54 protein-coding genes and 1 pseudogene (1 of these 55 cut by a window edge) are annotated in these 57,671 nt (G+C 35.2%); 19 read left to right on the forward strand and 36 right to left on the reverse strand.

The genetic code is table 11. From position 1 onward, the window contains the following. Positions 1-45 precede the first annotated feature (45 nt). The 6 genes from E0F91_RS05190 to E0F91_RS05215 all read left to right on the forward strand — a co-directional run bounded on the left by E0F91_RS05190 (position 46) and on the right by E0F91_RS05215 (position 4,196). Complete coding sequence (locus tag E0F91_RS05190) at positions 46-1,173, forward strand: hypothetical protein (RefSeq protein ID WP_132065273.1); 1,128 nt, start codon at positions 46-48, stop codon at positions 1,171-1,173. Positions 1,174-1,501: 328 nt separating this feature from the next. Next, entirely contained in the window at positions 1,502-2,014 is a 513-nt protein-coding gene (locus tag E0F91_RS05195; protein ID WP_132065274.1) for a DUF2975 domain-containing protein, read from the forward strand. 66 nt (positions 2,015-2,080) lie between these two features. Next, complete coding sequence (locus E0F91_RS05200) at positions 2,081-2,554, forward strand: DUF2975 domain-containing protein (protein WP_132065275.1); 474 nt, start codon at positions 2,081-2,083, stop codon at positions 2,552-2,554. Between the two features lie 2 nt (positions 2,555-2,556). Further along, positions 2,557-2,766 (forward strand): helix-turn-helix domain-containing protein, encoded by a 210-nt coding sequence (locus tag E0F91_RS05205; RefSeq protein ID WP_073352323.1) that lies wholly within the window; start codon positions 2,557-2,559, stop codon positions 2,764-2,766. A gap of 91 nt (positions 2,767-2,857) precedes the next feature. Continuing rightward, the gene (locus tag E0F91_RS05210; RefSeq protein WP_132065276.1) at positions 2,858-3,244 is read left to right on the forward strand and encodes an ISAon1 family transposase N-terminal region protein; all 387 of its coding nucleotides are present in this window, start codon (positions 2,858-2,860) and stop codon (positions 3,242-3,244) included. A gap of 34 nt (positions 3,245-3,278) precedes the next feature. Continuing rightward, positions 3,279-4,196: an ISAon1 family transposase gene (locus E0F91_RS05215; protein ID WP_165930090.1), complete on the forward strand. Its 918-nt coding sequence runs from the start codon at positions 3,279-3,281 to the stop codon at positions 4,194-4,196. Between the two features lie 143 nt (positions 4,197-4,339). Here the strand turns inward: E0F91_RS05215 and E0F91_RS05220 are convergent, their stop codons facing one another. The 7 genes from E0F91_RS05220 to E0F91_RS05250 form a co-directional block, all read right to left on the reverse strand. Continuing rightward, positions 4,340-4,621, reverse strand: coding sequence for a FoF1 ATP synthase subunit delta/epsilon (locus E0F91_RS05220; RefSeq protein ID WP_132065277.1), 282 nt, complete (start codon positions 4,619-4,621; stop codon positions 4,340-4,342). 79 nt (positions 4,622-4,700) lie between these two features. Further along, complete coding sequence (gene atpD, locus E0F91_RS05225; RefSeq protein WP_073204939.1) at positions 4,701-6,212, reverse strand: F0F1 ATP synthase subunit beta; 1,512 nt, start codon at positions 6,210-6,212, stop codon at positions 4,701-4,703. Positions 6,213-6,469: 257 nt separating this feature from the next. Continuing rightward, entirely contained in the window at positions 6,470-7,963 is a 1,494-nt protein-coding gene (locus tag E0F91_RS05230) for an SGNH/GDSL hydrolase family protein (RefSeq protein WP_132065278.1), read from the reverse strand. 34 nt (positions 7,964-7,997) lie between these two features. Continuing rightward, entirely contained in the window at positions 7,998-10,823 is a 2,826-nt protein-coding gene (locus E0F91_RS05235) for a TonB-dependent receptor (RefSeq protein WP_132065279.1), read from the reverse strand. Positions 10,824-11,198: 375 nt separating this feature from the next. After that, positions 11,199-13,046, reverse strand: coding sequence for a glutamine--fructose-6-phosphate transaminase (isomerizing) (gene glmS, locus E0F91_RS05240; protein WP_132065280.1), 1,848 nt, complete (start codon positions 13,044-13,046; stop codon positions 11,199-11,201). A gap of 9 nt (positions 13,047-13,055) precedes the next feature. Continuing rightward, a complete protein-coding gene (gene bamH / locus E0F91_RS05245; RefSeq protein ID WP_132065281.1) occupies positions 13,056-14,723 on the reverse strand; it encodes a BamH family beta-barrel-assembly machinery protein in 1,668 nt (555 codons plus the stop codon). Positions 14,724-14,743: 20 nt separating this feature from the next. Then, a complete protein-coding gene (locus tag E0F91_RS05250; RefSeq protein ID WP_132065282.1) occupies positions 14,744-15,550 on the reverse strand; it encodes a glycogen/starch synthase in 807 nt (268 codons plus the stop codon). A gap of 108 nt (positions 15,551-15,658) precedes the next feature. Here E0F91_RS05250 and panC point away from each other — a divergent pair, with 108 nt between their 5' ends. The 7 genes from panC (at position 15,659) to E0F91_RS05285 (ending at position 23,015) form a co-directional block, all read left to right on the forward strand. Next, positions 15,659-16,507, forward strand: a complete 849-nt coding sequence (gene panC / locus E0F91_RS05255; RefSeq protein WP_132065283.1) for a pantoate--beta-alanine ligase — start codon at positions 15,659-15,661, stop codon at positions 16,505-16,507. 14 nt (positions 16,508-16,521) lie between these two features. Beyond that, complete coding sequence (gene panD, locus E0F91_RS05260; RefSeq protein WP_073352340.1) at positions 16,522-16,872, forward strand: aspartate 1-decarboxylase; 351 nt, start codon at positions 16,522-16,524, stop codon at positions 16,870-16,872. 222 nt (positions 16,873-17,094) lie between these two features. Then, a complete protein-coding gene (locus E0F91_RS05265) occupies positions 17,095-18,243 on the forward strand; it encodes an alpha/beta hydrolase (RefSeq protein ID WP_132065284.1) in 1,149 nt (382 codons plus the stop codon). Further along, positions 18,243-19,604, forward strand: coding sequence for a DNA repair protein RadA (gene radA, locus E0F91_RS05270; protein ID WP_132065285.1), 1,362 nt, complete (start codon positions 18,243-18,245; stop codon positions 19,602-19,604). Before E0F91_RS05265 ends, radA begins: the two co-directional genes overlap by 1 nt. A 351-nt stretch (positions 19,605-19,955) precedes the next feature. After that, entirely contained in the window at positions 19,956-20,360 is a 405-nt protein-coding gene (locus tag E0F91_RS05275; protein WP_243698842.1) for a hypothetical protein, read from the forward strand. Positions 20,361-20,403: 43 nt separating this feature from the next. Next, positions 20,404-20,838, forward strand: a complete 435-nt coding sequence (locus E0F91_RS05280) for a hypothetical protein (RefSeq protein ID WP_132065286.1) — start codon at positions 20,404-20,406, stop codon at positions 20,836-20,838. A gap of 209 nt (positions 20,839-21,047) precedes the next feature. Then, positions 21,048-23,015 (forward strand): transglycosylase domain-containing protein, encoded by a 1,968-nt coding sequence (locus E0F91_RS05285; protein WP_132065287.1) that lies wholly within the window; start codon positions 21,048-21,050, stop codon positions 23,013-23,015. A gap of 146 nt (positions 23,016-23,161) precedes the next feature. Here the strand turns inward: E0F91_RS05285 and E0F91_RS05290 are convergent, their stop codons facing one another. From E0F91_RS05290 to E0F91_RS05300, 3 genes are all read right to left on the reverse strand, one after another. Beyond that, the gene (locus E0F91_RS05290) at positions 23,162-24,199 is read right to left on the reverse strand and encodes an aldo/keto reductase (RefSeq protein WP_132065288.1); all 1,038 of its coding nucleotides are present in this window, start codon (positions 24,197-24,199) and stop codon (positions 23,162-23,164) included. A 345-nt stretch (positions 24,200-24,544) separates the two neighbouring features. Next, a complete protein-coding gene (locus tag E0F91_RS05295; RefSeq protein WP_132065289.1) occupies positions 24,545-25,486 on the reverse strand; it encodes an OmpA/MotB family protein in 942 nt (313 codons plus the stop codon). A gap of 269 nt (positions 25,487-25,755) precedes the next feature. Then, the gene (locus E0F91_RS05300) at positions 25,756-26,517 is read right to left on the reverse strand and encodes an exodeoxyribonuclease III (RefSeq protein ID WP_132065290.1); all 762 of its coding nucleotides are present in this window, start codon (positions 26,515-26,517) and stop codon (positions 25,756-25,758) included. A gap of 202 nt (positions 26,518-26,719) precedes the next feature. On the opposite strand from E0F91_RS05300, the gene E0F91_RS05305 reads away from it, so the two are divergent. Next, a complete protein-coding gene (locus E0F91_RS05305) occupies positions 26,720-28,522 on the forward strand; it encodes a GNAT family N-acyltransferase (RefSeq protein WP_132065291.1) in 1,803 nt (600 codons plus the stop codon). Between the two features lie 223 nt (positions 28,523-28,745). On the opposite strand, the gene E0F91_RS05310 is transcribed toward E0F91_RS05305, so the two are convergent. Beyond that, entirely contained in the window at positions 28,746-29,027 is a 282-nt protein-coding gene (locus E0F91_RS05310) for a TM2 domain-containing protein (protein WP_207919032.1), read from the reverse strand. 456 nt (positions 29,028-29,483) lie between these two features. Continuing rightward, positions 29,484-30,422: pseudogene (locus E0F91_RS05315) on the reverse strand (2-hydroxyacid dehydrogenase); the annotation flags it as partial. A 145-nt stretch (positions 30,423-30,567) separates the two neighbouring features. Between E0F91_RS05315 and nhaA the strand changes: the two are divergent. Further along, positions 30,568-31,731, forward strand: coding sequence for a Na+/H+ antiporter NhaA (gene nhaA / locus E0F91_RS05320; RefSeq protein ID WP_132065293.1), 1,164 nt, complete (start codon positions 30,568-30,570; stop codon positions 31,729-31,731). 59 nt (positions 31,732-31,790) lie between these two features. On the opposite strand, the gene E0F91_RS05325 is transcribed toward nhaA, so the two are convergent. The 21 genes from E0F91_RS05325 to E0F91_RS05425 form a co-directional block, all read right to left on the reverse strand. Then, on the reverse strand, positions 31,791-32,216 hold the full coding sequence (locus tag E0F91_RS05325) for a hypothetical protein (protein ID WP_132065294.1): 426 nt from the start codon (positions 32,214-32,216) through the stop codon (positions 31,791-31,793). Between the two features lie 77 nt (positions 32,217-32,293). Next, positions 32,294-32,890 carry a hypothetical protein gene (locus E0F91_RS05330; RefSeq protein ID WP_132065295.1) on the reverse strand — a complete coding sequence of 199 codons (597 nt, stop codon included), beginning with the start codon at positions 32,888-32,890 and terminating at the stop codon, positions 32,294-32,296. Positions 32,891-32,939: 49 nt separating this feature from the next. After that, positions 32,940-33,323, reverse strand: a complete 384-nt coding sequence (locus E0F91_RS05335; RefSeq protein WP_132065296.1) for a Dabb family protein — start codon at positions 33,321-33,323, stop codon at positions 32,940-32,942. A 250-nt stretch (positions 33,324-33,573) separates the two neighbouring features. Next, the gene (gene proC / locus E0F91_RS05340) at positions 33,574-34,350 is read right to left on the reverse strand and encodes a pyrroline-5-carboxylate reductase (protein WP_132065297.1); all 777 of its coding nucleotides are present in this window, start codon (positions 34,348-34,350) and stop codon (positions 33,574-33,576) included. Between the two features lie 204 nt (positions 34,351-34,554). Beyond that, complete coding sequence (gene mgtE, locus E0F91_RS05345; protein ID WP_132065298.1) at positions 34,555-35,907, reverse strand: magnesium transporter; 1,353 nt, start codon at positions 35,905-35,907, stop codon at positions 34,555-34,557. Then, positions 35,897-36,676, reverse strand: coding sequence for a 16S rRNA (adenine(1518)-N(6)/adenine(1519)-N(6))-dimethyltransferase RsmA (gene rsmA / locus E0F91_RS05350; protein WP_132065299.1), 780 nt, complete (start codon positions 36,674-36,676; stop codon positions 35,897-35,899). Before rsmA ends, mgtE begins: the two co-directional genes overlap by 11 nt. Positions 36,677-36,717: 41 nt before the next feature. Continuing rightward, the gene (locus E0F91_RS05355; RefSeq protein WP_132065300.1) at positions 36,718-37,197 is read right to left on the reverse strand and encodes a nucleotidyl transferase AbiEii/AbiGii toxin family protein; all 480 of its coding nucleotides are present in this window, start codon (positions 37,195-37,197) and stop codon (positions 36,718-36,720) included. Positions 37,198-37,383: 186 nt separating this feature from the next. Then, positions 37,384-37,698: a DUF4286 family protein gene (locus E0F91_RS05365; protein ID WP_073352377.1), complete on the reverse strand. Its 315-nt coding sequence runs from the start codon at positions 37,696-37,698 to the stop codon at positions 37,384-37,386. A gap of 138 nt (positions 37,699-37,836) precedes the next feature. Further along, positions 37,837-39,615, reverse strand: a complete 1,779-nt coding sequence (locus tag E0F91_RS05370; RefSeq protein ID WP_132065302.1) for a tetratricopeptide repeat protein — start codon at positions 39,613-39,615, stop codon at positions 37,837-37,839. Between the two features lie 124 nt (positions 39,616-39,739). Continuing rightward, the gene (gene serS, locus E0F91_RS05375) at positions 39,740-41,011 is read right to left on the reverse strand and encodes a serine--tRNA ligase (protein ID WP_132065303.1); all 1,272 of its coding nucleotides are present in this window, start codon (positions 41,009-41,011) and stop codon (positions 39,740-39,742) included. A gap of 333 nt (positions 41,012-41,344) precedes the next feature. Next, a complete protein-coding gene (locus E0F91_RS05380; protein WP_132065304.1) occupies positions 41,345-41,884 on the reverse strand; it encodes a DMP19 family protein in 540 nt (179 codons plus the stop codon). A 146-nt stretch (positions 41,885-42,030) separates the two neighbouring features. Beyond that, positions 42,031-42,201, reverse strand: coding sequence for a hypothetical protein (locus E0F91_RS17680; protein WP_165930091.1), 171 nt, complete (start codon positions 42,199-42,201; stop codon positions 42,031-42,033). A gap of 73 nt (positions 42,202-42,274) precedes the next feature. Then, entirely contained in the window at positions 42,275-42,637 is a 363-nt protein-coding gene (locus E0F91_RS05385; protein ID WP_132065305.1) for a hypothetical protein, read from the reverse strand. A gap of 130 nt (positions 42,638-42,767) precedes the next feature. Next, the gene (locus E0F91_RS05390) at positions 42,768-43,079 is read right to left on the reverse strand and encodes a hypothetical protein (RefSeq protein ID WP_132065306.1); all 312 of its coding nucleotides are present in this window, start codon (positions 43,077-43,079) and stop codon (positions 42,768-42,770) included. 144 nt (positions 43,080-43,223) lie between these two features. Continuing rightward, positions 43,224-43,931, reverse strand: coding sequence for a hypothetical protein (locus E0F91_RS05395; RefSeq protein WP_132065307.1), 708 nt, complete (start codon positions 43,929-43,931; stop codon positions 43,224-43,226). A gap of 267 nt (positions 43,932-44,198) precedes the next feature. After that, entirely contained in the window at positions 44,199-44,609 is a 411-nt protein-coding gene (locus E0F91_RS05400) for a BrxA/BrxB family bacilliredoxin (RefSeq protein WP_132065308.1), read from the reverse strand. Positions 44,610-44,696: 87 nt separating this feature from the next. Beyond that, positions 44,697-45,851 (reverse strand): lycopene cyclase family protein, encoded by a 1,155-nt coding sequence (locus E0F91_RS05405; protein WP_165930092.1) that lies wholly within the window; start codon positions 45,849-45,851, stop codon positions 44,697-44,699. Positions 45,852-45,939: 88 nt separating this feature from the next. Then, a complete protein-coding gene (locus E0F91_RS05410; protein ID WP_132065309.1) occupies positions 45,940-46,455 on the reverse strand; it encodes a fasciclin domain-containing protein in 516 nt (171 codons plus the stop codon). 282 nt (positions 46,456-46,737) lie between these two features. Further along, positions 46,738-48,999 (reverse strand): TonB-dependent receptor, encoded by a 2,262-nt coding sequence (locus E0F91_RS05415; protein ID WP_132065310.1) that lies wholly within the window; start codon positions 48,997-48,999, stop codon positions 46,738-46,740. 148 nt (positions 49,000-49,147) lie between these two features. Further along, entirely contained in the window at positions 49,148-50,392 is a 1,245-nt protein-coding gene (locus E0F91_RS05420) for a GTP-binding protein (protein WP_132065311.1), read from the reverse strand. Further along, positions 50,389-50,742 carry a MerC domain-containing protein gene (locus E0F91_RS05425; RefSeq protein WP_132065312.1) on the reverse strand — a complete coding sequence of 118 codons (354 nt, stop codon included), beginning with the start codon at positions 50,740-50,742 and terminating at the stop codon, positions 50,389-50,391. Before E0F91_RS05425 ends, E0F91_RS05420 begins: the two co-directional genes overlap by 4 nt. A gap of 89 nt (positions 50,743-50,831) precedes the next feature. Between E0F91_RS05425 and E0F91_RS05430 the strand changes: the two genes are divergently transcribed. The 4 genes from E0F91_RS05430 (at position 50,832) to E0F91_RS05445 (ending at position 53,335) form a co-directional block, all read left to right on the forward strand. Beyond that, complete coding sequence (locus tag E0F91_RS05430) at positions 50,832-51,215, forward strand: Fur family transcriptional regulator (RefSeq protein ID WP_073353236.1); 384 nt, start codon at positions 50,832-50,834, stop codon at positions 51,213-51,215. Positions 51,216-51,380: 165 nt separating this feature from the next. Then, entirely contained in the window at positions 51,381-52,028 is a 648-nt protein-coding gene (locus E0F91_RS05435) for a metal-dependent transcriptional regulator (RefSeq protein ID WP_132065313.1), read from the forward strand. A 2-nt stretch (positions 52,029-52,030) separates the two neighbouring features. Next, positions 52,031-52,849: a ZIP family metal transporter gene (locus E0F91_RS05440; RefSeq protein WP_073353233.1), complete on the forward strand. Its 819-nt coding sequence runs from the start codon at positions 52,031-52,033 to the stop codon at positions 52,847-52,849. A gap of 63 nt (positions 52,850-52,912) precedes the next feature. Then, positions 52,913-53,335: a hypothetical protein gene (locus E0F91_RS05445; RefSeq protein ID WP_132065314.1), complete on the forward strand. Its 423-nt coding sequence runs from the start codon at positions 52,913-52,915 to the stop codon at positions 53,333-53,335. Here the strand turns inward: E0F91_RS05445 and E0F91_RS18270 are convergent. From E0F91_RS18270 to E0F91_RS05460, 3 genes are all read right to left on the reverse strand, one after another. Next, a complete protein-coding gene (locus E0F91_RS18270; RefSeq protein ID WP_072675702.1) occupies positions 53,332-53,460 on the reverse strand; it encodes a FeoB-associated Cys-rich membrane protein in 129 nt (42 codons plus the stop codon). The two genes, E0F91_RS05445 and E0F91_RS18270, sit on opposite strands and share 4 nt — an antisense overlap. Positions 53,461-53,525: 65 nt before the next feature. After that, positions 53,526-55,754 (reverse strand): TonB-dependent receptor family protein, encoded by a 2,229-nt coding sequence (locus tag E0F91_RS05455; RefSeq protein ID WP_132065315.1) that lies wholly within the window; start codon positions 55,752-55,754, stop codon positions 53,526-53,528. Positions 55,755-56,261: 507 nt separating this feature from the next. After that, positions 56,262-57,671, reverse strand: the 3' portion of a protein-coding gene (locus E0F91_RS05460; RefSeq protein WP_132065316.1) for a TonB-dependent receptor family protein. The gene runs 849 nt beyond the window's last position; the window shows 1,410 of its 2,259 coding nt (coding positions 850-2,259); its start codon lies off the right edge, out of view — the gene reads right to left on this strand; its stop codon occupies positions 56,262-56,264.

The raw sequence follows: 57,671 nt of genomic DNA on the forward strand, positions 1-57,671 counted from the left end.
TTATAGGCTTATTTTATATCAGTAACCATTCAAAAAGACCAAAAATTGAAAAATCTATCTCCATTACAATCCGTTTGTAGTTTTATCCTATTTGTAACAATTGTATTTAATTCGCAAACAACAACTGCGCAAGGATGTGTGGCTATCAAAGGAAATGCGACAAGTTGCATGTCCATTCACGCTGATAGCACTACCGTTTCCGGATGGCAATTTGCCAGCAGCGGTCGCTATTTTAGATCATTCAGACACTTTTCAGGAAGAGAAGAAAACAAAGATAGGTTGCTTCAAAAAACAGAAGTAATCAATTACACCTCTGTTTTCAATCTTTCGTTAACCAGAATATTAAACAATCGCTGGTCCGTTATGGTCGATCTTCCTATTTCGAATAATGTACGCTCCTCCTTGTACGAACATGGATTAGTCAATGGCACTTACGTAAAAAGAGAACGCCACTCTACTAGTTCATTTGGAATAGGCGACATCCGATTCGCCGCTTACCGATGGATGTTAGATCCGGCAAAATACGCTAAAGGCAATCTGCAATTAGGATTAGGGATAAAGTTACCAACCGGTGATTACAACTATAAAGATTATTTTTATAATGTAGGTCCAAACGGGACAAAAGAGTTGCGTCCAGTAGATCAATCCATACAGTTGGGAGACGGCGGAACCGGATTTACTTTTGAAGTAAATACATTTTACAACTTCATAGAAAACTTTGGCGTTTACGGAAATTTCTATTATTTAATAAATCCTCGCGAGCAAAACGGTACAAGAACCTACAGAGAAACTTTAGCAGCTCGATTAGCTAACGAAGCGATCATGAGTGTTCCAGATCAGTATATGTTTAGAGCAGGTTTTAATTATTCCGTGAATCAAATAAAAGGTTTGTCTCTAGCAGCAGGAGTTAGATTAGAAGGAATCCCTGTGAATGATCTTGTGGGTGGAAGCGGAGATTTCCGTCGTCCGGGATATATCTGGTCCGTAGAACCTTCTTTAAACTATGAATATAAAAAAGTAATAGTATTTGCTTCTGTACCATTTGCAGTAGTTCGTAATCGTACCCAAAGTGTAACCGACAAAGAAAATTCGATCAAAACAGGAACTCATGTTCAAGGTGACGCGGCATTTGCTGATTACACTATTAACATTGGTGTATCAACCCGGTTTTAGTTACAAACAGTTTCTAAAACATCATTAAAACACACATGCGAAAAAGGAATTAAAAAGAATCCATATTGATTTTCACGGTTGATAATTTGTTTAAAGGTTTGTTTAAAAATTCTTTATCAACACAAGCCTAACAGATGTTGGAAACCTGTTAGGCTTTTTTAATGAAAATCTATAAATCGACTTCTCCTGACATAGTTTCAATTTTAGAATTAGAATAAAAGAAAAGTCCCCAAAATTAATATTTTATAAATATTTATTGTTTTAGAATATTTAATTATTGTTTATCAATAATTTTTATATATTTGTCACAACTTATAACTTTATAAAAATGAAAAAATTACAAATCTTAAGAGCTGTTTTGGACTTTTTCTGGTTTTTTTCTTTGATCAGCGGAATTGGAATTTTGGTTTTGCTAACTTTTTATTTATTTGATTCTAATATGGATATCCCTGTAAAAATAAAGGGAAACGTAATAACACCTACTACGCTTCTTTCTAAGTTGATTATTTTAGCCAATGTGATCAGTGGATTTCTCTTTTTATACAGCATCTACGTATTGAGAAAAGTGGTTGGGTATTTCCAAAGAAAAGAAATCTTTAAATCTGAGGTTATAGCAAATTTTAATTTAATCGGTAAATTAGTTATCAGCTCTTCGCTTATTAGCCATTTATCCTTATTTATCTTTACTTATATCAATCGAGGCACTGTAGGCTTCTCAATAGAATTTGGAAGCTATGACTCCTTCTTAATTTCAATTAGTTTGGGATTGTTTTTCATGGTGATTAGTGAGGTTTTCAAAATAGCTAAGAATATAAAAGAAGAAAACGAATTAACAATTTAGCACTACTAATCAATTACAGCCTCCGATTAAAATCAACAATTAACTAGATTAAAAAATTGAAATAAGATGAAAAAAATAATTATTCTGAATTGGGTCTTAAAAATATTTATAGGAATTTTACTCTTAGCTATCCCCATAAACGAATGCTTGCGCTATAACCTCTCTAATGAAGCAATAACTGTAATGTACAAAGATTCCCTTTTTGGGCATTTCAGTCCCTATATTATGTTAGTACGAATAGTGATAGTACTATTTGCCCTATTTAATATTCAAAAGGGGCTGCAAGCATTTATTAAAGAAGGCTTTTTTAATATCAAAAGCTCTGATAGATTTAACAGAAGTGGCCATCTTTTATTGCTCTTAAGTGTATCTGGAATCATCATTAGTCTGTTGGTAATGTATCAATCGCCAGAAGAACAAACACTATCTGATATAATTATGTATCTACTATTACTTGCAATAGGAATTGGATTATTAGCTTTTGCTGATGTTATTAAAAAAGGAAATACCATCGAGACAGAAAACAATCTAACAATATAGCTATGCCCATCATTATCAACTTAGATGTTATGCTTGCCAAGCGAAAAATGCGTTCGAATGAATTAGCTGAAAGAATGGGAATTACAACAGCTAACCTTTCTATTTTGAAAACCGGAAAAGCAAAGGCGGTTCGGTTTTCTACTTTGGAGGCAATTTGTGAGATTCTGGAATGCCAACCCGGAGACATTATGGAGTTTGTAAAAGAAGAATAATCTGGAAAAGTCAAATCCCTAGCCCAGATAGAAGTGGAAAGGGTCACATAAAAAACTTGGGGATTAGTTGCTAAATTTGTTCAAAAAAAGGATGGATTTTTCATTATTGAGTCAATTTTTACCAACAGGACTATTGTTGCATTTTGATGTTGTAGATTTTAAAGAATTAGGGGATTTATCTACCAAGAAGGATTGTTTTTATATTTATTTAGATGAGAAGAACCAGCTTCCTTTGGGATTCAATTCATCAGATTATGAGTCAAAGGGTTTCTTTGACCGGACAATTATTCAGGATTTCCCCATTCGAGGGAAAGCCGTTTATTTGTGCATAAAAAGAAGGCGTTGGCGCAACAAATTCGATAAATCAATAGAAATAAAAAGCGATTATTCATTTATAACTGAAGGTTCAAAATTAACCATTGAGCTTTCAGATTTTTTAAAAGGTACAGGTCGAGACCCGAGAAGATACGATAAGTAACATAGCGAGTTATTACGCCATTAAGCCTAATTTATTGCAAAGGCATTACAAGAAAAAAGTTAGCGGTTTTGCAGATTGGAATCAGTTTTCTCACGCAGAAGATTATCTGATTTATCCTGAAAATATTGGGGAAAAATTATCCATCGATGAATTAAGTCTTTCTAAAGGAGAGATTTACACATTTGTAACCAACAAAAACGGTAAAGGTAAAAAAGGAACATTGGTTGCTTGTGTAAAAGGAACGAAAAGCCAAGATATCATTGATGTTTTATCCTTAATCCCATTAGAAAAAAGAAAGTCCGTAAGAGAAATAACCCTTGACATGGCAAACAATATGCAGCTGGCATCACGAATGGCATTTCCAGAAGCATCTATTGTAACGGATCGTTTTCACGTTGTAAAATTAGTATTGGAAGCCCTGCAACACTTGAGGATCAAGTACCGATGGGAAGAAATCGAAAAGGAGAACCAAGCCATTAAAATTGCCAGAAACCAAAATGTAAAATACATTCCTACAACTTTTGAAAACGATGATACTCCAAAACAATTACTGGCCAGAAGTCGCTATATAATCGCAAAAAAAGAAAGTCAATGGACAGAAAATCAAAAGCTAAGAGCTAAAATATTGTTCGAGAATTACCCACTTTTGCATAAAGCATACAAGCACACAATGGAGTTTAGGAACATCTATGAATTGACTATAAGGGAAGATGCAAAACAAAAAATGTTGGATTGGATTAGCTATACAAAACTATTGCAATTGACTGTATTCAACACTGTAGCAAACAGTTTAATATATCATCTCGAAACAATTGCGAACTTCTTTATTAACAGGAACACGAATGCTAATGCGGAATCATTCAATGCTAAAATAAAACTTTTTAGAGCCAATCAAAGAGGTGTTATAGATGTAAAATTCTTTCTCTTTAGAATGGGAAAGCTTTTTGCCTAATCCCCAGAATATTTAACTGACCCAGTGGAAATCCTTTTGCTTTTTTCTTTAAAAAGCAAAAGATTGAAACGTATAGCTGGAAATAGCTCCAAAAAAAAAGTCACACATTACTGTATGACTTTTGTTTTTTATTTTGACATGTCTTAATCCACTAAAACAATCACTTTATTGTCTTTCATTTCAATTGTTCCTGAATGGATAGCAAGGGTGTAATTTTGAGCATCTAGTTTAGTAAATTTACCGGCAACCTCTTTTGCAAAAGTAAAGTTAGAAGCTGTAATTTTCACTACACCTTTTCCTAAAATAGAAACAATTGGTGCGTGGTTATTTAAAATCTGAAAGCTTCCATCAACTCCTGGTAATGTAACCGAAGTTACGTCAGCTGAAAATAATTTTGCTTCTGGTGACACTATTTCTAATAACATAATTTTTCAGTTTAAAGCTTAAAAGTTTAAAGTTTAAGGTTACTTGAGAACCTTAAACTTTAAACTTTAAAACTTGTTTTTAAGCTTCCGCTAACATTTTTTCTCCAGCTTCGATAGCTTCTTCAATAGTCCCTTTAAGGTTAAAAGCTGATTCTGGCAAGTGATCTAATTCACCGTCAATAATCATGTTAAATCCTTTGATGGTATCTTTAATGTCAACTAAAACTCCTTTCAATCCTGTAAATTGCTCTGCAACGTGGAACGGTTGAGATAAGAAACGTTGTACACGACGTGCTCTTGAAACGGCTAACTTATCCTCTTCAGATAATTCTTCCATACCAAGGATCGCAATGATATCTTGTAATTGTTTGTATTTTTGTAAAATCTCTTTCACTCTTTGTGCACAATCATAATGCTCATCACCTAAAATTTGAGGAGTAAGAATTCTTGAAGTAGAATCCAATGGATCCACCGCAGGATAAATACCTAATTCCGCAATTTTACGAGATAATACTGTTGTAGCATCTAAGTGAGCAAAAGTTGTAGCCGGAGCTGGATCCGTTAAATCATCCGCAGGCACGTAAACCGCTTGTACAGATGTAATAGACCCTTTGTTTGTCGAAGTAATACGTTCTTGCATAGCACCCATTTCTGTTGCTAATGTTGGTTGGTATCCTACTGCAGAAGGCATACGACCTAAAAGTGCCGAAACCTCAGAACCTGCTTGTGTAAAACGGAAGATGTTATCCACGAAGAACAATACATCTTTTCCTTGATCAGTTCCTGCTCCATCACGGAAATATTCCGCTATAGATAATCCAGAAAGTGCTACACGAGCACGAGCTCCTGGAGGCTCATTCATTTGACCGAAAACGAAAGTAGCTTTTGACTCTCTCATTCCTGGCATATCTACTTTAGATAAATCCCATCCTCCATTTTCCATAGAGTGCATGAATTCATCACCGTATTTTATAATTCCTGACTCTAACATCTCACGAAGTAAGTCATTCCCTTCACGTGTTCTTTCTCCTACTCCTGCGAATACAGAAAGTCCACCGTGACCTTTTGCGATATTATTAATTAACTCTTGGATCAATACTGTTTTACCAACACCTGCACCACCAAACAATCCAATTTTCCCTCCTTTTGAGTAAGGCTCAATTAAATCGATTACTTTAATACCGGTGAATAAAACTTCAGAAGAAGTAGATAAATCTTCGAATTTTGGTGCTTGTCTGTGAATAGACATTCCGTTTTCTCCTGTTTTTGGTAAATTACCTAAACCATCAATGGCATCTCCAATTACATTGAATAGACGACCGTAAACATCGGCACCAATTGGCATCTGGATAGGATTCCCTGTTCCAACTACTTCATAACCTCTGCTCAAACCATCTGTTGAGTCCATCGAAATGGTACGTACTGTATTTTCACCAATGTGAGATTGTACTTCAAGTACCAATAAAGTACCATCTTTTTTTGTGATTTCTAACGAATCATAAATTTTTGGAAGTTCAACATCTTTACCGTTGAAAACTACGTCAACTACTGGTCCAATGATCTGGGCAACTTTTCCTATTACTTTTGACATTACTTATGTGTTTATTAAATAGCTATTTAGGTTTATGAATTAGTACCAATCGAAACGTATCGATTAAATGCCTTTTTCAGAGCGCAAAGATAATTTTTTAAAATAAAAAATCAACACCTTTTACGATAAAAAAAGGATATTTTTAATAGTTCCCATAGAAATGACCAAGAAACGGACAAAAGACAGCAATATCCTTAAAATAAACAACCACCACGTCACAAGACGGGTGGTGGTTTATTTAAAAAAAAGAAGGGTAATTATTGAATTGTCACTGGATATTGAATTCCATATAAACCTAAGTCAACCCCTTTAAGATTTGAACCGTATTTAGCATTAATTGCTTCTATGAATTTATTCGCAATCAAAGCATAACCTCTAGGACTTGGATGAACTCCATCTAGAGAGAATGTACCTCCTGTCACATAAACAGCAGTCATATGAAAATTACCAAAGCGAATTCCGCCATTGTTCAACTGATTCAAAACCGAAGCAGCGTCAACGAAAGCCAACCCATTAGATTCTGCAGCAGCTTTAATTGTTACATTATAAGCATCTGTAGCTACTTTTATCTCCAAAACCTCCGAAGCTGTTAAAACTCTTTCGTCTTGCAAAGGATAAGTAACTCCTACTGTATTAAAAGGAGCAGGAATTCCAGCTTGTGGCGTTCCTATAACAGTTCTAGTAGTCAGTAATATAAAATCTTTATTAGCCACATTTGCACCACCATTAGCATGACGTGCCTGCCCATATAAACTACCCATTAAGCCTGCTTGACCAGCAGGAACTCCAGCAGCTATTAATGCACCAGTAATCTGAGCACTATAATTCACTAGGGCTTCATCTCTTATCAATAGCGGATTTGTAGCCGAAGCGGTTAATGTTTTAATTCTACTACCCGCACCCAAAGCCGTAAGGATTTGTTTTACAGGACCTAACAACTGCGTATTCAACTGTGTTGCTGTAGCTGCATCTAACGGTACTGGATTAAAAGGAACTGTTGTAAAAAACGGAAGATTATTGATATACGGTAAGTTTGCAACTACCCCTTTTCTACCTCCAGTAGCAAGAGCAGTGGCTAGGGCGTTATAAGCCGCATTAAAGGTCCCTGCAGGAGTTATGTCATTTCCTAAAATAGGATCTTGTGACGTTGGCACTCCGCCATTAGTTGCATATCCTAAAACATCATTTCCTCCTATAAATAAGGAGAAAAAAGTTGGGTTTTGATCTGTAGCATCTTTAAGCACACTTGACATTGCCGTTTTTGCAAATCGTCCAAAATAAGGATTTGCTTGACCGTAACCTGCTACTCCTAAATGAATTGCTTTTGCACCCGGAACTCCCATGTTACTGTAATACCCAGAGATACTAGCCCCAAAAACAGTCCCTGAAACACCAGAAACATTTACAGGTCCAGCTCCATTAAAATACAAACGCGTCGGGAATTGAGGGATTTGATTCCCACCAATAGAGAAACCTCCTCTATTGTCCTCTGCCATGAATGGGTTTGTAAAAGCGCCTCCACCAACCAGAGCAAACTGCTCAGCCATGATATTTGGGTAAGAATTTTTTTGACCCGCTTTAAAAAGTGCTCCATCACTATATCCAGCAGCAAACGAATCTCCCAGGGCAACAAATTTAGAAAAATCTGCCGTGCCTGCTGTTAACGGCTCGTCGACAACTACTTCATCGTCGTTATTACATGCTGCGAAGGTTAGCGAAATCAACAACAGCCATTTGAAATTTTTTATCATACTATTTTTTTTAAAATTATTGACGTTTTTAGTTTTATGGGTTGATTGTCCATGAAGCAAACCATTGTTGACCTATAGCACCCGCTCCTATTACCTGAATATAATCCTCTCCACCAATGTTAGTAGCTCCTACCTTAAGCACTGATTTTAATTTTGGAAAACCATAATTAATTTGAGCATCTAGCACTGTATTTTCAGGAACAATTCCATCAGCAAAAGAAGACTGCCATAAATACTCTGTGTTGTATCTCGCATTTATATTGAAACCAAAGTTTTTAAATAAACTAGCATTTCCAATTGAAGCTTTTACTCTGTGCTTAGGAGTATTAAATCCAGCAATAAAACTAGGATCTTCCTCTTGGTTAAAATTAAATTCAGCATAATTATAATTCACTCCCAATTCAAAATCTTTATATACTTTCTTAGATAAACCTACACCAAAACCTAATGAAGTAATTTTTGCAGTTGTATTGGTATAAACTTGATAAACTCTTCTATCACCATTTGCTAATGCTGAAAGTGTAGCTAATGTAGCTGGATTACCAAAGTCAAATGTTGTATTAACATCCCCATAATACGGACTGATTACTCTAGACGTATTCATGAAATCATTGTAAATATTATAATATCCATTTATATCAATTGATAAATCGTTGTTGACAACAGAACGATAACCCAATTCGATTGCCTGTACCTCTTCTGGCTTAACCAATCTAGGATTAGCTGTTTTCAACAAAGCTGCTGCTGCAGGAACATTTGTTGGATTAGCAGCAATGGCAGCACTAAATGCTTGTACCGAAGTTAAAGTATATGAATTATTGTACGCATTTTGACCTGTTAATGTTAAAGTTGCAGGTATACCCAATGTTTGACTAGCGGCACTAACAGCCCTAACCTCTGTAAAACGACCTAAATTCTCTGGAGCAGAACCAATCAAAGCAAACGGTCCTAAGTCAAGTCCAATGTACTGATCTTGTGTTGTAGGATTTCTAAATCCTGTTTGATATGATGCTCTAAAATTATGTCTTTTAGCTTCTCCAGCAGAATATACCAATGATACACGTGGTGAAATGTTTCCATTAAAATTTTGACTTTTATCATAACGAGCTGACCCAGTAAATTTCAAGCGGTCATCCATAAATTTTTTAGTCAATTGCCCGTAAGCACCATACTCGTTATATCGTAAAGGACCATCAAAATCAGTAAAGATTGTTCCTTGAGAATTCATTTCATATTGTCTGAATGAACCTCCTAATTGAATCTCAGCAAATTTCACTAAATCTTTGAAATTATAGTTCACATCGGAATGATAAATTTTTGACTGGTCAATAAACTTCGCCCCTTTGGTTAGATCTGGCTCCGCAATTGCTGCTGCCAAAGCATTTTTGAACTGTATGGAACCCGGCTCAAATCTTGCACTTCCTGTTGGAGTTGGTAAAAAAGGCAACCCAGTTGGTTTAATATTGAAATCGGCATAATTTCTTGCATTCGCAGCTGATTGCTGAGCATTGGTTCCTAATACTGCTCCCGAAAGTTGATATGCAGTAGCATAGTTCGTAAACCATTCTGTATCTGATTTTGCAGCTCTATTAACATTCCAAGCAGCAAAGCGCATATCATAAGAATTTCCTGCATCCTCGTCAGTCACATACCCTCTAACAAAGAAATTTTTTCCTTTGATTTCCAATTTAGATTGCTGCATGAAGAAATCACCCAATGCATATCTATTTGCTCCTTGGTAAATTGTACTACCTAAACCAATCTTATGTTGTAAAATAATTTCAGTCTCCCCTTCCCAAGGCTTAAAATGCAAAGAAAAATCTGCTTTTACGCTTCTTACTTTGTTGTCATTTAAATCTTGCTCACGGTATCCTGTTCTGCTTACTTGACCCACATTAGTTATAAAGGTTGTAACCTCATCCCCATACAAGTTTAATCCGTCATAATTTTGATTATTAGCATGTCCAATAGAACCGCCAGTAACACTTCTTTGATCAGCAGCAATCCATTCCGTAGCTCTCAAAAAATTAAAATTTCCTTTAGCAGCAAAATGCTTACTAAATGCTTTGGCAGCTCTTAATCCAAAATCAAAATAATCATTAGTACCCGCAGCCTGTTGCGTGGTTTGACCATATTTTACATACGTACTGATGCCTTGGTTTGTAAAAGGATTTTTACTGTTCATAAACAAAATACCATTAAAAGCATTTGCACCATAAAGTGCTGAAGATGCTCCCGGAAGTAACTCTACATTAGCAACATCAATATCTGATAGACCAATTAAATTCCCTAATACAAAGTTCAAAGCAGGTGATGAATTATCCATTCCATCAACCAATTGCATAAAACGCGTATTAGCCACTGTAGAAAATCCTCTAGTGTTAATAGACTTGAAGGAAATACTACTTGTATTAAAATGCACTTCTTTAAGATTTTCTAAACCATCATAAAATGTAGGTGCGGTAGTGTTTTTAATTTGTTGAATACCCATTCTTTCAATAGTAACAGGTGACTCAATCACTCTTTCAGGAGTTCTTGAAGCTGAAACCACAATTTCGTCTAGTTTATTCTCTTCATCTAAAAGTGTTACAGCAATTTTTTGATTACTAGAAGAAATAGCAACTTTTTGGGATCGATATCCCACACTTGTAACCTCAATTGTAAAAGGTGGTTTTGCGATAGATTGCAATGTAAATACACCATCTAAATCGGTAATTGTACCTGAAGATTCTCCAACAATCTTAATGTTGGCTCCAGGAATAGGTTGGTTGTTACTATCTGTAACAATACCTGAAATTGAGTTTTGAGCAAAGGTTAGGCTACAAAAAAACAATGACAAAAAAAGTAAATACACTCTCATTGGGTTATAATTTGTTGGTTTATGAAGCCAAAGTACAAATATTTTTGATATTAATAAAAAAGCACCTTAAAAATTTCATATTTATCAGTTAATTTGCCTCATTTACACTTATTCTATATTTGAATTTAATTATTTAATGTTAAAATTTACATCGAAAAAACAGAATATCATTATGCACGCATATAAAAAATACAGATATCACAAAATTATTATTAATTTTTAGATATTTGATAAAAGTGATAAAAACCTAAAAATTTATCATTTTTTTATCGCTACTGTCACTTATCAGTGCTTTACCATGCACTGCAAAAAAAGCATAAAAAAACCCCGAAAGAATATTTCGAGGCTTTATTATGAAAATAGGATACTATAAATTTACTCTACAGTAACTGATTTTGCTAAATTACGAGGTTGATCTACATTACATCCGCGCATAACAGCAATATGATAAGATAAAAGCTGTAAAGGTATTGTCGTAATCAATGGTGATAACGCATCTGATGTTTCTGGGATTTCAATAACGTAGTCCGCTAATTCCCGAACTTGTGTATCTCCCTTGGTTACTACTGCTATGATTTTTCCACTTCTGGACTTAATTTCTTGTATATTACTCACAATTTTATCGTAGTGTCCCTGTTTTGGTGCAATCACAACTACTGGCATGTGCTCATCAATTAATGCAATCGGTCCGTGTTTCATTTCTGCAGCAGGATATCCTTCAGCATGAATATAGGAGATCTCTTTTAATTTCAATGCACCTTCTAGGGCTACAGGAAAATTATATCCTCTCCCTAAATACAAACAATTGGCGGCATCTTTAAAGACAGCAGCTATTTCTTTTGCTCTGTCATTCGTCTCTAAAGCTTCTCTTACTTTTTCAGGAATAATTTCTAATTCTTGCAAATAGCTGTGAAAAACAGAATTCGACAATGTTCCTTTGGCTTTGGCCAAACGCAAAGCAATCATAGTCAATACAGTAATTTGAGTGGTAAAAGCTTTAGTAGAAGCAACCCCAATTTCAGGTCCAGCATGCGTATAAGCACCGGCATGAGTTTCTCTCGAAATAGAAGAACCTACTACATTACAAACTCCAAAAACAAATGCACCATTTTCTTTAGCCAGTTTTATTGCTGCCATCGTATCCGCTGTTTCTCCTGATTGAGAGATAGCAATGACGATGTCTTTACTATTTATAATTGGATTTCTGTATCTAAATTCAGAGGCATATTCTACTTCAACTGGAATTCTAGCAAACTCCTCAAAAACATACTCGGCCACTAAACCAGCATGCCAAGAAGTACCACAGGCAACAATAATAATTCTTTCTGCATTTAAGAATTTTTCTAGATTATCTTCAACTCCTGCCATTTGGATTAATCCTTCATTTGCATGAAGTCTTCCACGGTAAGTATCTTTAATAACACTAGGTTGCTCATAAATTTCTTTCAACATAAAATGATCGTACCCTCCTTTTTCAATTTGCTCCAAATTCATTTGAAGTTCCTGAATCGTAGGATTAACTAAAGAATCATCTTTAATTTTACGTACTTTCATTTGCTTATGCAGCCTAATATTCGCCATTTCACCATCTTCTAGGTAAATAGCATTTGACGTATATTCTATGAATGGCGAGGCATCTGAAGCTATAAAAAACTCTCCTTCTCCTACACCAATTGCCAACGGACTACCTAAACGTGCCGCAACGATTTCGTTGGGATTTTTTTTATCAAAGACAGCAATCGCATAAGCTCCTACAACTTGATTTAAAGCTACTTGAACAGCCTTACCTAATTTAAGTTTGTCTTTTTTCTGAACTTCTTCAATTAGATTTACAAGTACTTCTGTATCTGTATCGGAATGAAAAACATATCCTCTTTTTAATAATTCTGCTTTCAAAGGAGCATAGTTCTCGATAATTCCATTATGAACAATGGCCAAATCTCCTGAATTAGAAAGATGAGGATGTGAGTTTACATCATTTGGAACACCATGAGTGGCCCAACGTGTATGCCCAATTCCAATGCTTCCATTGATTGTAATTTCTTTTGAGGCTCGTTCTTCAAGATCTGATACTTTCCCTTTGGCTTTAGAAACTTTTAAATTTTCACCATCGTACAACATCACACCCGCGCTGTCATAACCTCTATATTCCAGCCTTTTTAATCCCTTAATTACAATAGGATAAGCTTCTCTGTATCCAATATATCCAACGATTCCACACATAGTCTTGGTTTAATTAGGTTTTGTATAATAAATTTCAAGTTTCAATCTCTTCTCCACAGGAACGGTAGATTTTCCGCTATATAAGATAGTTCCTAAAGGATTCATCACCGAAGCTTTTGGCGCCTGAGAAATAAAAGCATTTGGATTTTTTACTTTATAAGATGCTATAATGCCAATGTCCTCCGTAACCACAAGTCCTAGTTTAACATTAGTAGAATCCTTATTATTGATAAGGTTTCGTATCTGATTTGTAATTCTAATTTTATAGGTAACTCCTCGTTTAGTCGTTGCATCCTTTTTGATCATACCGTCAAAAAAAGCTTTGGACTTCTTTGGATTAGTAGTATTTGAAGTAGGATCTAAGGAGTAATCTACTAATGGTCGGCTATTCGTAAAATCATATAGATAAATTCTTTGTGGCTCATTACTAGACGCCATCGCATCGGCATCAATATGAAAGACTAAATTTGCTTCATTTACCAATAACTTTTTACCATCGGCTGGATTTCTTAAATCATCTAATTCATCAGAAACTCCATTAGGACCAGTAAGAACTCCATTTGCATCGTAACCTTTTAAATCTTTAGGATCAAAAAGCTGCAGCACCGCTACGGAACCCTCTCCACCCCTTAGAAATAATTTATCATCTCCGTCTGTTCTATTTCCTGTACTTGGCAAAGCAGCATAAGCAGCACCTGCAGTAGTAAAATCATTATTCAATAAACTAACCGTATTTCCTGTTAAGTTAAGTTCAATAGTCTTTTTCACTCTCGTAGTTGTTGTTACACCAGCAGTGGTAGACACTAAATCTTCATTGTACCTAATTGTAATTTTTCCTGCTCTAAAATTCAACATCGCTAGATTTCCAGCACTGCTTCCTGATTTTTCCATTTTAAAGTAAAGTCCTCTAAAATAATTTTTAAAAACATCATTTGAGGCCAATTTACCGGAATTAACCGCATCAATAATTCTGGTTTTAAAGTAGTTTCTATTTAAATTCAACTTCATACCTGGTGGAGTATAAGCTGTCGATTTGACATTTGTAATTGAATCTGTCGTTACAACAACGTGCTCCTCAGGATTAAAGAAAAATTCCTCATTTTGAGACTTATCTGAACTGTCATTTAAAAGTGTCGCTTTTTTTAAATTGTTAAACTCAGTATTTTGATCTGTAAAATATTTTTGCTGCTGCTGAAAACCGGAATCAGGATCTGAGTCTCTCATGAAATAACCTGATTCATAGATACTCAATTTCATTTTAGCCTTTTCCACGCCGTAAATTGAATCTAGAACATATACGCGGCTCCCATCTGCATTCACTTTAGTTTGCAATGGATCCGTATAATAAGGAATCGTTAAAACAACACTTTCAACATAAGGATTTGAACTGACAACAGTGGTCAAAACCGGAAGAGTCAACTGGGTATTAAAATTCGCAGTGGTTTCTCCAAAGTTTGAATTACTATAAATTCCCAAGGGGTTTACTTCAAGATTATTAGACTGAATTGGCCCCGTTTTTTGATTGTAACCTAAGATGCCGTACGATGCTTTATCGAGATCAAAATTGTTTCCACCGATCAAATCTCCACCAACTTCATTGTAATCTTTATCACATGAATATAAAAATACAACAGTAGCTACTATCAGGATTTTCTTAAAAAAAGAATTATTATACATATTTATTAAAAAAGTTTAATTTAAAGAACCTCGTTTATGTAAAAGTTAGTATACGCTTCTGCGAATGCATCTTTCGGAGCGAAAGATAAAAAAGGTTTTCCTGAAGATTCTATAAATTTTGTTAAACTTGAAGAGAGGTTTTCTGAGGCAATAATGACTGCATCAGAATGCTTTATGGTAGACTTTATAATGTTTTCGTAATCTGGTATTGCCAAATCTTCAATTGCATCAGCGGGAACTCCATCAAATTTTACTTTATTGATCATTTCCACATTCAAAGTTCCTTCAAAGGACTGACTGTAAACAGAAGTAACAATCTTTGTTTCAGAAAACAAGGCTTCATTTTTATAAAAATGCTTCATATAAATAGGCAACATAGCAGCCATCCATCCATGAACATGTATAATATCTGGAACCCAATTGAGTTTTTTAACGGTTTCAACAACTCCTTTAGCAAAGAAAATAGCACGTTCGTCATTGTCAGGATACATCACCCCTTCTTCGTCCGTAAACGTAGCTTTTCTTTTAAAATATTCATCGTTGTCAATAAAGTACACTTGAATTCTCTCTTTTGGGATAGAAGCTACTTTTATAATCAATGGCATATCCAAGTCATTTACTACCAAATTCATCCCCGAAAGTCTAATTACTTCGTGCAATTGGTGTCTTCTCTCATTAATATTTCCATACCTTGGCATAAAAATTCTTATCTGTCCGCCTTGATCATTAATCATTTTTGGAACGTCATAAGACATTAGAGAGACCTCGTTCTCAGCGAGATACGGCACCACTTCAGATGATACATATAATATCCTCTTATCTTTCATATTGTAATTTACTTTATTTATTGGCAATAAAAACCATGCAAAATTACAAAAATTTATGCAGTTATTAACTAAAATAGTAAGTTTGCATTTAATTTTAATAATACTGCCATGCCAATTTTCTACGGAAAAGCATCTTTAATGGACTATTTGAAACCTTTAAAAATAAGCCATTCCACTATTGGATTTGTTCCAACTATGGGTGCTTTACATCAGGGTCATTTGGCTTTAATGCAAAAATCATTGGCGGAAAACACAAATACTGTAGTGAGTATTTTTGTAAATCCTACGCAATTCAACAATCCTGAAGACTTAGCAAAATACCCGAGAACACTGGATAAAGATGTAAAAAAACTGACCAATTTGGATCCAAATATCATCTTGTATGCGCCAACAGTTGAAGATATTTATGACGGAAAACCGGTTTCGGAATCGTTCGATTTTGATGGATTGGAAAACCAAATGGAAGGCAAATTTAGACCCGGACATTTTAATGGTGTGGGAACCATTGTAAAGCGACTTTTTGAGATTATTGAACCTACTAACGCCTATTTTGGCGAGAAAGATTTTCAACAATTGCAAATTGTAAAAAAAATGGTGGCTAAAAACCACTTGAAAGTAAACGTAATTGGCTGTCCTATTTATAGAGAGGCTAATGAACTTGCTATGAGCTCCAGAAACGAGCGTTTATCTGTGCAGGAAAGAGAAGAAGCATCCATTATCTACAAAATTCTTAGCTCCGTAAAAGAGCAATTTTCAAAAAATAGTACCGCTAAAATTTCAGAATGGGTTCAAAAATCATTTGACAACAATCCCAATTTCACTTTAGAATATTTCACCATTGCTGATGAAGCAACGCTTTTATCATGCAGTCGAAAAAATAAAAATAAAAAATACCGCGCTTTCATAGCCGTATTAGTCAACAATATTCGTTTAATTGACACCATTTCACTAAATTAATTTACTTTTGTAGCATGCAAATTCAAGTATTAAAATCAAAAATTCACCGCGTTAAGGTAACCGGCGCCGATTTAAATTACATCGGATCCATCACTATTGACGAATCATTGTTAGAAGCTTCAAATATTATTGAAGGCGAAAAAGTTTCCATTGTAAACATCAACAACGGAGAACGTTTTGAAACCTATGCTATCAAAGGCGAAAAAAATTCAGGAACCATTACACTTAATGGTCCTGCAGCTAGAAAAGTTCAAAAAGACGATATCATCATCATCATTTCCTACGCAACTCTAGATTTCGAAGAAGCGAAAACCTTCAAACCATGGGTTATTTTTCCAAATGAAAATGACAATTCGTTGACTTAATTTCTATTCGAATAAATCCAACAACATTTTGTAGCCACTGATTCTCTGATTTTTGCATTTTAAATCCGAGAATTAGTGGCTATTTTTTAAACGTTAGTTCGGTCCTTGAGATCAAAGCGCAATTGTACTATTTACCGATATTCATTTTCAATTAAAAACAATAATGTTTATATTGCCTGCGCTTATTTAGAGTATTATGTACTTTCTAAAATAAACCAAATCATGAAAAAACTAATACTCTTACTACTCTTTTCTATTTCCGTATTTTCACAAAAATCTGTGATTGCTTTCGATTCTCAAGTGCTTGGTGAAAGCAGAGAAATAACCATTGGACTCCCACCTTCTTTTGAAAAAAATCCAAATAAAAAATACCCTATTCTCGTTTTATTGGATGGCGATTATCTTTTTGAACCTTTCTACGGTGCCTTAAATTATGGATCCTATTGGGATGATTTACCGGAAACCATCATTGTTGGCGTTAGCCAAAACAAAAACAACGAACGATTTGACGACTGCAATTATGACGAAGCTGATGGTGTTCCTTCTGGAAAAGGCGCTAAATTTTTCGAATTCATTGGAGCAGAGTTGTTGCCATACATCGAGAAAAAATATCCTGTTGCCCCTTTCCGCATCATCGCCGGTCATGACACGACTGCGGGATTTTTGAATTTTTTTCTGTACAAAGACAATCCTATTTTTAATGCCTACATTTCATTGAGTCCAGAACTGGCTCCAGATATGGAAAACCGAATTCCAGAGCAACTTTCAAAACTAAAACAACCTGTTTTTTATTATCAATCCAATGGTGATGGCGATGTAAAGAAACTGCAAGCCTCTATCAAAAAATTAGACACAAATATAAAACTGATTACTAATCCGTTACTAAATTACAAGTTTGATACTTTCAAAGGTGCATCTCATTATTCACTGGTTCTGTATTCGATTCCAAATGCTTTGTACCAATTTTTCGATACGTATAAACCCATTTCTTCAACTGAATATTCGGAGAAAATTGTCATTCTTCAATCAGGATATGTGGATTATTTGACCAATAAATATGAGGTTTTATCTAAAAATTTAGGTTTAAAAATACCCATTCGCGTCAACGATTTCAAAGCCATTGAAGCTGCAATTCTTAAGAACAAAGCCTATTCAGAACTGGATAAACTAGCAGAGATTGCCAATAAAAACTACCCAAAATCAATGCTTGGAGATTACGAATTGGGATTGATGTATGAAAAAACAGGTGACCTGAAAAAAGCAGCAAAACGATATCAAACCGCTTCGCAATTAGAAGAAATTGGTGACCTTACAAAAAACATGATGATGGAGAAATATGATGATATGATCAGTCAAACACCAAAAAGATAATGTCAAAAGTAAAAACAACTTTTTTTTGCCAAAACTGTGGCGCACAATATGCCAAATGGCAAGGACAATGCAATTCCTGTAAAGAATGGAATACGATTGCGGAAGAGATTATACAAAAACAAGAAAAAATAGCTTGGAAAAGCGAATCAGCAGCAACTAGTAAAGCACCAAAACCGTTACGAATAAACGAAATTGATTCGGCTCAGGAAATCCGAATGGACACCACTGACGCCGAACTGAATCGCGTATTAGGAGGCGGAATCGTTCCCGGTTCATTGATCCTTTTGGGTGGCGAACCCGGAATTGGAAAAAGCACGCTATTGCTTCAAATATCCTTAAAATTACCTTACAAAACTTTATATGTTTCCGGTGAGGAAAGTCAGAAACAAATAAAAATGCGTGCCGAAAGAATCACGCCAAGCGGAGACAATTGTTATATTCTCACGGAAACCAAAACACAAAACATCTTCAAACAAATTGAAGCTATACAACCGGAAATCGTGATTATCGATTCCATTCAAACCTTGCATACGGATTATATTGAATCTACTCCGGGAAGTATTTCTCAAATACGGGAAACCACAGCCGAACTGATCAAATTTGCCAAAGAAACCAATATTCCCGTGATTCTGATTGGTCACATCACCAAAGACGGAAACATCGCCGGACCAAAAATCCTAGAACACATGGTGGACACCGTTTTGCAATTTGAAGGCGATAGAAATCACGTGTATCGCATTTTACGTTCGTTAAAAAACCGATTCGGTTCTACTGCCGAAATTGGTATTTATGAAATGTTAGGCAATGGTTTGAGAGAAGTTTCAAATCCATCGGAAATATTGATTTCACATAAAAATGAGGAATTATCCGGAACTGCAATTGCCTCCACATTAGAAGGCATGCGCCCTTTGATGATTGAAATTCAAGCCTTGGTAAGCACAGCAGTGTACGGAACTCCGCAACGCAGCACCACGGGTTACAATGCCAAAAGATTAAACATGATTTTGGCAGTATTAGAAAAAAGAGCTGGTTTTAGGCTTGGCGCCAAAGATGTATTCCTGAATATAACTGGTGGAATTTCAGTAGATGATCCGGCGATAGATTTGGCTGTTGTTGCTGCCATTTTATCTTCGAATGAAGATATTGCAGTCAATAAAGATTTTTGTTTTGCTGGTGAAGTTGGACTTTCAGGCGAAATTCGTCCGGTAAACCGCGTGGACCAACGTATTCAAGAAGCCGAGAAATTAGGTTTTTCGACCATTTTTGTATCCAAATACAATAAAATTGCGTTGAAAAATACCGGAATCCAAATTCGCTTAGTGGCGAAAATCGAAGATGTTGCCAGCGAGTTGTTTGGATAGCTCAAAACATTAAATTTCTTAAGTAAACCACCAAGAACTCATATTTCATGGTGGTTTATTTATTTAACTAAAATACCTTAGAATTTAATTCATTACAGTTGACTACATAATTTGGCCATTAATGATAAAACTTAAAAAAACTCCATCAAATACAACTTCTTTTAAACGTAACATTAAAGTTACTATCTAAAACGATCTTCTCTCGAATTTTACGAATAGGTATTCAGACTCCCCATTTACACTAAAAAAGTAAACTTTTCATAATGGCTTAAATCATTTATAGATTGAATATCATTTTCGTATAATTATTTTTCGTAACTTTATGTTTAACAATACATTACGAAAATAAAAATGAAACCATCACACCAAACTATGACTCATTTATACGAACACTTAGGCAAAGTTTTCTATACTATTGCGGCCATAGACAAAACCATTCGTAAAGAAGAAATCGACCAACTGAAACAAATTATAAAAACAGAATGGCTTCCGCTGGAAAATAGTTTCAATGAATTTGGCGACGACACTGCGTATGAAATCGAAATTGTTTTTGACTGGCTTGTCGCCAATGAATGGGAATTGGAACAAGTGATTCCCGACTTTAAAATTTTCAAAGAAGAACATCAACACTTGTTTACATCAGAAATGAATGCTTTAATTCTAAAAACCGCCAACGCAATAGCTTCTTCTTTTTCAGGAAAAAATAAATCAGAACACGTTTTAATAAGTCAACTAAGCGCAATTCTTTTGCAATAATACAGCATCAAACACTCTACTTTAATTTTAAAATAGCAAAGACATGAAAAGACAAACTGGCATTTGGATAGATTCTTCAAAAGCAATAATTGTTGCTCTTGATGGTGATACAGAAAAAATTACCGAAATAGATTCTGAGGTTGAAAACAGTGTACATCATAATGACGAAGGCAATAAAGGAACTTTCTCAGGAGTTCATCATGGCAATAGTGATAAAAAATTTGACGAACGAAAAAAACAAGCGCTGGATTACTTTATAAAATCAGTTCTTTCGTATGTTAAAAAATCGGATGAACTTATTGTTTTTGGTCCAGCGCAAACCAAAACTAAACTGGAACAAAAATTAATCACGGATCATTTAATTGAACCCGGAAAACTTAAAGCAGTAGAAACAGCAGATAAAATGACCTTAAACCAGATTGTGGAAAAAGTTCGAAGGTTCTACAATCCACACGAATATAAAGTACCAAAGCTATAAAGCTCATTTAACGGCTCTACAACAATTTAGAAACTACAAGACTTTGTGTTTGTAGTTTTTTTGTGTTTACAATTGAACGAAATTAAATTAACCATCAAAATTCTAAAGAAAACTATAAAAAACTTTCCTTTAGTATTATTTTGCTTTTCTTTATAGACGAGATTCTAAACTCCATTTATTTTAGATTTTATCAAGTATCCAAATCATTTATGAGAACCGGAAAACAAAAATTAATCCTTGCTGCGAAAATACTTTTTGTATTATTTGTACTAATGATTATTGCTTTTTACATATTTCGCGATGCCGTTTTACAACAAACCATCGCTAAGGTCTCACACGAAATGGAAGTCGATTACAACAGCACTTTTACGATAAAAAAAGCTTCTTTTGACGGGTTATCAGGATTGAATCTTACCGAAATAATACTAGTTCCTAAAAATGCAGACACGCTGTTTAAAATTCAAAAACTAAAAACCAGTGTCAATTTATGGCAGCTGCTATCTGGCGATGTGCAACTGGGAACTTTAGAAGTCCAGAACGGTTTTGTACAGTTAGTAAAAAAAGGAAAAGTAAGAAATTTTGATGCTTTTCTAAAAAAAGACAATCAAACAGAAATACGCGATGAGAAAAAAGATTACGCGAAGTTTACCTATAGAATCATCTCAAAAGCACTGAATTTAGTACCAACGGATATGATTCTGGACAATCTTTCTTTCCGACTCGATGATAATGGGAAAAAAGCAACCATCAATTTTCAAAAACTGCGATTGGTCAACAAACAACTAGAAACTTCGATAAAAGTGCAAACCAATACCATTTCACAACGTTGGAGAATTAAAGGATTTGCCGATCCAAGAAATAAAAAAGCGGATATTCGTTTCGCCAATATTGATACGGGTGCCATCCAGATGCCTTATTTAGACGAGCGTTTCAACCTAAAATCCAGCTTTGATTCCATCCGATTGAATATTCAAAACATAGATAGAGATGGTGATGAATTGCATATTGATGGCTTTATGGCTATTACCAATTTAAAACTCAACCACCCAAAAATCGCTAGTAAAGATGTATTATTAAAAAACGCCAAATTCGATTACCGCTTTTTACTAGGATCTGATTTTATTTCTATTGACAGCAGCTCAACGGTTCAGTTGAATAAGATAAAATTTCATCCCTACTTGGCTTACGAAACAGAGAAAGATACCATTTATAAATTCAAAGTAAACCTACCAAAAATGAAAGCGCAGGATTTTATTACCTCGCTTCCTGACGGATTATTTACCCATTTTCAGGGAATGGAAGCCACTGGAACTTTTGATTATAAATTGGATTTTGCTTTCAACCAAAACAAACCCAATCAGCTGGTTTTTGACAGTAAATTGAAGAAAGAAAACCTAAGAATTACAAAATACGGCGAAGCCAATCTAAACAAACTTAATGGCGAATTTATGTATCGGGCTTTAATCAACAATGTGTTTCAACGAGGTGTTTTGGTAGGAAATGCGAATCCAAACTACACGCCTTTGGACCAAATTTCGCCCTATTTACAAAAATCGGTTTTGACAACCGAAGATCCCTCTTTCTTTAGTCATAGAGGATTTATTAACGAAGCTTTCAAGCAATCTATCGTCAAAAACATTCGGACCAAAAAATTTGCACGCGGTGCCAGTACCATTAGCATGCAATTAGTGAAAAATGCTTTCCTGAGTCGGGAAAAAACAGTATCTCGCAAACTGGAAGAAATTCTATTGGTTTACATTTTGGAAAACAACCGAATTGTGAGCAAGGAACGCATGCTCGAAGTGTATTTTAATATCATCGAATGGGGTCCAAATGTGTATGGAATTGGTGAAGCAAGTCAGTTTTATTTCCAAAAAACACCTGCAGAATTATCGCTGAACGAATGTTTGTATCTTGCCAGAATTATCCCGAGTCCTAAGAAATTCATGTATCAGATTAACGATCAAGGGATGTTGAAAGATTTTGCGATAAAACAGGAATCATTCTTGACCAGCATCATGCTTCGAAGAGGACTTTTGACACCAGAAGACACTATTTACAAGTCGTTACCTATATTAATTTCAGGACCTGCCAAATCTTTTATCAAATTCAAAGTACAAGATTCAACGCAAATAAAGGTGGATTCCTTAGCCGTTGATGACGAATTTGATCTTTAATGGCACAGCTTTAACCACAAAGTTCACGAAGAAGTCGCCAAGTTCACAAGGTTTAAATTTGCTATTATATTGTCATTCAGACAAAGGAGGAATCCCACACAATGAGATTTCTCCTTTATCGGTATGACAAAAAATGGTTTTTTAATTTACGGTGCCGGATCAGGAATAACAGTTTGAACTTCATCAATCGCTTTTAGAATATCCTCTGAAAGTGACACTTTAATTGTATCTATATTTTCTTTTAATTGTTCCAAAGTTGTAGCGCCAATAATCGTGCTGGTTACAAACGGTTGCTGTTCTATAAATGCCAAAGACAACTCTGTCAAAGTGAGTCCATTCTTCTTGGCGATTTCCTGATACAATCTTGTAGCTTCAGTACTTTGTGCGCTGTTGTATCTGGAATACTGAGGAAACAACTTAATTCTGGCATTTGGATGAACTTCACCAGTAAGGAATTTACCGGACAAAACCCCAAAAGCCATCGGCGAATACGCCAATAAACCTACATTTTCTCTCAAACAAACTTCGGCAGAACCGTTTTCAAAAAGTCTATTCAATAATGAATACGGATTTTGAATCGTTTTCACTCGTGGCAAATCATTGTATTTGCTTTCCTCTAGAAAACGCATAATTCCCCAAGGATTTTCATTTGAAAGTCCGATATTTTTAATTTTTCCTTCTTTGACAAAACTGTCTAATGTTTCTAACACATCATGAATATTGTCTTTCCAAGCATCATCCTGGACTTTGAAACCGCGTTGGCCAAAATAATTCGTTTTGCGTTCTGGCCAGTGCAACTGGTACACATCCAGATAATCCGTTTGAAGGCGTTGTAAACTTTTATCCAATGCAAACTTGATGCTAGCTGGTGAAAAATCTAATTGCTCTCTCATGTAGCCAAAATTCGGATTGGGTCCGGCAATTTTAGAAGCCAAAACTATTTGTTCTCTCTTTCCAGTTTTTTTCAACCAAGTTCCAATGATTTTCTCGGTGCTCCCATAGGTCTCCTGACGCGCTGGCACCGAGTACATTTCGGCAGTATCAAAGAAATTGACTCCATTTTCTAAAGCATAATCCATTTGGGCATGACCATCAGCTTCTGTATTTTGTTGGCCAAAAGTCATGGTTCCAAGGCAGATTTTGCTGACTTTTATATCAGTATTTGGTAAAGTTGTGTATTTCATTTTTAAGGAAATTGTATTTTATTTTCGAAAACAAAGATAAAATTAGTTTGTTGTTTAGATTTACAGTTAACAGAAAATTGAGAAACGTTTACAAAATATAACCGCGAATTCGCAAATTAAAAAGCTCCATTCCAAAGATAAAATTAGCGAATTAGCGGTAAAAGAAAAGGTTTTTTTAAACTATTAAGAAATTAAGATTCGATAAGAATTACGCTTAATCTTCCTAATTCCTTAATGTTTAAACTCATAAAACTGGACGTTGTTTTATAAAATATCTCGTAGAAAATAAAAAAAGGTTCAAAGCATACACTCTGAACCTTTGCCTCTTTGAAACTTTGCTTCTTTTTAATTTATTTCATTCAACATTTCGGCGATTTCATCTAATCTTGGCGTAAGAATGATTTCTATTCTACGGTTTTTAGCTTTTCCATCAGCGTTTGCATTGCTTGTCAAAGGCGAAAATTCTCCTCTTCCAGCAGCCGTTAAGTTTTCTTTGTTGATTTTTTTGTTCTCACTCAAAATAGCCACTATTGCCGTAGCTCTTTTGGTCGATAAATCCCAGTTATCCGCAATTGGACCTGAAGCCGTGAAGGCATCATCATCTGTATGACCTTCAATAAGAACAGCTATTTCTGGGTTGTCACCCAAAACTTTACCTAATTCTATAACTGCTTTTTTCCCTTCGGAACCTACCGCCCAACTTCCAGAATTGAAAAGTAGTTTGTTCTCCATAGAAACATACACTTTGCCATTTTTTTGTTCCACGGTCAACCCTTTTCCTTCAAAACTATTTAAAGCATTAGACAAGGTCTCTTTTAGTTTTTTCATGCTGGCTTCTTTGGCAGCAATCAAATCCTCTAATTCTTGCAAACGTTGTGCGCTTTTGCTCAATCGCTCTTGTTCTACTGCCAATGCTTTTCCTTTTTCGTCTAATTGTTCCAGCAAATCACGGTTTTTCTTCATGTTGCTTTGCAAAGCATCTCCACTATTTTTTTCTAAAGCAGCATACGAATCTTGTAAGACTTTGAATTTATTTTGAGCCGCGGCATAATCTGCTTTCAACTTATCTAGTTCTGATTTAGACTTGCTTAAATCCGTTTTCAAACCATCACGATCTAATTCTAATTGGTTTTTAGCTTTTAACAAATCGGCATTTTCATCTGCTAAACTTCTGTTTTCTTTTTTGGAATCGGTGTATTTACTTTCTAAGTCATTGTATATTTTCTTGGACACACAGGAAGTTGAAAGTGCCAATACTACTAATCCGATGGAAACTTTTTTAATCATTTTGTTTGTATTTATGTTGTTTCTAATGTTGTTTTGAAAACAAAAACTCAAATTGTATTCGGATCCCCTAGCCCCGATTGAAACGGAAATCCTTGTTGTTTTGAAAACAAAAACTCAAATTGTATTCGGATCCCCTAGCCCCGATTGAAACGGAAATCCTTGTTGTTTTTGCTGCCAAAAACAAGAAGATTGCAGAGTAAAGCGGGACACGAGCGAAGCGAACTGACGAAGTAAATAGCTCCAGATTGCTTCATTCCTCGCAATAACTTTTACTCTAATTCCACTAAAATTGGGCAATGATCCGAATGCACTGCATCTGATAAAATAACGGCTCTTTTTAATTTATGTTTTAAAGAATCACTAACTAAATTATAATCAATGCGCCAGCCTTTGTTGTTTCCTCTGGCTCCGGCGCGGTAACTCCACCATGTATATTGGTGAGGCTCACTGTTAAAATGTCGAAAACTATCTACAAATCCAGATTTCATAAATCCGTCAAGCCAAGTTCTTTCTTGCGGCAAAAACCCGGAAACGTTTTTGTTTCGGATAGGATCGTGAATGTCGATTGCCTCGTGGCAAATGTTGTAATCACCACAAATAATCAGGTTTGGCGTTTCTTTTTTAAGTTCGTTAATGTAGTTTTGAAAATCATCCATAAACGTAAATTTATGGTCCAATCGATCAATATTTGTCCCCGATGGCAAGTACAAACTCATCACTGAAAAATCATCAAAATCAGCACGAAGGTTCCTTCCTTCAAAATCCATGTGGTGAATTCCGGTGCCATGTGCAACACTATTAGGTTTGACTTTAGAAAGAATCGCTACACCACTATACCCTTTTTTGGTTGCTGAATAGTAATATTGGTAGGGATATCCGGCTTTTGTAATATCGTCTACTGGAATTTGGTCTTCGGTTGCTTTAATTTCCTGAAGGCAAATAATATCCGGATTTGCATGCTGCAACCAGTCTATAAATCCTTTAGAAATAGCGGCCCTGATTCCGTTGACGTTGTATGAAATAATTCTCATTGAATATTTTTTTGAAATTCTTCCGAAAAAATTATTTTTACCTGCCGTTGTCAGGAACCCACTTTTTTATTTTATCGGAAAAAATTATATTGTTTGTATGTGGGTTTCAAATGTAACAAAAAAGTAGAAGTTTGATTCATAAAAATAGAGAAAATGGAGTTTTTTGCTATCTTTGTTTCTTGCTCTAAAAAAGAAAAAATACATGGGTTTAGTAACCGCGAAAGAAGTTGCAAAAGCAATAAATGTTGACAAATACGGAGTCCTTGGAACTTTTTCCGGATGGATGTTGATGAAGTTGCTAAAAATCTCTACTTTAAACAAAGTATACGACAGGAATAAACATTTAACGGAAGTTGATTTCTTGAATGGCATACTAGATGATTTACAAATAAAATTCGAAATCCCGGAAGAAGATCTAAAACGCTTACCAAAAGAAGGTGCTTATATTACCATTTCAAATCATCCATTAGGAGGAATAGATGGTGTTTTGCTGTTGAAATTAATGCTAGAGAGAGAACCTAATTTCAAAATTATTGCTAATTTTCTTTTGCATCGTATTGCCCCGCTCAAGAAATACATCATGCCTGTAAATCCTTTTGAAAATCACAAAGATACTAAGTCAAGTGTGGTAGGATTAAAAGAAACATTTCGCCATTTAAGTGATGGAAAGCCGCTAGGCATGTTTCCAGCCGGAGAAGTTTCTACTTATAAAGATGGAAAACTGATGGTAGATAAACCTTGGGAAGAAGGCGCTATCAAAGTCATTAGAAAGGCCCAAGTTCCTGTTGTCCCGATTTATTTTCATGCAAAAAACAGCCGATTATTTTATTTGCTTTCTAAAATAAGCGGCACTTTTAGAACGGCAAAACTACCTTCTGAGGTGTTTAGTCAAAAACACCGTGTAATCAAAGTGCGTATTGGTAAAGCCATTTCAGTAAGTGAGCAAAACGAACATACAACACTGGAAGAATATTCAGAATTTTTAAGAAAAAAAACCTACATGCTGGCAAATCCTTTTGAAAAAGAAAGCCCTTTTTTGCCAACGCCTACTTTAAAAATCCCTAAAAGTCCAAAGACTATTGTAACTGCAGCTAGTCAAGATAAAATGACCAAAGAGGTAGATGCTTTACGAAGTACCGATTGTAGGCTTTTACAGAGTAAAAATTACGAAGTATTTCTTGCTGAAGCACATGTAATTCCGAATATCCTCCATGAAATAGGTCGTTTACGAGAGATTACTTTTCGTGAAGTGGGCGAAGGAACAAATGAATCCATTGATTTAGACCAGCACGATCAATATTACCATCATCTTTTTTTATGGGACAATGAAGCCAATAAAATTGCTGGTGCATATCGAATGGGATTGGGTTCAGAAATTTATCCAAAATATGGAATAAATGGTTTCTACCTCAACGATTTGTTCCGATTTGAACCAGAATTACATGATATGATGCACAAATCTATAGAAATGGGAAGAGCTTTTATCATCAAAGAATACCAACAGAAACCAATGCCGCTTTTCTTGCTTTGGAAAGGAATTATGCACACGACTTTACGTTATCCAGAACACAAATTTTTACTGGGAGGCGTAAGTATCAGCAATCAATTTTCAGATTTTTCTAAATCGTTGATGATTGAATTCATGAAGTCCAATTATTACGACCCCTACATTGCACAATACATTCACCCAAAGAAAGCATATAAGGTAAAACTGAAAGACGCCGATAAGGATTTCATTTTTAATGAAACTGAAGCTGATTTGAATAAGTTTGATAAAATTATTGATGAATTAGAACCAGGCAGTTTGCGTTTGCCAGTTTTGATAAAAAAATACATCAAACAAAATGCAAAAGTGGTCGCTTTTAATGTGGATCCGCTGTTTAACAATGCCGTTGATGGATTGATGTATATCCGAATTGCTGATATTCCAGAAAGCACTATGAAACCTGTGATGGAAGAGTTTCAAGCGGAACTCGAGCGAAAATTAGCTGATAAAGAAGATTGATTTCAGAATTATAGGACATAGTTGCCGCGATCAACACGTTCTAACTTCGTCCTTTTTAGCCACAGATTGAGCGGATGAAACGGATTTTCATAGATTATTAAATCCGTTTTTATTGATTCAGATCCGCGGCGTCCATGTGTTATAATATGACGATGTTAACTGTCTAATTTTTGCTTTATAACCACCGATTGCAAAAGATTAAAAAATCGGGATTTCTTATCTATTAAAACCAACCTTTTTTACCTACTTGATAAGTTTGATAAAACTCCTCATCCGATTTTGTCAGATAAATTATTCCTTCGATAATACCAAATATGTAGGTAACCGTTCCACAAGTACAAAGACTTATCACTAACCAGATAATCCCTTCGGTGGTATATCCCAAAAGAAATTTATGGATTGCTAAAGGGCCCAAAAGTATCGCTAGGATTCCAGCAGGAAGTTTTTTATTGTCTTGACGAACTGGTCGAGGATTATTCCATTCTTCAATTTTTGAATTCTCCATAAATTGTATTTTTAAGGTTATTTTTCGTTGGTTAAAATATAGATTTTATTGAAAAGTAGCATCCATTGGCTCCCAGAGTTCGATCTTATTTCCCTCGACATCCAAAATCCAGCCAAATTTTCCATACTCATAAGTCTGCACATCACCTACAATTGTTACACCCTCATCAGATAATTTTTGCAACAAACGTTCTAAATTCTCCACTCTGAAATTTTGCATGAATGGTCTCTCGCTTGGCGCAAAATAAGTGGTATCGGCTGCAAATGGCGACCATTGCGTAGAACAGTCATTTCCTTCGTTATCTTTCCACCAAAAAGTCGAACCAAAATCATCCGTTTTTAATCCCAAATGTTTTCCATACCAAGCTACCAATTCTTTCGGATTGTTTGATTTAAAAAAGAAACCTCCAATTCCCGTAACCCGTTTTTCCGGTTCAACAGCTTTGGCTTGACCAAAATATTTCATTTTTATTTTATCAACTATGACTTGCGCCAATCGTTCGTGGCTTTCAAATGTCCAACCGGCGATATGTGGCGTCAAAATCACATTCTTAGCCTTCAATAAAAATTGAAAAGCTTCCGGTGTATTTTTATCAGTAAATAGGATTTCGAAAGATAATTTCTCATATTCTAAAACATCTAAACCTGCACCGAGAATTTTACCGGATTGTATAGCCGAAACTAAATCAGCAGTGACAATATTCTTTCCACGAGACGTATTGATGATCCAAAAGGGTTTTGAAAATTCATTGATGAAATCGCTGTCAACCATTTTATCAGTTTCAGGAGTCCACGGAATGTGTAAACTTACTACATCAACTTTTTGCTGAAATTCTGCTAATGAAACCTGTTTTGCATTGGCATCTCCTACATTTTCCTGAATATCATAACACAATACTTCCACATCAAACCCACGGAGTTTTTTAGCAAATGATTTTCCCATATTTCCATAGCCAATAATCCCAACTGTTTTGCCATCCAATTCATGACCACGATTGCTTTCACGATTCCAGTGCCCAGAACGTATCTCGCCATCGGCTTCGTTCAATTTATTGAAAAGAGATAAAATCATTCCCAATGTATGTTCGGCAACGGCATTTCTATTTCCTTCCGGAGCAGCAATAAGTGTAATGTTTTTAGATGCTGCGTAATCGCAATCGATACTTTCTAATCCGGCTCCAATACGCGCAACAAATTGTAAATGAGTGGCTTTGTCCAAAAATTCTTTATCAATCTTAAATCGGCTTCGAATCACAATTCCCTGATAATCCTGAATTTTAGCTTCAATATCTTCTTTTGAAGAGGAAAAATCACTGTGATTTATAAATCCTGATTGTTGCAGTTGATCCCAAAGCAAGGGATGATTACTATCTATGTGAAGAATTTTAATGTCCATAATTGTTCCATTTTTGATGCTTCAAATTAACAAAAAAATTACGGTTTATTGATTTATCGGAGGAAATTAGATCCTAAAATCGTAAATTAGCGTTTTATAATTTTTTATTTTAAATCTTATGTTTAGAATAAATCAAAATCCAAAAATGAAATTAACGAAAACATTTAAAGCTTTTTTTGAAAGCGAAAAATCTGGCGGTCTTTTACTACTTTTTGTCACAATAGTCTCTATTTTATTAGCTAACTCATCCATTCAAACTGAATATATTGCATTTTGGGCAGCAAAATTAGGCAGCCATTCTGTAACAGAATGGATAAACGATGGTTTAATGACAATCTTCTTTCTCTTGATTGGTTTAGAATTGGAGCGAGAGATTTACCAAGGAGAATTATCCAGCATAAAAAACGCGGCATTGCCCATTTTTGGTGCCTTTGGGGGAATGATTTTTCCAGCAGGTATCTTTTTAATATTGAATTTTGGCACAGTTACACAAAATGGTGCTGGAATCCCAATGGCAACTGATATCGCATTTGCTATTGGTATTTTATCATTGTTAGGAAATCGCGTCCCTACTTCACTTAAAGTATTCCTAACTGCGCTTGCCGTAATCGATGATTTAGGTGCCATTATGGTCATTGCCATATTTTATACAGAGTCAATCGATTACATGAATTTGTTTATTGCTTTTGCCATTATGGGTGGCTTATTCATTCTCAATAGACGAAAAGTCCACACGCTTTTCCCGTATTTGCTTGGTGGTGCTGGAATGTGGTATTTTATGCTGAATTCTGGGGTTCACGCCACTATAACCGGAGTCTTGCTTGCCTTTGTAATTCCTTTTGGGAACGGAGGTAAGAAAACATCTTCGTATAAATTGCAGCATTTTTTACATAACCCAGTTGCCTTTTTTATTCTTCCTTTATTTGCAATAGCCAATACAGGGATAGCAATTGGCGGTGAATGGTACGAAGGATTAAATCACCCCAACACGATTGGAATTATGCTAGGTCTCGTAGTGGGAAAACCATTAGGGATTTGGCTCTTCTCATTCCTAGCAGTGAGTTTAGGGATTTGTACCTTGCCTAGAGATTTAAAATGGAGCAGTATATTAGGTGCAGGAATGCTGGGAGGAATAGGGTTTACGATGTCAATTTTTATTACGCTACTGGCTTTTAAAAATGATGGTGAGGAAGTAATCACCTACTCTAAAATTGCCATTCTAGTCGCTTCATTTATTGCTGGAACACTTGGTTTTTTATGGTTAAAGTTCACCTTAAAACCCGCAAGAATAAAAAAACAGACCAACTAAAAGATTTCATTTACTTAAAAAGCCTCGCTCACAATTGTAAGCGAGGCTTTTTAGTTATTCTAATATTTTGGACTCGTTTGCGTTAAGAGGAAACTGCCTTTGAAATTAGATTTCTTGATAGCGATTAAAAATAAGAGTGGCACCAAACTCATAAGTGAAAAACCGCGATTTACTATTATTTGTATAATTAAGCTACTGAAAACAATTGCTAAAAAAACACCTAAAACTAGTTTGTATGACAGAACTGGCTTTACTGTGATAACCATTACTTTCCCTTTGATTAATTTGACTTCTTGTGTTTCATTACTTGTAGCATCGTTTACAAAAACACTATGTATCCCGGGAGCAAGTAAAAACTCTTTACGATTATTTTCATAGTTCAACTCACATTCAACTGCATTTGAAATTTTAATTGTATACTTATTAGATTTATTATAAAATCCACTACTTCTTGACATTCTAACTATAATTGTACCTTGATTCATAAGTAAATGGATTAACTGATTAGTATGATGATAAGTACTTCAGTATTAGTTTTCGTTATAATTTCAAAATACTTATTCTAAAAAGTATATCCAATTGATAGCTGTAAATGGATTATATATTGGTTTCTATTATAGTCCTCATCCACATTTGTCGCATTACCGTTAAAAGAATTCTCCTTTAAATATACTACACGATAGCCAACTCCTACAGCAGTTTCATACGTAAAATGAGCACCTATTTGACGTTTCAATCCCCAAGTAGGGACTATCGCTAAATCAGCTGTTTTAGTTATAGCATCGTCTAAATTAATCACAAACCAATCTGGATGATAACTAGTTCTAACCGAAACATAATTACCGCTGTTATTATTTATTTTTTTACCGTTGGAGTTCCTTTTTTCCAAATTATAATAATATCTTGGTTCTAAGGATACTATGGGTTGCAAAATAAAACCTGCACCTTCATAATGAGTTCCTACTGTAAAATCATTTTCAAGACCAATTTCACTTCTCAAAGCAATGCTATTAGTCAACTTCGTTTCATTATTCAACCAAATCCCTACACGTGTTCCAAGCCCGGCTTGGATTCCAAAAATGGATTTTTCAACACTTACATCTTGAGCATTTACATTTAGATTAAATACTAAGATTAGAATTACTGCTACTTTTTTCATGTCCAATTCTCTTATTTTTTAATATTTAGATTTTCTACTGACTTAATTTTTACTTTGTAGTCCAATAATCTACTACAGTTACTTTATCTGGAGCCGGATTCAAAAGAGCTACAAAAGCTTTATGATCGGGATGTGTAAGATAAGCATCTCTATCTGCCTCGCTGTTGAATGTGATTGTAAAACAGTGCGTCAATCCGTTACTTAGGTTTTCAGGACTGTTATTGACTCCCCATTCAAAAGCCTGAATAAGTTCTATTTTATGTTCTAAATTCCTGAAAGCAGTCACCACCTTGTCAATAGTTGCTAGCTTCGTTCCTTCTTTCCATCCAAACAATACGACATGACGGAGTTGTGGTTTATGTGGTTCTTGTTGCGCCTGTACTTCATAGCTGCTTGATAATAAAATTAGCCACAGCAAAACTACTTTTTTCATCTTTTTTTTTCCAAATATACTACATTAATTCATCTTTTTTGTCCCCCCTCATTTGTACCAAGAGTTCCTGTTAAAAATAAAAGACAACGGTACCTCATCGTTTCGCAACACCTATCACACTTGTTAGGAAGAAAGCAGTAGCTACCCCTCAAACCGGAACGACCTGCCCCACAGCATATCAAAAAAAAGCCCTCTCAACACTTTCGCAAAGAAGGCCTTTTTTATGAGGATGGGTTACTATATGTGGATTTTATCCCTTGATTTGTTTCAATGAAGTTTTGATTCCTCTTATCAAAGACGAACTGAATCCATGCATTTCCATTTCGTTCAATCCAGCTATGGTGCAGCCTTGTGGCGTAGTTACACGGTCAATTAATTGTTCTGGATGTACCTTTTCTTCGAGTAGCATTTCGGCAGCGCCTTTCACGGTTTGTGCTGAAATGGCTAATGCGGTCTGCCAGTCAAAACCTATTTCGATACCGGCTTGCATCGATGCGCGAATGTATCGCAACGCAAAAGCAGTTCCGCTTGCCGCCAAAACGGTTGCCGCATCCATTAATTTTTCGTCAATAATAGGAGCAGTTCCTAAGCTCTGAAAAAGAGAAACGACATCTTGTGCTTTATCTTTGTCTTTTTCGTGAAATGCAATACAGGTGGCTGATGCGCCAAACTGTGCTGCAATATTAGGCATGATTCGGATCGCACTATTAGCCGTACCGATTTTGTTTTGTAAATTTTCTATGGACAATCCACTCACTGCCGAAGCGATGATTTTATTGGAAATTACAGGAAGGATTTCGGCTAAAACGGTATCTACTTGGTAGGGTTTTATTGTTAAAATAATAACATCAGCTTCCTGAATCTGATGAATATTATTAGTGGAAACTGTTGCTCCTAATTTTTCAAGATACAGAATACTGGAGGTATTTCTTCGGGTTATAGTAACTTGATTTTCTGGTGAAAATTTTGATAATCCTAATGCGATAGAAACACCTAAGTTTCCTCCGCCAATGATGTGTACTTTCATGCTGGTTGTGGTTTTTCCTCTCCACTCCTACTCTCTAATATTCTGGAAAATTCTCCAAAAGATAATGATTCGTAAAGGAAAAGTGTTGGTTGTGTAGTTATAGTTGTATTAGCTTGTCGTTTAATTCCCTCTCAATATTCTATTCTCTTTATTATTTTCTCTATATTCTTGCCTCTTCCCTCTATTTTTATATTCTATTCTCTCTTAAAACCCTAAAATCATCTTGGCAATCGAAAAATAAATCAAAATTCCGCAAATATCATTACTGGTTGTAATAAACGGTCCGGTTGCCAATGCGGGATCAATGCCAAATTTATCTAGCAATAACGGAACAAAAGTTCCTATTAATGAAGCAATAATAATTACCGACATCAATGCTACGGTAACAATTACGCCTATGATGATTTCAACATCCAACAGGAAATGGCTTCCTAAAAATAATATCGTAGCCAGAATCACTCCGTTTAACAAACTCAATGACACTTCCTTTAACAATCTATTAAACAAAGAGCCGCTCAAGGTATTATTAGCCAAACCCTGAACAATAATTGCCGAGGATTGTACGCCAACATTTCCTGCCATGGCGGCAATCAATGGCGTGAAAAAGAACAAATTTCCATGTTCAAGCATCGCTCCTTCAAATAACCCAAGCACTTTTACAGAGATAAATCCCCCCAAAAGAGCCAAAACCAGCCATGGCAAACGTGCTTTTGTATGTTCAAATATGCTGTCATCCGCTTCTACGTCCTGCGAAATACCTGCTGCCAACTGGTAATCCTCATCGGCCTCGTCCTTGATTACATCTACAATGTCATCAATGGTGATTCGCCCTACTAGTCTTCCTAATTCATCTACAACTGGAATGGCTTCTAAATCGTATTTTTGCATTATTCTGGCCACCTCAACATCTTCAGTATCTACTTTTACCGAGTTCAATTTCCTAATATAAACATCGTTAATAGGCGTTCTGGAAGAAGTAGTCAATAAATCCTTGAGCGACAAACGTCCTTTGAGTCGGTCTTCATCATCCACCACATAAATCGAATGGACTCTGGAAATATTTTCGGCCTGAATGCGCATTTCTTTGACGCAAGTAAGCACATTCCAATTTTCATTGACTTTAACTAATTCCTTATGCATGATTCCACCAGCAGTATCTTCGTCATAACGCAATAAGTCAACGATATCTTTGGCGTGCTCCACATCCTGAAGTTCTGATATTACTTCGGCTTTCAAATCTTGTGAAAGCTCGGCAATAATATCAGCTGCATCATTGGTTTCCAACTCATCTAACTCTTCCGCAATCTCTTTTGGCGAAAGCCTGCTTAATATATTTTCACGCAAATCATCCTCTAATTCTAGAAGAATTTCAGCGGTTTTTTCACTGTCTAAAACTTTAAAAATATAGGTCGCTTCATTAAAATCAAGCTCATCTAGAATTTCAGCAATATCAGCGTGGTGCATATCATTCAACAAAACTTCCAGTTGCTGGTCGTTTTTGTTTTGAATGAGTTGCTCTAATTCCTGAATTAATTCTTTGCTGATTTTAAACTCCATCGGCTTCTATTTTTTGGGTAAGTTCAATGAACTGTTCTACATTTAATTGTTCTGGTCGAAGATTGAAAACTTCATCTTCTCTCAAACTATCGGACAAATTTAAGGTTTTTAAACTGTTTCGTAACGTTTTGCGTCGTTGTTGAAAAGCAGTTTTTACTACAGTAAAAAACAACTTTTCGCCGCAAGGCAAACTATAATCTTTCTTCCTACGTAAACGTAAAACTCCCGATTTTACTTTTGGTGGCGGAATAAAAACATTTTCATCTACCGTAAATAAATACTCCGCATCGTAAAAGGCTTGAACCAAAACCGATAGAATTCCATAGGCTTTTGTTCCTTTTTTTTCACAAATTCGTTGCGCTACTTCTTTCTGGAACATTCCGGCAAATTCGGGAATCTGATCACGGTATTCCAAAGTCCTAAATACAATTTGAGTCGAAATATTATACGGGAAATTCCCAATGATAGCGAATTGCTTTCCTTCGAATATCTCGTTGATGTTATACCTTAAGAAATCTTTAGAAATGATTTTGTCTTTTAATTTTGGATAATTTTCGTCTAAATACGTCACTGATTCCGTATCGATTTCAATAACGTAGGTATTCACCGGTTTATCCAATAAATATTTTGTCAAAACGCCCATTCCCGGACCTATCTCTAGTACATCATCATATCCTTCTAAGTTCAACGTGTCGGCAATGTCTTTTGCAATGCTTTCATCTTTCAAGAAATGTTGTCCGAGGTGTTTTTTGGCTTTTACTTTTTCCATTTTTATGCTGAATACTTTCCAGTATTTTTTATTACCCTAATTTATTGATTTTTGTTTATTTCTCGCAATTGCTGAATATCCAATAAATCCTTAGGCCTGTTTGCTTTAATTTTGCTTGTTATTAAATCCTCTAATGACAGTACATTCCATTTTAAAAAGAGAGTGTCCTTCACTTGTACTTCTTCACTACTTTCAAACGCTTCTGCAAAAGTTTTATTTACAGAAAATTTTGTGATTAATTCTAAATCTAAGTCTACCGGAGAGAATTTAACGGATATATTTTGTTCTTGTTTTTTTACATTTTCGGGGAAATCATCAATTTCATATCCCATTTCATTAAAAACGGATACTAATTTTTTAAAGTTTTCATCCGTGGTCTCTATCCAAAAATCGACATCTGCTGAATGACGCTGGTATCCATGAAAATTTACTGCTCCTCCGCCAACCATCAACATTCTGAAATTATGTTTATTGGCAATAGAAATGAATTGACTAATATTTTCTTCCCATTTTTGAAACATCTCAGCTTGATTTTATTTGAATAATAAAATTCGAATTTGTGTCGTTTTTATGCTTCATAGGAAATTGATTAACCTTCTCCATCAAACGCAAAAATTGATAAAAACGTTCTACTTTGGACAATTTCAAAAAATCCTCCAATTGCTTTCTGTTGCTTTCCTCTTTGGTTTGAAAATGGATTTCCATGGCTATTTATAATCTGCAATCAGTTCTAATTCTGTTCTAAAAGCTAGCATTTTATCTCCAAATAATTTTAATCCTTCTTCACGAAAACCTGGAGCATCTTCCTGATAATATTTCTCCAAAGTTTCCTTGCTATCCGTCGTGTATTGAACAGAATAGGTTACTCCGCCCATTTCTTCTTCAATTAAAACCCGTACCATTCTTGCAGCAGAGAATTTTCCTGTAGCCAGAATTTCAGGAATGTGCTTGTGTTGCATCCAAATCATCCATTGATCGTGAACACTTTCGTGTATGTTTGTAGTAACGTTGTATAGTATCATATCAGCCCCCTAACCCCCAAAGGGGGAATCCTACTAGGGGTAAGTAGGGTTAAAAAAGTCATTAATTTATATACCATTCGCTATAATTATAGCAAAAATTCATTGTTTATAGTGTTCCTTTAATTCCCCCTTCGGGAGTTAGGGGGCTATCGTATCTCCCCGCAACTGCCTGAATTTCTTCCTAGCTTCCACAAAATAAATACTGTCCTGATGATTGAACAATATCTTTTCATACAGCGGTTTCGCTTTTTCAGGAATTAATTGCTTGTTATAAATTTCTGCCGAAAAATACAGCGCCTCATCTATATAAATTCCGTCGCTATGTTGGTCGATGATCGTTTGGTATTGGCTTAAAGCCAAAGCAAAATCACCTTTCTTTTCGTATATTTTGCCCAATCGCAACAGCGTCACAGCCTCAATTTCTTGTCCTTTATGATTTTTTAAAATCGACTGAAACTGCGTTATCGCTTCCTGATTTCGGTTTTGATACAACAGATAATCTCCTTTTGCAAATTGCTTCAAAGCTGTTTGCGTGGAATCGGCAACCGTATTATCGTTGATTAATAGAAAATATTCCAAAGCATCATTCGCAATCAATTGCGTATTTGCTGACTTCAATTCCTTGAATTGTTTCAAAGCCCATTCAAAATCAGTTTTGAAATAACTTGTTTTTGCGGCTTTCAAAGTCGCTTCATGTGCCATTACATCATTCTTCAAATCCAATTCAATCTGCGAATAATAAATCAAAGCTTGATTGAATTTCTCTTCATACAGCAAAATATCTGCCAGTTCCATTTTGGCATTAGCCACTTCATAATCATTCAATTGCAATTCCAGTGCTCTCTTGACTATTGCCTTTCCTTCTTCTGGTTTTTTTAATTTAAAAGCTGTGAAATGTGCCTGAATCAGCTGCAAAGATAAGGTAAAAGGAGTTATTTCAAATTGTTTCAACAAATCGTCTAATTCCGTGCTGATAGCTGTAAAGTCTTTTTCAGTGGCTTTTTCAATTTTCATCGTAAGCAAATACGAGTTTGCTTGAATCTTGAGTTCTAAATCTTGCGTGTTTTCCAACACAAAGCCTAAAATTTCTTTAGCCGCTTCTTCATTCTCTTCGTCAATCGCCAGTTGAGCTAAATTCACAATATTCACAAGCGTTTCTGGATTGCGTCTGTAAATGGCTTTTTCCTGAATAAATGCTTTTTCTAACTCTTTTTGCTGTACATAAAACCAACTCAAATAATGGTTCCAAAAAATATCTTGATTTTTCTGAGTCCTCAAAATTAATGCTTTGCGTAATAGTTCATTGAAATTTGCATCGCCTTCGTCAACCATAAAACGAACCAGCTGATTTTGGATTCTAATGGAGTTTTGTGGATTCGCAAACGCTTCATCCAAAAAGGTGGAAATCATCATTTCCAAATTAGACAATTGACCGTATAGCAACCCTATTTGATAATTGAAATTAAAATTTGCTTCTAGTTCTGTAGCGGTTTGGTAGGATTTCAACGCATAATCGAGCAATACTTTTCGCTCAAAAGCATTTGAAATTCCATAGACTTCATTTGGATTTTTTTTGATTCGGTCCAATGCCTGATCATAATGCATCTTGGCTTTATCATCCTTTTTTTGCAACTGAAAATTATACCCCAATTCTACCAGAAGATTTCCTTGATTGTATTTTTCAATCCGTTGTTGAATTGCTTTTTCGGCACTTTCAAATTGTTGTAATTGCTGAGAACAATCAATTATTCTTAAAAAATACTGTGAGTTTAACGGAATCTCTTTCAGCAACTCTTCATAGCTGATTTTTGCTTTTTCAAAATCACCTTTATCGTAATAATACTGTGCTAACTGCTCGTTTTGCGAAAAACAAACCAATGAAAAAAACAAAGTAATATGTAGAAAGAGTTTTTTCATTGTTAAGTGCAGTTTGTTCCGTCAAACATCTATATTTTTTTTAAACATATAAGTCATATTAAGGCTTGCGTCGCTTTCGATTTTAAACTTTGCAAAAACTGATATGACTTATATGTTAAAATTTTTAGTTTATAATATCAAACCCACAGTACGGACGCAATACTTCTGGAATTACGATTCCTTCCGGAGTTTGGTAGTTTTCTAATATTCCGGCCAAAACTCTTGGTAAAGCCAATGCACTTCCATTTAAAGTGTGTGCCAATTGGTTTTTTCCGTCCTTGTCTTTGAAACGCAATTTCAAACGATTCGCTTGAAAAGTCTCAAAATTAGAAACCGAACTGATTTCCAACCAACGGTCTTGCGCCGTAGAAAACACTTCGAAATCATACGTCAAAGCCGATGTGAATCCCATATCGCCGCCGCAAAGACGTAAAACTCGGTACGGTAATTTTAATTCTCTTAAAATGTCTTTTACATGTTCTACCATTCCGTCAAGCGCTTCATATGATTTATCTGGATGTTCTACACGCACAATTTCCACTTTGTCAAATTGATGCAAACGGTTCAATCCGCGAACGTGCGCACCATAAGAACCTGCTTCACGTCGGAAACATGGCGTGTAAGCCGTAGTTAAAACGGGCAATTCATTTTCGTTCAAAATCACATCACGAAATAAGTTGGTTACGGGAACCTCCGCCGTTGGAATTAAATATAAATCATCAGTTTTATCATGGTACATTTGTCCTTCTTTGTCGGGCAATTGTCCTGTTCCATAAGCAGATGCTTCGTTTACCATGTGCGGCACCTGAACTTCATTGTAACCTGCAGCTGTATTTTTATCCAAGAAATAATTGATCAAAGCGCGTTGTAATCTCGCCCCTTTTCCTTTATAAACCGGGAATCCTGCTCCAGTGATTTTTACACCCAATTCAAAGTCGATGATGTCGTATTTTTTTACTAATTCCCAATGTGGTTGCGCTCCTTCGTGCAAAACTGGAATTTCACCTTCTTCAAAAACGTTTAAGTTTTCCTCCGGTGTTTTCCCAACAGGAACGATATCCGCAGGCAGATTGGGTAATGTATATAATTTTTCTAAAAGTTCAGCGGCAAGTACATCAGCCGTTTCTGCTAACGCTTTGCTTTTCTCTTTGTTTAGAACTGTTTTTTCTTTTAATATAGCGGCTTTCAATTTCTCTCCGGATTTCATCAATTCGCCAATGTCTTTGGATAATTTATTAGATTCGGATAAAATGTTGTCCAATTCTACTTGCGTAGCGCGACGTTTTTCATCCAGTTGTACCACTTCTTCAACAACACTTGTAGCATCGATGTTTCTCTTTGCTAAAGCGTTGATTACTTTTTCTTGATTCTCTCTAATAAATGCGATTTGTAACATAGCTTGATTTTTTTAACGCTAACTTTTATAATATTGGAAGCAAATTTAAGGAAATGTTTGGGACTTACGTGGGAAAGTCATGAGGAAAAACGATTTACTGAGTCTGTAAAAAACTATTTCACAAAGATGCACAAAGCAGACACAGAGATTCACGAAGTTTAACTTTAAAATTCTTTAAGCGACTTGTGAAAAATCTACTTCGCAAAGAGCCACAAGAAGGATGCAGCGATTCACGAAGTTCAAAAAAAGAACAAGATAGTTTGCCTTTCTAATCTTTGCGAGTCGCTGTGTTTTTTTCTTTGTGTCTCTGCGGAATAGCTTTACTCAAGCAACTTACTCTCTTTTAATCTCATGTCCCACAAATTCTTCCAAAACTGCAAACATATCATCTACAGAAAGCACTTCGAGATCGGGATGGGTTTTTAAGAAATTAGCATTCAAATTTACCAGGTTTTCTTCCAGTTCAAAAAAAGTATCGGTATTGAGCAAATCTCTAATCGGGTTTACGCCTTCGAGTTTTCCTTTGAAGAATTTTTCTCTTTTTACACTGCTCATTAATTTTACTTTTTTGGATTGTTGTTGGAACAATTCCAAATGCTTTTCGGCGCCAATTAATGCCAAACCTTCTTCGATTAGCTCATTTAATTCGGTATTCCAACCGGAATTATACACAAACTGCGCAAAATTGCCTTCGGTACATTGGGAAGTGTAATAATCTAAATAATAACTCATCAACGCATCTTCGTGAATCAAATCATCATCAATTTTTTCCTCACGCATCAGGTTAATCACCGAAATATTAGAGTTGATTACGTCTTGTGGGTTTTCGCTATTTGCTGCGGTTTCTGAAATTATGATTCTACCGAATTCCATGGATTTTTGTTTAAGGAGTTTGGTGGCAAATTTCGTTTTTTTTGCCACAGATTACACGGATTAAAACGGATTTTTTTTGGAGTCGTGTTTTATGGAAATATTTTTTAACCGCAGATTTCACAAATTAACACTAACTCTTTTCAAATTTATCCGGCATCAGGTTCGTCACTACTCTTTTTCTGATTCATTTTAGTAACCAAAGCTTTTAAACGTGCTGCTTTTTCTTTTTTCTCTTCTTGTAGTTTCGTCTTTTTACGATTGAGCAATTTAGTGTGTAAAGCCTTGTTTTTAGTATTTTTTTCGGGTCCTTTAGGCATGACTTATAATCTTCTTTGATTTTATTTACAAATATAAAAAAAGGAACGATGTTCTGCTGTAAACTTTAAAAAGCTATTCCGAAAACCTTCTGTTTTCCATTTTTTGGCTAAAAAAATAAGCAAACCCTCCTAAAAAATAGAGAATTACATCAATCCAATCTGCCGTATATCTTGGATTTACTCTAGGAAGATAATATTCAAAATAAAAAGAATAACAGCACGCTAAAAAAAGAATAAAAGCAATGGGTAATTTAAACGTGCTGTCTTTTTTTAATCGTCGGATTACATATTCAATTGCGCCAAGTAGTAGCGGAAGATACAGAAAATCATTGACATAATTATTGACCACCGCAGGCAATGGCAAATGAAACCGTTGCCTGATATAAATTATCAAAGCGATAATGAAAAGGACACTATAAATTAACTTTCTAAACATAAAAACTACTAGCTATTCAAGCTGAACTACCCGATACAGTTACTACGAACAAAAACACCACTTTAGTCACCAATACTCTTCCTCCTTACATTTATAAAAATCACTGAAGGTAGTTAGTTCCATATTTTATTCAACCAGCTGCTGCTGCGGTAACTGCTGCAATAATTCCTCCAATAACAACGGCAAGGAATAGCCAGATGGAGTAAACGGCTTGAAAAAAAAATCGCACCACGCTATTTGAGTGCCCTAATCCTTTGTCAAAAAACACTTCGATTTTACTTGGAACTTTACTTTTTTCCTCTTCTACTTTCTCTTTAATTGCATCTTCGCTTTCTAATTGACGCTTTAAAACTATATTGATAATCTCACCACAATTACTGCAGTAATCTCTGTCTACGTTTATAGTGTTGCACGCTAAACATTTTACATACGATTTACTCATCAGACTTTTTTTTAACCATGATTGTTGACTTTATTAAAGACAGATCCATTTTTGCTGCAATTAGTTTTCAAGATAATTATTACCAAATTACTTCTGAAATAGTATCAACTAATTTCACAAAAAGAGAACTGGTTTAATACTCATTCAATAATACTCAAATTCATATTTATTCCTTTCCATATCCCCAAAATCAAAATTAATTTTATTTTTAATCGCCTTCTTTTGGAGCTTATTGTACTTGTAAGAAAGAATCGTATCGTTGTTATAAGTCCCTTTCAATTCTCTTGAATATCCCTTTTTTGTATATTTATAAATTTCAATAAATGGCTTTTTAAAATCTGGACTACTAGAAATTATTTTTATTTTTCTTCTTAACTTATCGTAATAAATAGTATCTATATATACTCTTGCCTCGCCATAGTCCGGCTGCTTTGAAGAAATCATTCCCCATGTCATTGTTTTTTCAACTTCTAAATCCTTAAAATAGTGATTCTCTCGAATAAATCGTACGGCTGAATCTTCCTCAAATTTAGTTTCTGCTATTAGTCTATTATTAATATCGTATTCGTATTTTGAAAACTGCCGCAGAACACAAGTATCTTCTTTTTGAAAATAATCACAATCAATTTCTAAAACTTTCAACCCGTTTTTATACTCTGACTTAGTAATTCGATTAGATCTTTCATTTCCAAAATTTTGTTCTAAAAGTTTATTTCCTTCCTTATCAAACGCTACAATTCTGTTTTTACTGAGGATACCATCTTGGTTAGAAAATTCAGTTATTGATTTAATTTTGGAAGAACAACCTAATAGAACAGATAAAAAAATTAATAAAATTATATTTTTTCTCATAACTTGAATTTTAGCCATCAATCAAATATAAGTAATTATTTACGTAAAAGACAGTTTCATAATCTGAATTTAATAGCCCAGATAGAAGTGTGAATCCTTTTGCACCAGCGTTCGGTACAAAAGGTTGTAATTTCGTCTTTAAAACGAGGCGGGAAATAGCTTCAAATAAAAAACCGCAGTTTACAAATTTTAAAATCTGTAAACTTGCGGTTATAATGGTTGCACCGTAGCGCACTATTTGTGCCCTATTGTAGTTAAACAATAGTCTTAGCAGTACTCGTTGAAAGCATCTTTCAAGTTTTCGGCAATTAGCTCTGCTGGACGACCTTCAATGTGGTGACGCTCTAACATGTGTACTAATTCTCCGTTTTTGAACAAAGCCATAGCGGGTGATGATGGAGGGAAAGGGAACATGTGTTGTCTGGCTGCATCAACAGCATCTTTGTCAACTCCTGCAAAAACCGTGATTAAATGGTCTGGTTTTTTACCCCCTTCTAAACTCATTTTTGCTCCTGGACGTGCGTTTCTTGCAGCACATCCGCAAACTGAATTAACAACCACTAGAGTTGTACCTTCTAATTTCATTGCATTTTCTACTGCCTCAGCACTATGTAAATCTTGAAAACCTGCAGCCGTTAATTCCGCTTGCATTGGTTTTACCATTTCTTCTGGATACATATCTTTTTTATTTTAAATAAATACTATTTTGAGTTGCAAAGTTACAAAGTTTACCTTCAAGATTAAGAGTTGAATTATAAAGTTTTGTTATAGTTTGATTGATTTGAAAACGACATGAAAAATTGCTTTGATAAATAATGTTTTGGGACATTTCAAAATCACTTTTATGTCTTCGACAAAAGAGGTTTCTTCATCTAAAAACTTAAAAATCAAGCTGGGATTGCCTTTTTTGAACATGGAAGAAAAGATGTGAGAACCCAACTCATTTTTTCGGTCTAAAATATCCAACAGTAGCAGGTCATAAAACCAGAATTTGCTTCTTTTATGAAATTTTCTAAAATCAGTTTCCCTTTGTAAAAAGGCTACGAGTTCAGATGATTTTTTATCAGAATTTTTAAAAGTATAGCCCGTACTTGCTTTGGTCCATCCGCCAGAAGTTCCTATGTTCAGTACGTTTTTTGTATTCGCCTTCCAAAAAGGGAAACACGTCATAGGAATGCTACCCTGTTCTTTCTCTAAGATTTCATAATTTGTGATACCCAGTTTTTCAATGTAGTGCTGGATCTCGTTTTCGTATTCTTCCTTTTTTAAATGCTGATGAGAAAACAAAGTGTATTCTAATAAAGCTTCAGTTTTAGATGTTGGCAATACGTACATAAAACGGGTATTCCCTTTTTGCTCCACCGAAAAATCCATGAAAGTAGCTTGCTCTGGATTAAAAACGGGCTGCTCGCTTTTTATAAACCAGCCAATAAAATGCTGCTGAAGCAAAGGATATTTTATCTGACTTACAGCTTTTTGGCTGTTGTAAATGCTATTGAATAATTTGGAACACGAAAAACTATCTTTTTCAGTTTGTACTAGAACTATGGTCTCTGATTCTTCAATGGCCAATACTTTCTGATGAAGAAAAGTAATGTTGTCTTGTTTTGAAAGCAAGTCAAAAACTTGATTGTAAAAATCGAGTCCTTTTACCATATTGTATTGATACGGCTTCAAGTGTAAATCGCGGCGAAAATTTTCATTGGCAAACAAAGCTAAATCCCATTTTTTAGAAATCGATGGTTCCCAAGCGGAGTCCTGCGTTTTCCAAAAGCACCAGGTTCTATCATTCGTTTTTTTGGTGTTTTCGTCCAATATCAAAATACTGCTATCGGTAAATGAACCGGATTGCACCATTTTATATACGGTCATCAAAGCCGATAGTCCTGCGCCTGTAAAAATATAATCATACTGTTTCACTTTGCAAATATAATTTTTTAGAGGCAGTATTAAAAGAATAAACCACGCCAAAGCGTGGTTTATTGATCAATCGTAAAATAAGTAAATACTATTTGTGCATTAAAACAGTGTCAATTACATGAATTATACCATTTGACGCATCTAAATCTACAGCAGTAATTGTTGCAACTCCACCTTTGTCATCTGTAACAATTACATTTTCACCCTTTAAAGATGCTGTTAATGTACCCCCCTGAACGGTCGTCAAAACAGCTTTACCTTTTCCTGCTTTTATAGCTGCTACAACTGCTTTACTATCAATTTTACCAGCTACAACGTGGTATGTTAGAATGCCTTGTAGTGTTTTTAAGTTTGCTGGTTCTAATAAACTTGCAACTGTACCTGCAGGTAATTTGTCAAAAGCGGCATTCGTAGGTGCAAAAACTGTAAATGGTCCTGCTCCTGTTAAAGTGTCGACTAAGCCTGCTGCTTTCACAGCCGCTACCAATGTCGTATGGTTTTCAGAACCTACTGCTACTTCTACAACGTTTTGTGCAAAAGAGCTAATACCAGTAAAAAGTGCAATTGCTAGAATTGCTGACGAAATAATTTTCTTTGTTTTCATAGTGACTTTGTTTTCTGTAAAAATACGATGTTTCTAAAACGTACTTATTACAGTTTGTATAAGTTTAACTACCGTTTACTCTCAATAGTTTAAAATTATATATTGAAAACTAGCGAATTATAAGGTTACAGCAAGTAATTGCGACTCCTTACCAAATTTTAAATTTTATAGTATCGTTTTCTGAAAACAAAAAACAATGAAACAAAATGGTTTTCAATTTGATTTAGGTAAAAGTAAAACACAAGCTTCTCAGCGTTAAATTAAGTTAGAAAACGACATTATCTAATCAATATGGTACCGCAGTCCAAGGAACATTCGCCTGCCTTGATTGGGACCGTAAGCGTAGGTTGGATCAAATGTCAAGGCATAAGGGTTGTCAGCAGTGGGTACAACATTTCCAGTGTTGTCGAACTGTACATTTTTGTCAAAGGGATCATTTGCTCTGGCAATTAAAAAAGGATTCCCACGATTGGGTGTCCAATTCAATAGGTTTTTAACACCACTATAAATTTCTAAATTATGAATTTTTTTAAATGTAAATTGAATGTTTTGAATACTAAACGGTAGGGAGTTTTCACGTCGAGGGTCGAGTGCACCAAGAAGAGGCAAGCGCATGGATCCAGTCACATTGCCGGTGTAATCAATGGCTAAAAACCAAGAAGGAATTTCATAATTAATAGCCCAATTAACTGAAAATTTCTCTGTGAATAAGGGTACAAACTTCTGATTGTTTTGCTTCGTTAAGGGATCTAAATAACTTGCGCCAACTGTTGCTTTTAGTCCAAATGGCGTGATCCAATCCACATTAGAACTGAGTCCAAAAATTCTGGAATAACCATTTAAATTGTCATAAATAATCTGATTAGGATTTATATCATAATTCGCAAAAATCTTATTTGTAAAATACGTGTACCAAGAGGAAAGTTCTAAATTAATGACACCAGCGTTGGTGAGATTGTATTTTTTTAAATAGTTCAAATTTAAATTATAGGAGGTTTCAGGCTGTAGGTCGGCTAGTAGAATAACGGTTCTTGCTCCTGATAAGGCTTGGTGATCTTCAGTAAAAAGATTGACAACTCTAAATCCAGTTCCAAAATTGAGCCGTAAAATATCATTTGTGGATGGTTTGTATTTAAAAGCGAAACGAGGCGTTATAATAGAACCATGAGCTGCATTATAATCATAGCGCAAACCAAGTAGCGCACTTGTTTTGTCGCTGAATTTAATTTCGTCTTGAGCAAAAGCACTGTAAATTTCGGAGTGATCAGCGTTTATAGTTGCTGCCGTGTTATCATTATAATATTGATATCGAAATGCTGTACCCAAAAGTACCGAATGATTGTTCCAGTTTTTATCCCAAAGCAGTTGCCCAAAAGCAATTTTTTGACTGGCCAGAAAAGTGGAATTACCGTAAACAGAATTTTGGTCGTGACCGATTAATGAAAATTGCAGATACATTTTTTCTTTAATGGGAAGTTCATATTTGCCCAAAACTTCATAACGGGAAGTATAAATACTTTCACCATAAACGGCACTTCCGCCTCTAAAACTTTTGTTCCACTGCATTTCGCCGCCCCATCGATCTTCATACAAATACCTTGAAACCAAACTAAATTCTTTTTTTGATTCTCTATTGAAGTTCAATTTACTGAAAATAGAAACTCGGTTTTGTATCGATAAATCTGTAAAATTATCGTTGTTGTTATCAATAGGGTTGTTATAGGTAAAATAATTTACCCCAATCAAGGCGTCGGTCTTTTTGCCTATGGTAGTTCGATAACCCAAATCAATGTTGGTCTCTAACCACGAAGTGGAGAAAATATCAGCTGTAAAAACAGGAACAGCTTGGGGTCTTTTAGTTATGATGTTGATTAGTCCTCCCACTGCTTCGCTGCCGTATAAAGTAGAAGCCGCGCCTTTGACTACTTCAATTCTATCGATCATCGAAGTGGGTATTCCTGACAACCCATATACTGTCCCAAGGGCGCTGACTATGGGCATGCCATCAATAGTAACCATGGTGTACGGGCCATCTAATCCATTGATGCGTATGTCGCCGGTATTGCAAACATTACAATTGTTTTGTGGTCGTAAACCATTTACATTTTGCAATGCATCAAAAACAGTACTAGTTGGATTTTGTTTTAAAAACGTTGCCGTTATGATCTCAACAGGAACGGGGTTTTCCAAACGTTTTACAGGTTTTAGCGTTCCTGAAATTACCACTTCATTGAGTTGATTTTGATCCGTTGAAAGTTCAATGTCAATAGTTAGATTCTCATTTTTTTTAATGATGATGTTCATACTCTGAGATAGGTAATCTTCAGCCGAAATAGTAAGTTTATATTTTCCTTCTTCAATGTTTTCTATGCTAAAATGTCCTAAACTGTCCGTTTGTGCAGTATAGTCAGTTTTGATTAAAAGAAGTCGTGCCGCTATAATTTTGCTTTCGTTAGAAGAAACAAAGCCTGAAATACTCCCTTTTTCTTGGCTGTAGCCAAAGTTTAAAGTCAAAAAAAGCAACAATAAATGTATTTTTTTCATTTAATTTAAATTAAATTTTAGACAAATCTAAAAAATATATTTGACATTCTAAAAATAGTAGCAATTTATCCATAAAATAAAAACGGCTCACCCTGAAGATGAACCGTTTAAACACCCAATAATTAACCAAAACAATCGGGATTTATAACTAATTTAATTCATTTAATTGAGCTGTTACGGCATTGGTAGCGGCTGCTCTTGGAATAGGAAAATCATCTTTGCTTGAGAAAAATCCATCTTGTAAATCCATAATTTCATCGGCTGTGCACAGGCAATTATCGAGTTGGCTTCGAACTTCTGTTTCATTTAATGCCATGCCTATAAATACGATTTCGTTCAGTCGGTCACCAAAATTAGCGGTCCATCGTTCTTCAATAATATCTTGGTATTCGACAAAATTATTGAAAGTCATCCGTTCACCAAGAGGCATACTTGCCCACCATACGCCGGCACCTTCAGCTTTCATGGATCCGCCGGCTTGACTCCAGTTAATTGCTTGTTCGGGTCTAGAAGCAATCCAGCAAAGACCTTTGCTTCTAATAATGTTCTGCGGAAAATTGACGGTGAGGTAGTGCCAAAAACGTTGTGGATGAAACGGGCGCTCGTCTCTGAAAACAAAAGATGAAATTCCATATTCTTCGGTTTCAGGGGTATGAATTCCTTCCAATTCCCGCATCCAACCCGCAGAAGATTCCGCTTCTTCGTAGTTGAATAAATGCGTATTTAGTAGCTCACTTGCCGGAACTTTTCCAAGAATTGAAGTGATTATTTTAGCCACAGGATTCAGTTTTGTGAGTGAGGCTTTTAATAATGCTAATTCTTTTGCAGTAACTAAGTCGGTTTTATTTAAAATAATAACATTGGCAAATTCAATTTGATCTACGAGCAGGTTAACAATGGTCCGATTATCATTTTCAATATCGGATGCTTTTCTATCTTGTAAGGTTTGTGCTGAACCAAAGTCTTTGAAGAAGTTGAACGCATCTACTACAGTCACCATAGTATCGATGTAACTAAATTGAGACAAATCAATATTTTCCTCTTCATTAACAAACGAAAATGTTTGTGCCACGGGAATAGGTTCACTTATGCCTGAGCTCTCAATTAACAGATAATCAAAGCGATTTTCTTTGGCTAATTTTTCAACCTCAAGCATCAAATCTTCGCGCAACGTACAACAAATACAGCCGTTACTCATTTCAACCAACCGTTCTTCGGTACGTGACAAGGTGTTTTCAGCTTTTACTAAATTGGCATCAATATTTACTTCGCTCATATCATTGACAATTACAGCTACTTTCAAGCCTTCTTTGTTGTGAAGAATGTGATTGAGTAAAGTGGTTTTTCCCGCTCCAAGGAAACCAGATAATACAGTTACTGGTAATTTTTTCATAAGTGCTTTTTTTTATGATTTTTATAATTCATAAGATGGCCCATTATCATCCCGATACCTCCCAGCAGAATTAAACTAGTGTGGTAGTCCCAAAAGATTTCGATCACTACGCCTAAAAGGATCAGTGTTATAGAAACTAAAAGCAACATAATAACCCCTAATTTAGCCGTTTTGATAATCCGTATGACAGCCCAAAGCCCTATAAGAACAAATAGTAAATCGATGTAGGGATTGTGAATCAATCCTATAGGCAGTATAGTCAGTAAAGGGAAAAGTAAACAATGAACTAGGCACAAACCGGCAGTTGAAATCCCTAAAATATCCATGTTAAACGATGTTGTTTTCTTCATTTCTCGTATATTTGCTTAATGCAATTGTGTTGCAAATATAGAAATATATTTTATAATGCAACAATGTTGCGTTAATAATTTAAGCAAAGATGAAAGCCACTCGAAATACCACTGCTAAAACCACTATTTTAGAAATTATAAAAAATTCAGCAGTCGCTTTGTCGCATACTGAAATTCAGACTTTAAGCCATACTATTTGTGATCGTGTGACTATTTACAGGGTTTTAGATCGTTTAGTAAGAGAAGATATAATTCATAAAATTGTAAATTTAGACGGAACTATAAAATATGCGAGTTGCCATCACGCTCATAATGAAATAAAACATACCCACAATCACATTCATTTTAGTTGTGAGAAATGTCACTTAGTAACGTGCTTAGAGCATGTTGAGCCTACTTTTGATTTACCACCCAATTATCAAGTTAATGAAGTCAATTTTACGCTTTCTGGTTTGTGCCCGAACTGTTTATAGAAAGTAAAATTGTTTTAGACTAGACTAAAAAAATATTTTTGGTATTCTTTTTTGTTTATATTTGTTGCTGAAGTTATGTTGCAATTTTAATTGTTAAATAATTTTAGCAACACAATTTATTTCTACATCGTTATAAGATGTAGGGAAAATATCCAAAATAATACTATGACCTTTTCAGAAGAAAATTATCTCAAGACCATATACCACCTTATGGCAGTGTCGGATGCTGATATTAGCACCAACGCCATTGCTGAAAAAATGGAAACAAAAGCATCATCTGTCACCGATATGCTTAAGAAACTTGCCGAAAAAGAGTTGGTTAACTACATAAAATACCAAGGGGTATCTCTTACCGAAAAAGGACAATTAGCAGCCAAAATGATTGTTAGAAAACACCGCCTTTGGGAAACTTTTTTAGTGGAAAAACTAGATTTTTCATGGGATGAAGTACACGATCTTGCGGAACAACTGGAGCATATTAAATCAGAAAAACTAATCAATAAATTAGATGATTTTTTGGGAAATCCTACGGAGGATCCTCATGGAGATGCTATTCCCGATGCTAGTGGAAGAATTACAAAAATAGAAAAACAGCTACTTTCTGAATTAGAGAAAAACCGAGTAGGAATTTGTGTGGGAGTGAAAGACACCTCTTCTGATTTTCTAAAGTATTTAGACAAGCAAGAAATCGCTTTGGGTTCTCAAATTGAGATTATAGAAAAGGAAAGCTTTGATTCCTCTTTTAGAATTCGGGTTGGAACCAAAGAAATAACGATTTCACATAAAATAGCCAGTAATATATATATCAAATAATTATGTATCAATCAATTGTTGATTATTTCACGAGTATCGACCCAATTTTAGCCGCTTTGTATGCGAGTTTATTTACTTGGTTTCTTACCGCTTTAGGGGCTTCTTTTGTTTTTATGTTTAAAACCATGAATAGAACCGTTCTCGATGGAATGCTCGGTTTTACCGGGGGCGTAATGGTCGCCGCAAGTTTCTGGAGTTTATTGGCACCAGCCATAGAAATGACTGGCGGTGAAGGTTTTGAAAAAGTTATTCCCGCAGCTTTTGGATTTTTCCTTGGTGCGCTGTTCATTTTTGGAATAGACAAAGTATTGCCGCACCTTCATATCAATTTTAAAGTTTCAGAAGGTGTTAAATCTCCTTGGCAACGTACTACATTATTGGTTTCGGCTATTACACTGCACAATATTCCAGAAGGTTTGGCTGTTGGAGTTCTTTTTGGAGGTGTCGCTGCTGGAATTCCTGAAGCTTCTATTGCAGGAGCCGTCACTTTAGCGATTGGTATCGGAATTCAAAATTTTCCTGAAGGAATTGCTGTCGCTATGCCGCTGCGACGCATGGGTATGAGCAGATGGAAAAGTTTTATGTACGGACAATCTTCCGCATTGGTAGAACCAGTTGCGGCGGTTTTAGGGGCTTTTGCAGTTACGTTTTTTACTCCAATCTTGCCGTATGCCTTGGCTTTTGCCGCAGGAGCAATGATTTTTGTAGTAGTTGAAGAAGTAATACCAGAAACACAACAAGATAAAAACACAGATATTGCCACGCTTGGATTCGTTGGTGGGTTCATTGTGATGATGGTTTTGGATGTGGCTTTAGGCTAGGAATCTTTTTTTATTAAGATTTTCAGGCAAATAAAGCGTAGTTTTATATTTCAAAAACAGCCTATGAAAAAGTCAATACTATTCTTTTTTATCCTTATCGGTACTTTTGCTTTGGCGCAAAGCCTCAAAGCTCAAAAAATAAAATATGTGACTATAGATCAAAAAGTGTGTTCCAATCAAAAAGATTTTCAATTAGTTTTAAAATCGATTGTTGCTGATTCCCGCTGTCCTGAAGGCGTAACTTGTATTTGGGCGGGAGAAGTCACCGCTGTCGTTTCGGTGTATAAAGATTCAAAGCTGATTGAAGATGCAACATTGCTGTTCGCAATGAAAAATGAAAAAGAAAATAAAGAATGGTTTGCTAGGTACTTACCAGCAAAACAGCAGAAAATAAAAACCATGCAGGTGTTGCCGTATCCAAAAGAAGGAAAGAAAATTGATTCCAATGACTATTGCCTAAAAATCGGCTATTACAAACAGGATTAACTGCAACCGCAATCGCCACTTCCACAGTTTTTGTCCGATTTTTTCTTTTTGAAGAAGAATTTTTTAATTAGAAAAGCAAGTGCGACGGCTAGTGCAGCAAAGGCTAAAATTTCTTGAATGTCCATAGTGTAAAAATAAGAAAAAGCAACCGATACCGGTTGCTTTTTTGAGTTAAACTAATGACAATTTTTTACAATTGTGCCATAATTCCGATGTTAATTCCAAAAGGCTGTCCTGGTCTTAAACCGGCAGGAACTCTAGAAACTGCATATTCCTTATCTAACAAATTGATTATATTTCCCATTAAGCTAATGTGCTCGTTAAGATTATATTTTGCCGAAAAATCTACAATGAAATTAGACGCAACTTTATTGTTTGCTGCAATAGTTCCAGTACCAGCGATAGTCCTAAAAGCATCAACATATTTTCCGCTAACGGCAAAGTTGAATTTCTGGGTTTCAAATGCCGTGGTGATGGCGAGTTGATTTTTAGCGATGTATGGAATTTCATCACCGCTTTCCACCGTTCCCCAAATGGCGCTGTTGAAATTGTTTTTCAATTCAGTATCGGTCAATGTATATGAAATAGTCACGGGTATTTTGAATCCTTTTTCTAGGTTGTCTATAACATTATAAGTTGCTAGTAATTCAATCCCTTTTACAATCGCTGCACCCGCATTAAATAAATCACCAGTTCCAGCGCCTCCTCCTGACATCGAATCAGATCCTTGCAGATTTGAAAAATTATTATAGTATCCTATGATCTCTCCTTGTAATGCATTCTTGTGGAAACGGAAACCCAATTCTGTATTTAAACTGTTTTCGGCATCCTCTCCTGCAGATACACCAGGAGGCGAAAAACCTTTGTGAACACTAGTAAATAAGTTGTAATCATCATTTATTTTGTACAAAATTCCCATTCCTGGAATCCATACATTGATGTTGTTATTGGCTTTTGCCAAGGTAGTCCCAACTCTATTAATATCATTTGTACCATAATTCAGTGAATTTAATTTGATATCTTCATAACGAATTCCTGGAGTAAAAGTAAATCGATCAATGTTCAAATTATAAAGTACATGTGCTGCAATAGCTTCTGCCTTTGTAATTCTATTTGCATCAGTTCCTGGAGTTCCGTTACTAGTTCTGTTCATTACTCCGTTTTGGATGGCGTACCCATCTACCCATTGAAAACGATCTTCGTAATCCTCATGGTAGCGAATACCAAAATCAATATCATGTTTTGCTTTTCCTGTTTCAAAAGCATAGTTTGCAACGGTTTGTATCCCTTTTGCTTCATAATCTCTGTTGTTTGCTTTTACTAATAAAGCGTTATCAACCGTGTTGTCAGCTCCTGTTACGGCTCTATATTCAGCATTAAATCGAATAGGATCTTCCAGTATACTGTTAATACTTACTCTTGATGTCCCCAAACGTAAAGCATCTAACTTATACCAGTTTCTGGCAAAGTCATTTTTGTATGCTTTGGTGGTAATACTAAGATTTTTAGAGGGTTTAATTAAATGTGTCAACATGATTTGACTGTGTTCAGTATCGATGAAATCTTCATTAGAACCTACATATCTTCTAAAAGCATCTTTAGCATAATCTTCATCTGTCAAACCAAGGTAGGTTTCATTTGCCAAGTCTTCACTGTATTGAATTTTAGCGGTCAAAGACTGATATACTTTAGCATCAGCATCAGTATTGATTCTGAATTTTGCCACGTAATCATTGGCCTGAAAACCTGTATTTCGGGAGCTATTATCAATTTTTTTAAACCCATCTGAATTTCGGTTGTTGTATTCTAATACGTAACCAAAATTTTTGTGTTCATCACCAATATTTACATACGTTTTCTTAGTGTTAAAGCTTCCTATGCTGGCGATCACACGTCCAGAAAAACGGTTTGGAATTTGGGTTGAAACCATATTAATGGCACCTCCTGTAGTGTAAGGACCGTATTGAATCTGGCTACCCCCTTTTAATATCTCAAAGGATTGCATTCTGCTTACAGTTGGGAAATAGTACGCTGCTGGAGCAGCATAGGGCGCTGGTGCAATAAGAATTCCATCTTCCATTAAAGTGATTTTCTCGCTTCGATTGGGGCTAGTACCTCGCATGCCTATGTTTGGTCGCAATCCAAAACCGTCTTCTTCTTGAATTGTAACGCCGGGAACTGTTCGTAGGATGCGTGAAACATCATCGTAGTTAAACGCTTTTAATTCTTTTGGAGAAATAAAATAAGTAGAGCCTGCTTTGTTTTTAGCTTTGAACTTACTTCCTATAATAGCATCAGTGGTAATGAGAACTTCTTTTAAGCTTTCAATACTGTCCTTTTGAGTTTTTGAAAGTTCTTTTTCTTGGGCAAACATAACGGATGTAACTAATAAAGAAGCTACAATTAAATTATTCTTCATTTCTATTTAGATTGATTCTATGGTGCAAAAGTAAAACACAAATCTTATTTAGACAAATTAAAAATAATAAATTTATTAATTTAACATTCGTCTACTGTTTTGATGTCCAAAAACGAGTATTTCAGTTTACAACATTCAAAGTGAATAAGAAAATAGACAGGCCTCTTGAGTTTTAACGTTAGTGATAAAAGCTATCTCGACATGATTATTTTATAAAACAATAACCATAGTGCCTACAGTACGAATGTTTTTTAGAATAAAACAATCGTATTATAGACACTATAGAAATAGTTTTTGGTATTTTTAGTTTGGAGATTCCCAGTAATTCCAACGTTTTTATCAATGCCAAACGCTTCTTACTAGTCCATATTTTAGCTTAAAAGTATATTGCTTCTTTTGGCAATTATTTTAGGAGTCGAAACAATTTGCTGTTAAACCAAATCTAAAACGATTCTCCTTTACTAAATTGGTCTTGCGGTGTTACTTGGATAAGTATACATTAACAATTTAAAATCTTGCTCCAATGGATACTACAAAAGTTCTTCCTTCTCCCGGCAAAATTCCGGGTCCAGGATATCCACCAGCTCTTCTGGTGGCATAATTTTCATTTGTCAAATTATTTATACCTGTTCTGATATTATAATTTTTAAGAAATTTATATTCAGCTGATAAATCTAGTACTTCATAACCATCTAATAATCCCGTAACACCGTTTGCTGATGGAGAAGTAGTGTTATTAGCATCCGTGAAGATTTTACCAGATGTTTTATACTGTAATGTTGCCGAAAAATCAGTTTTACTCCAACTTATCCCAAAATTATGTATGTATCTTGGTGCATTTTCTACACGATTCCCCGCAAGATTCGTCTCAGTTATCATAGTATTAGGAGCACTTCCTGTTGCCGTACTTATTTTAAAATCAGTATATCTTGAATCAATAAAACTACTGGTTAAAAAAACATCAATATTTCCATAGGTTTTTTCAACATCAAAAAATTGAGTGATATTCATGTTGACAAAAGCTTCGATTCCTTTGTTTACCGTTTCTCCTAAGTTGGTTCTAAATAAAAAGGTACCTTGTGCAGGGTCATTATTTAGAAATTGTCTCACACCCCCTATTCTATTATTATAACTCAAATAAAATAAACTGAAATCGAAATTCAAAAATCCTTTTACTGTTCCTCTATAGCCTAAATCAGCATTGTAACCACTTGCATCTCTCAAATTAGGATCAACAACATCCGTTACTGCTGGCGGTGTAATATCAGAAAACAACACCGGTCTAAAAGCTTGTGTAATGTTCCCATAAATGTTAGTAGAACCTAATTTATATTCCATCCCAAGACCAAATAGTGGCTGGTGGCGTGTTAGTTTTTCGTTCTGAAAAGGAATATCATTTCCTGAGCTCACGCCAAATCTTCCATCTCCAGAAGAAGTAATATATTCATATCGAACACCAGGAACAACACTAAAGTTCTCCGTAACTTTGAAGTGATTTTCGGCAAAAAAAGCAACATTTTCTGTCTTAAAATTTAAATCTCTTGGAAATCTTTCGGCAACTGTTAAATCGAAATCAGAAGCTGTCGTTCCTTTACCCTCTTGTTGTCTGCGCGTTTCTGCTTTATACATTCTTACTCCAAAAGCTAAAGTATTTTGGCTTTTACCCACCGCATAATTGTAAGTATTTCTGTTTTCAATTCCAAAATTTTTGTAAAAATCTCTGTCAACTCTTCTATTAGAATAGTCGTTTGTTGCAGGATTTATAGCGTCTAATATATTTGGTGTTCCAAGAAAACCTACACTATTTCGCTCGCCTACTAAACCAAATAGTTTTGTGTTAGATTTTAAAGAACTAGAAATTTGTGTGTCAAAGTTCACGGAAAACACATTCCATGGCGTTCCAAACCAGTTTCTTTC

Source organism: Flavobacterium sandaracinum, from assembly GCF_004349135.1.
GTDB lineage: Bacteria > Bacteroidota > Bacteroidia > Flavobacteriales > Flavobacteriaceae > Flavobacterium > Flavobacterium sandaracinum.

What these genes read in the sequence shown, in the direction of transcription:
- E0F91_RS17680 (WP_165930091.1), bottom strand. Translation starts at nt 42,201, where the DNA reads ATGCCTAAAGGACCCGAAAAAAATACTAAAAACAAGGCTTTACACACT.
- E0F91_RS05335 (WP_132065296.1), bottom strand. Translation starts at nt 33,323, where the DNA reads ATGAAAAAAGTAGTTTTGCTGTGGCTAATTTTATTATCAAGCAGCTAT.
- E0F91_RS05370 (WP_132065302.1), bottom strand. Translation starts at nt 39,615, where the DNA reads ATGAAAAAACTCTTTCTACATATTACTTTGTTTTTTTCATTGGTTTGT.
- E0F91_RS05235 (WP_132065279.1), bottom strand. Translation starts at nt 10,823, where the DNA reads ATGAGAGTGTATTTACTTTTTTTGTCATTGTTTTTTTGTAGCCTAACC.
- E0F91_RS05440 (WP_073353233.1), top strand. Translation starts at nt 52,031, where the DNA reads ATGTATCAATCAATTGTTGATTATTTCACGAGTATCGACCCAATTTTA.
- radA (WP_132065285.1), top strand. Translation starts at nt 18,243, where the DNA reads ATGTCAAAAGTAAAAACAACTTTTTTTTGCCAAAACTGTGGCGCACAA.
- E0F91_RS05400 (WP_132065308.1), bottom strand. Translation starts at nt 44,609, where the DNA reads ATGTATCCAGAAGAAATGGTAAAACCAATGCAAGCGGAATTAACGGCT.
- E0F91_RS05305 (WP_132065291.1), top strand. Translation starts at nt 26,720, where the DNA reads ATGGGTTTAGTAACCGCGAAAGAAGTTGCAAAAGCAATAAATGTTGAC.
- E0F91_RS05355 (WP_132065300.1), bottom strand. Translation starts at nt 37,197, where the DNA reads ATGTTTCAAAAATGGGAAGAAAATATTAGTCAATTCATTTCTATTGCC.
- E0F91_RS05205 (WP_073352323.1), top strand. Translation starts at nt 2,557, where the DNA reads ATGCCCATCATTATCAACTTAGATGTTATGCTTGCCAAGCGAAAAATG.
- E0F91_RS05230 (WP_132065278.1), bottom strand. Translation starts at nt 7,963, where the DNA reads ATGATAAAAAATTTCAAATGGCTGTTGTTGATTTCGCTAACCTTCGCA.
- E0F91_RS05380 (WP_132065304.1), bottom strand. Translation starts at nt 41,884, where the DNA reads ATGGAATTCGGTAGAATCATAATTTCAGAAACCGCAGCAAATAGCGAA.
- glmS (WP_132065280.1), bottom strand. Translation starts at nt 13,046, where the DNA reads ATGTGTGGAATCGTTGGATATATTGGATACAGAGAAGCTTATCCTATT.
- panC (WP_132065283.1), top strand. Translation starts at nt 15,659, where the DNA reads ATGCCAATTTTCTACGGAAAAGCATCTTTAATGGACTATTTGAAACCT.
- E0F91_RS05425 (WP_132065312.1), bottom strand. Translation starts at nt 50,742, where the DNA reads ATGAAGAAAACAACATCGTTTAACATGGATATTTTAGGGATTTCAACT.
- E0F91_RS05265 (WP_132065284.1), top strand. Translation starts at nt 17,095, where the DNA reads ATGAAAAAACTAATACTCTTACTACTCTTTTCTATTTCCGTATTTTCA.
- E0F91_RS05275 (WP_243698842.1), top strand. Translation starts at nt 19,956, where the DNA reads ATGAAACCATCACACCAAACTATGACTCATTTATACGAACACTTAGGC.
- E0F91_RS05410 (WP_132065309.1), bottom strand. Translation starts at nt 46,455, where the DNA reads ATGAAAACAAAGAAAATTATTTCGTCAGCAATTCTAGCAATTGCACTT.
- atpD (WP_073204939.1), bottom strand. Translation starts at nt 6,212, where the DNA reads ATGTCAAAAGTAATAGGAAAAGTTGCCCAGATCATTGGACCAGTAGTT.
- E0F91_RS05210 (WP_132065276.1), top strand. Translation starts at nt 2,858, where the DNA reads ATGGATTTTTCATTATTGAGTCAATTTTTACCAACAGGACTATTGTTG.
- panD (WP_073352340.1), top strand. Translation starts at nt 16,522, where the DNA reads ATGCAAATTCAAGTATTAAAATCAAAAATTCACCGCGTTAAGGTAACC.
- rsmA (WP_132065299.1), bottom strand. Translation starts at nt 36,676, where the DNA reads ATGGAAAAAGTAAAAGCCAAAAAACACCTCGGACAACATTTCTTGAAA.
- E0F91_RS05285 (WP_132065287.1), top strand. Translation starts at nt 21,048, where the DNA reads ATGAGAACCGGAAAACAAAAATTAATCCTTGCTGCGAAAATACTTTTT.
- E0F91_RS05195 (WP_132065274.1), top strand. Translation starts at nt 1,502, where the DNA reads ATGAAAAAATTACAAATCTTAAGAGCTGTTTTGGACTTTTTCTGGTTT.
- E0F91_RS05200 (WP_132065275.1), top strand. Translation starts at nt 2,081, where the DNA reads ATGAAAAAAATAATTATTCTGAATTGGGTCTTAAAAATATTTATAGGA.
- proC (WP_132065297.1), bottom strand. Translation starts at nt 34,350, where the DNA reads ATGAAAGTACACATCATTGGCGGAGGAAACTTAGGTGTTTCTATCGCA.
- E0F91_RS05295 (WP_132065289.1), bottom strand. Translation starts at nt 25,486, where the DNA reads ATGATTAAAAAAGTTTCCATCGGATTAGTAGTATTGGCACTTTCAACT.
- bamH (WP_132065281.1), bottom strand. Translation starts at nt 14,723, where the DNA reads ATGTATAATAATTCTTTTTTTAAGAAAATCCTGATAGTAGCTACTGTT.
- E0F91_RS05430 (WP_073353236.1), top strand. Translation starts at nt 50,832, where the DNA reads ATGAAAGCCACTCGAAATACCACTGCTAAAACCACTATTTTAGAAATT.
- E0F91_RS05220 (WP_132065277.1), bottom strand. Translation starts at nt 4,621, where the DNA reads ATGTTATTAGAAATAGTGTCACCAGAAGCAAAATTATTTTCAGCTGAC.
- nhaA (WP_132065293.1), top strand. Translation starts at nt 30,568, where the DNA reads ATGAAATTAACGAAAACATTTAAAGCTTTTTTTGAAAGCGAAAAATCT.
- E0F91_RS05300 (WP_132065290.1), bottom strand. Translation starts at nt 26,517, where the DNA reads ATGAGAATTATTTCATACAACGTCAACGGAATCAGGGCCGCTATTTCT.
- E0F91_RS05420 (WP_132065311.1), bottom strand. Translation starts at nt 50,392, where the DNA reads ATGAAAAAATTACCAGTAACTGTATTATCTGGTTTCCTTGGAGCGGGA.
- E0F91_RS05365 (WP_073352377.1), bottom strand. Translation starts at nt 37,698, where the DNA reads ATGATACTATACAACGTTACTACAAACATACACGAAAGTGTTCACGAT.
- E0F91_RS05445 (WP_132065314.1), top strand. Translation starts at nt 52,913, where the DNA reads ATGAAAAAGTCAATACTATTCTTTTTTATCCTTATCGGTACTTTTGCT.
- E0F91_RS05290 (WP_132065288.1), bottom strand. Translation starts at nt 24,199, where the DNA reads ATGAAATACACAACTTTACCAAATACTGATATAAAAGTCAGCAAAATC.
- E0F91_RS05330 (WP_132065295.1), bottom strand. Translation starts at nt 32,890, where the DNA reads ATGAAAAAAGTAGCAGTAATTCTAATCTTAGTATTTAATCTAAATGTA.
- E0F91_RS05415 (WP_132065310.1), bottom strand. Translation starts at nt 48,999, where the DNA reads ATGAAAAAAATACATTTATTGTTGCTTTTTTTGACTTTAAACTTTGGC.
- E0F91_RS05280 (WP_132065286.1), top strand. Translation starts at nt 20,404, where the DNA reads ATGAAAAGACAAACTGGCATTTGGATAGATTCTTCAAAAGCAATAATT.
- E0F91_RS05385 (WP_132065305.1), bottom strand. Translation starts at nt 42,637, where the DNA reads ATGTTTAGAAAGTTAATTTATAGTGTCCTTTTCATTATCGCTTTGATA.
- E0F91_RS18270 (WP_072675702.1), bottom strand. Translation starts at nt 53,460, where the DNA reads ATGGACATTCAAGAAATTTTAGCCTTTGCTGCACTAGCCGTCGCACTT.
- E0F91_RS05325 (WP_132065294.1), bottom strand. Translation starts at nt 32,216, where the DNA reads ATGAATCAAGGTACAATTATAGTTAGAATGTCAAGAAGTAGTGGATTT.
- mgtE (WP_132065298.1), bottom strand. Translation starts at nt 35,907, where the DNA reads ATGGAGTTTAAAATCAGCAAAGAATTAATTCAGGAATTAGAGCAACTC.
- E0F91_RS05310 (WP_207919032.1), bottom strand. Translation starts at nt 29,027, where the DNA reads ATGGAGAATTCAAAAATTGAAGAATGGAATAATCCTCGACCAGTTCGT.
- E0F91_RS05435 (WP_132065313.1), top strand. Translation starts at nt 51,381, where the DNA reads ATGACCTTTTCAGAAGAAAATTATCTCAAGACCATATACCACCTTATG.
- E0F91_RS05390 (WP_132065306.1), bottom strand. Translation starts at nt 43,079, where the DNA reads ATGAGTAAATCGTATGTAAAATGTTTAGCGTGCAACACTATAAACGTA.
- E0F91_RS05250 (WP_132065282.1), bottom strand. Translation starts at nt 15,550, where the DNA reads ATGAAAGATAAGAGGATATTATATGTATCATCTGAAGTGGTGCCGTAT.
- serS (WP_132065303.1), bottom strand. Translation starts at nt 41,011, where the DNA reads ATGTTACAAATCGCATTTATTAGAGAGAATCAAGAAAAAGTAATCAAC.
- E0F91_RS05395 (WP_132065307.1), bottom strand. Translation starts at nt 43,931, where the DNA reads ATGAGAAAAAATATAATTTTATTAATTTTTTTATCTGTTCTATTAGGT.
- E0F91_RS05455 (WP_132065315.1), bottom strand. Translation starts at nt 55,754, where the DNA reads ATGAAGAATAATTTAATTGTAGCTTCTTTATTAGTTACATCCGTTATG.